The 54795-nt window shown below is 72.8% G+C and carries 54 protein-coding genes and 2 pseudogenes (2 of these 56 only partly in view); 25 read left to right on the plus strand and 31 right to left on the minus strand.

Going from position 1 to position 54795, the window contains the following annotated elements; translation table 11 throughout:
- From fdh to ACYF6T_RS01075, 5 genes are all read right to left on the minus strand, one after another.
- Positions 1–522: the 5' portion of a formate dehydrogenase gene (gene fdh / locus ACYF6T_RS01055; RefSeq protein WP_461692590.1), read on the minus strand. Its footprint begins 2724 nt before the window's first position; only the first 522 of its 3246 coding nucleotides appear in the window; the start codon lies at positions 520–522; the stop codon falls past the left edge of the window.
- A gap of 18 nt (positions 523–540) precedes the next feature.
- Complete coding sequence (locus ACYF6T_RS01060) at positions 541–723, minus strand: hypothetical protein (RefSeq protein WP_461693223.1); 183 nt, start codon at positions 721–723, stop codon at positions 541–543.
- Between the two features lie 173 nt (positions 724–896).
- Positions 897–2183, minus strand: a complete 1287-nt coding sequence (locus ACYF6T_RS01065; protein WP_461692592.1) for an ROK family protein — start codon at positions 2181–2183, stop codon at positions 897–899.
- Between the two features lie 114 nt (positions 2184–2297).
- Positions 2298–3263 carry a phosphotransferase family protein gene (locus tag ACYF6T_RS01070; protein WP_461692593.1) on the minus strand — a complete coding sequence of 322 codons (966 nt, stop codon included), beginning with the start codon at positions 3261–3263 and terminating at the stop codon, positions 2298–2300.
- Between the two features lie 23 nt (positions 3264–3286).
- The gene (locus ACYF6T_RS01075; RefSeq protein WP_461693249.1) at positions 3287–3661 is read right to left on the minus strand and encodes a hypothetical protein; all 375 of its coding nucleotides are present in this window, start codon (positions 3659–3661) and stop codon (positions 3287–3289) included.
- Here ACYF6T_RS01075 and ACYF6T_RS01080 point away from each other — a divergent pair.
- Positions 3636–3777, plus strand: a pseudogene (locus ACYF6T_RS01080) (diguanylate cyclase); the annotation flags it as partial. The gene ACYF6T_RS01075 and the pseudogene ACYF6T_RS01080 sit on opposite strands and share 26 nt — an antisense overlap.
- Here ACYF6T_RS01080 and ACYF6T_RS01085 read toward each other — a convergent pair.
- Positions 3729–4646, minus strand: coding sequence for a DUF3626 domain-containing protein (locus ACYF6T_RS01085; RefSeq protein WP_461692594.1), 918 nt, complete (start codon positions 4644–4646; stop codon positions 3729–3731). The pseudogene ACYF6T_RS01080 and the gene ACYF6T_RS01085 sit on opposite strands and share 49 nt — an antisense overlap.
- Positions 4647–4724: 78 nt before the next feature.
- On the opposite strand from ACYF6T_RS01085, the gene ACYF6T_RS01090 reads away from it, so the two are divergent.
- The 4 genes from ACYF6T_RS01090 to ACYF6T_RS01105 all read left to right on the plus strand — a co-directional run bounded on the left by ACYF6T_RS01090 (position 4725) and on the right by ACYF6T_RS01105 (position 9150).
- Positions 4725–5216 (plus strand): FBP domain-containing protein, encoded by a 492-nt coding sequence (locus tag ACYF6T_RS01090; protein ID WP_461692595.1) that lies wholly within the window; start codon positions 4725–4727, stop codon positions 5214–5216.
- Between the two features lie 294 nt (positions 5217–5510).
- Positions 5511–6746 (plus strand): FUSC family protein, encoded by a 1236-nt coding sequence (locus tag ACYF6T_RS01095; protein WP_461692597.1) that lies wholly within the window; start codon positions 5511–5513, stop codon positions 6744–6746.
- A gap of 64 nt (positions 6747–6810) precedes the next feature.
- Positions 6811–7839 (plus strand): hypothetical protein, encoded by a 1029-nt coding sequence (locus tag ACYF6T_RS01100; protein ID WP_461692598.1) that lies wholly within the window; start codon positions 6811–6813, stop codon positions 7837–7839.
- 120 nt (positions 7840–7959) lie between these two features.
- Positions 7960–9150, plus strand: a complete 1191-nt coding sequence (locus tag ACYF6T_RS01105; RefSeq protein WP_461692600.1) for a lactonase family protein — start codon at positions 7960–7962, stop codon at positions 9148–9150.
- Here the strand turns inward: ACYF6T_RS01105 and ACYF6T_RS01110 are convergent.
- Together ACYF6T_RS01110 and ACYF6T_RS01115 are read right to left on the minus strand one after the other, a co-directional pair.
- Positions 9118–9843, minus strand: a complete 726-nt coding sequence (locus ACYF6T_RS01110; RefSeq protein ID WP_461692601.1) for a DUF2470 domain-containing protein — start codon at positions 9841–9843, stop codon at positions 9118–9120. The two genes, ACYF6T_RS01105 and ACYF6T_RS01110, sit on opposite strands and share 33 nt — an antisense overlap.
- A gap of 85 nt (positions 9844–9928) precedes the next feature.
- On the minus strand, positions 9929–10537 hold the full coding sequence (locus ACYF6T_RS01115) for a TetR/AcrR family transcriptional regulator (protein WP_461692602.1): 609 nt from the start codon (positions 10535–10537) through the stop codon (positions 9929–9931).
- Between the two features lie 106 nt (positions 10538–10643).
- On the opposite strand from ACYF6T_RS01115, the gene ACYF6T_RS01120 reads away from it, so the two are divergent.
- Positions 10644–12155 carry a cytochrome P450 gene (locus tag ACYF6T_RS01120; protein WP_461692603.1) on the plus strand — a complete coding sequence of 504 codons (1512 nt, stop codon included), beginning with the start codon at positions 10644–10646 and terminating at the stop codon, positions 12153–12155.
- Here the strand turns inward: ACYF6T_RS01120 and ACYF6T_RS01125 are convergent.
- Entirely contained in the window at positions 12117–12944 is an 828-nt protein-coding gene (locus tag ACYF6T_RS01125; protein WP_461692604.1) for a pentapeptide repeat-containing protein, read from the minus strand. The two genes, ACYF6T_RS01120 and ACYF6T_RS01125, sit on opposite strands and share 39 nt — an antisense overlap.
- 151 nt (positions 12945–13095) lie before the next feature.
- Between ACYF6T_RS01125 and ACYF6T_RS01130 the strand changes: the two genes are divergently transcribed.
- Positions 13096–13296 carry a DUF5999 family protein gene (locus tag ACYF6T_RS01130; protein WP_461692605.1) on the plus strand — a complete coding sequence of 67 codons (201 nt, stop codon included), beginning with the start codon at positions 13096–13098 and terminating at the stop codon, positions 13294–13296.
- 3 nt (positions 13297–13299) lie between these two features.
- On the opposite strand, the gene sigJ is transcribed toward ACYF6T_RS01130, so the two are convergent.
- The 10 genes and pseudogenes from sigJ to ACYF6T_RS01180 form a co-directional block, all read right to left on the minus strand.
- Positions 13300–14190, minus strand: coding sequence for an RNA polymerase sigma factor SigJ (gene sigJ, locus ACYF6T_RS01135; protein WP_461692606.1), 891 nt, complete (start codon positions 14188–14190; stop codon positions 13300–13302).
- A 73-nt stretch (positions 14191–14263) separates the two neighbouring features.
- Positions 14264–14848: pseudogene (locus tag ACYF6T_RS01140) on the minus strand (hypothetical protein).
- A gap of 134 nt (positions 14849–14982) precedes the next feature.
- Positions 14983–16284 carry an alpha/beta fold hydrolase gene (locus ACYF6T_RS01145; protein ID WP_461692607.1) on the minus strand — a complete coding sequence of 434 codons (1302 nt, stop codon included), beginning with the start codon at positions 16282–16284 and terminating at the stop codon, positions 14983–14985.
- A gap of 101 nt (positions 16285–16385) precedes the next feature.
- Positions 16386–17411, minus strand: a complete 1026-nt coding sequence (locus tag ACYF6T_RS01150) for a LacI family DNA-binding transcriptional regulator (RefSeq protein ID WP_461692609.1) — start codon at positions 17409–17411, stop codon at positions 16386–16388.
- Between the two features lie 79 nt (positions 17412–17490).
- Complete coding sequence (locus tag ACYF6T_RS01155) at positions 17491–18903, minus strand: BNR repeat-containing protein (RefSeq protein WP_461692610.1); 1413 nt, start codon at positions 18901–18903, stop codon at positions 17491–17493.
- 32 nt (positions 18904–18935) lie between these two features.
- Entirely contained in the window at positions 18936–19256 is a 321-nt protein-coding gene (locus tag ACYF6T_RS01160) for an L-rhamnose mutarotase (RefSeq protein ID WP_371542834.1), read from the minus strand.
- A gap of 18 nt (positions 19257–19274) precedes the next feature.
- On the minus strand, positions 19275–20354 hold the full coding sequence (rhaS, locus tag ACYF6T_RS01165) for a rhamnose ABC transporter substrate-binding protein (RefSeq protein ID WP_461692613.1): 1080 nt from the start codon (positions 20352–20354) through the stop codon (positions 19275–19277).
- 31 nt (positions 20355–20385) lie between these two features.
- Positions 20386–21378, minus strand: a complete 993-nt coding sequence (locus tag ACYF6T_RS01170) for an ABC transporter permease (RefSeq protein ID WP_461692614.1) — start codon at positions 21376–21378, stop codon at positions 20386–20388.
- Positions 21371–22411 carry an ABC transporter permease gene (locus ACYF6T_RS01175; RefSeq protein WP_461692615.1) on the minus strand — a complete coding sequence of 347 codons (1041 nt, stop codon included), beginning with the start codon at positions 22409–22411 and terminating at the stop codon, positions 21371–21373. The genes ACYF6T_RS01170 and ACYF6T_RS01175 overlap by 8 nt, the downstream gene beginning before the upstream one ends.
- Positions 22408–23925 carry a sugar ABC transporter ATP-binding protein gene (locus ACYF6T_RS01180; RefSeq protein WP_461692616.1) on the minus strand — a complete coding sequence of 506 codons (1518 nt, stop codon included), beginning with the start codon at positions 23923–23925 and terminating at the stop codon, positions 22408–22410. The genes ACYF6T_RS01175 and ACYF6T_RS01180 overlap by 4 nt, the downstream gene beginning before the upstream one ends.
- A 293-nt stretch (positions 23926–24218) precedes the next feature.
- Here ACYF6T_RS01180 and rhaI point away from each other — a divergent pair, with 293 nt between their 5' ends.
- Entirely contained in the window at positions 24219–25379 is a 1161-nt protein-coding gene (gene rhaI, locus ACYF6T_RS01185; RefSeq protein ID WP_461692617.1) for an L-rhamnose isomerase, read from the plus strand.
- Positions 25380–26270: 891 nt separating this feature from the next.
- Here rhaI and ACYF6T_RS01190 read toward each other — a convergent pair.
- Positions 26271–27158: a LysR family transcriptional regulator gene (locus ACYF6T_RS01190; RefSeq protein WP_461692618.1), complete on the minus strand. Its 888-nt coding sequence runs from the start codon at positions 27156–27158 to the stop codon at positions 26271–26273.
- A 167-nt stretch (positions 27159–27325) separates the two neighbouring features.
- On the opposite strand from ACYF6T_RS01190, the gene ACYF6T_RS01195 reads away from it, so the two are divergent.
- The 8 genes from ACYF6T_RS01195 (at position 27326) to ACYF6T_RS01230 (ending at position 37182) form a co-directional block, all read left to right on the plus strand.
- A complete protein-coding gene (locus ACYF6T_RS01195; RefSeq protein ID WP_461692620.1) occupies positions 27326–28201 on the plus strand; it encodes an NAD(P)H-binding protein in 876 nt (291 codons plus the stop codon).
- A 313-nt stretch (positions 28202–28514) separates the two neighbouring features.
- Entirely contained in the window at positions 28515–30554 is a 2040-nt protein-coding gene (locus tag ACYF6T_RS01200) for a bifunctional aldolase/short-chain dehydrogenase (protein ID WP_461692621.1), read from the plus strand.
- On the plus strand, positions 30551–31999 hold the full coding sequence (locus ACYF6T_RS01205) for a rhamnulokinase (RefSeq protein WP_461692623.1): 1449 nt from the start codon (positions 30551–30553) through the stop codon (positions 31997–31999). Before ACYF6T_RS01200 ends, ACYF6T_RS01205 begins: the two co-directional genes overlap by 4 nt.
- 70 nt (positions 32000–32069) lie before the next feature.
- Positions 32070–32825 carry a (Fe-S)-binding protein gene (locus ACYF6T_RS01210; RefSeq protein ID WP_461692625.1) on the plus strand — a complete coding sequence of 252 codons (756 nt, stop codon included), beginning with the start codon at positions 32070–32072 and terminating at the stop codon, positions 32823–32825.
- Positions 32822–34300, plus strand: a complete 1479-nt coding sequence (locus ACYF6T_RS01215; protein WP_461692626.1) for a LutB/LldF family L-lactate oxidation iron-sulfur protein — start codon at positions 32822–32824, stop codon at positions 34298–34300. Before ACYF6T_RS01210 ends, ACYF6T_RS01215 begins: the two co-directional genes overlap by 4 nt.
- Positions 34297–34950 (plus strand): LutC/YkgG family protein, encoded by a 654-nt coding sequence (locus tag ACYF6T_RS01220; protein ID WP_461692628.1) that lies wholly within the window; start codon positions 34297–34299, stop codon positions 34948–34950. The genes ACYF6T_RS01215 and ACYF6T_RS01220 overlap by 4 nt, the downstream gene beginning before the upstream one ends.
- A gap of 132 nt (positions 34951–35082) precedes the next feature.
- Entirely contained in the window at positions 35083–35868 is a 786-nt protein-coding gene (locus ACYF6T_RS01225) for an ABC transporter ATP-binding protein (protein ID WP_461692630.1), read from the plus strand.
- A gap of 3 nt (positions 35869–35871) precedes the next feature.
- On the plus strand, positions 35872–37182 hold the full coding sequence (locus ACYF6T_RS01230; protein WP_461692631.1) for an FtsX-like permease family protein: 1311 nt from the start codon (positions 35872–35874) through the stop codon (positions 37180–37182).
- 45 nt (positions 37183–37227) lie between these two features.
- On the opposite strand, the gene ACYF6T_RS01235 is transcribed toward ACYF6T_RS01230, so the two are convergent.
- Positions 37228–37797: a TetR/AcrR family transcriptional regulator gene (locus ACYF6T_RS01235; RefSeq protein ID WP_461692632.1), complete on the minus strand. Its 570-nt coding sequence runs from the start codon at positions 37795–37797 to the stop codon at positions 37228–37230.
- Positions 37798–37937: 140 nt separating this feature from the next.
- Here ACYF6T_RS01235 and ACYF6T_RS01240 point away from each other — a divergent pair, with 140 nt between their 5' ends.
- Positions 37938–38795, plus strand: coding sequence for an AAA family ATPase (locus tag ACYF6T_RS01240; protein ID WP_461693225.1), 858 nt, complete (start codon positions 37938–37940; stop codon positions 38793–38795).
- 59 nt (positions 38796–38854) lie between these two features.
- On the plus strand, positions 38855–40147 hold the full coding sequence (locus ACYF6T_RS01245; RefSeq protein ID WP_461693226.1) for a vWA domain-containing protein: 1293 nt from the start codon (positions 38855–38857) through the stop codon (positions 40145–40147).
- Here the strand turns inward: ACYF6T_RS01245 and ACYF6T_RS01250 are convergent, their stop codons facing one another.
- Entirely contained in the window at positions 40148–40849 is a 702-nt protein-coding gene (locus ACYF6T_RS01250; RefSeq protein ID WP_461692633.1) for an SDR family oxidoreductase, read from the minus strand.
- Positions 40850–41031: 182 nt separating this feature from the next.
- Here ACYF6T_RS01250 and ACYF6T_RS01255 point away from each other — a divergent pair, with 182 nt between their 5' ends.
- Complete coding sequence (locus ACYF6T_RS01255) at positions 41032–42009, plus strand: NAD(P)-dependent alcohol dehydrogenase (protein ID WP_461692635.1); 978 nt, start codon at positions 41032–41034, stop codon at positions 42007–42009.
- A 74-nt stretch (positions 42010–42083) separates the two neighbouring features.
- Here ACYF6T_RS01255 and ACYF6T_RS01260 read toward each other — a convergent pair whose 3' ends face one another.
- The gene (locus ACYF6T_RS01260; RefSeq protein WP_461692636.1) at positions 42084–42446 is read right to left on the minus strand and encodes a cupin domain-containing protein; all 363 of its coding nucleotides are present in this window, start codon (positions 42444–42446) and stop codon (positions 42084–42086) included.
- A gap of 172 nt (positions 42447–42618) precedes the next feature.
- Here ACYF6T_RS01260 and ACYF6T_RS01265 point away from each other — a divergent pair, with 172 nt between their 5' ends.
- Positions 42619–43014 carry a nuclear transport factor 2 family protein gene (locus ACYF6T_RS01265; protein WP_461692637.1) on the plus strand — a complete coding sequence of 132 codons (396 nt, stop codon included), beginning with the start codon at positions 42619–42621 and terminating at the stop codon, positions 43012–43014.
- A gap of 24 nt (positions 43015–43038) precedes the next feature.
- Here the strand turns inward: ACYF6T_RS01265 and ACYF6T_RS01270 are convergent, their stop codons facing one another.
- The 4 genes from ACYF6T_RS01270 to ACYF6T_RS01285 all read right to left on the minus strand — a co-directional run bounded on the left by ACYF6T_RS01270 (position 43039) and on the right by ACYF6T_RS01285 (position 46919).
- On the minus strand, positions 43039–44040 hold the full coding sequence (locus ACYF6T_RS01270; protein WP_461692639.1) for a threo-3-hydroxy-L-aspartate ammonia-lyase: 1002 nt from the start codon (positions 44038–44040) through the stop codon (positions 43039–43041).
- Positions 44037–44756 (minus strand): helix-turn-helix transcriptional regulator, encoded by a 720-nt coding sequence (locus ACYF6T_RS01275; RefSeq protein WP_461692640.1) that lies wholly within the window; start codon positions 44754–44756, stop codon positions 44037–44039. The genes ACYF6T_RS01270 and ACYF6T_RS01275 overlap by 4 nt, the downstream gene beginning before the upstream one ends.
- A gap of 128 nt (positions 44757–44884) precedes the next feature.
- Complete coding sequence (locus tag ACYF6T_RS01280) at positions 44885–46198, minus strand: competence protein CoiA family protein (protein WP_461692642.1); 1314 nt, start codon at positions 46196–46198, stop codon at positions 44885–44887.
- A gap of 76 nt (positions 46199–46274) precedes the next feature.
- Positions 46275–46919 (minus strand): LysR family transcriptional regulator substrate-binding protein, encoded by a 645-nt coding sequence (locus ACYF6T_RS01285; protein WP_461692644.1) that lies wholly within the window; start codon positions 46917–46919, stop codon positions 46275–46277.
- A gap of 92 nt (positions 46920–47011) precedes the next feature.
- Between ACYF6T_RS01285 and ACYF6T_RS01290 the strand changes: the two genes are divergently transcribed.
- Positions 47012–47200 (plus strand): hypothetical protein, encoded by a 189-nt coding sequence (locus tag ACYF6T_RS01290; RefSeq protein WP_461693228.1) that lies wholly within the window; start codon positions 47012–47014, stop codon positions 47198–47200.
- A gap of 82 nt (positions 47201–47282) precedes the next feature.
- On the opposite strand, the gene ACYF6T_RS01295 is transcribed toward ACYF6T_RS01290, so the two are convergent.
- Positions 47283–48248 (minus strand): pirin family protein, encoded by a 966-nt coding sequence (locus tag ACYF6T_RS01295; protein WP_461692645.1) that lies wholly within the window; start codon positions 48246–48248, stop codon positions 47283–47285.
- 110 nt (positions 48249–48358) lie between these two features.
- Here ACYF6T_RS01295 and ACYF6T_RS01300 point away from each other — a divergent pair, with 110 nt between their 5' ends.
- Together ACYF6T_RS01300 and ACYF6T_RS01305 are read left to right on the plus strand one after the other, a co-directional pair.
- Entirely contained in the window at positions 48359–48850 is a 492-nt protein-coding gene (locus ACYF6T_RS01300; protein ID WP_461692646.1) for a MarR family winged helix-turn-helix transcriptional regulator, read from the plus strand.
- Positions 48847–49293, plus strand: a complete 447-nt coding sequence (locus ACYF6T_RS01305) for a MarR family transcriptional regulator (RefSeq protein ID WP_461692647.1) — start codon at positions 48847–48849, stop codon at positions 49291–49293. Before ACYF6T_RS01300 ends, ACYF6T_RS01305 begins: the two co-directional genes overlap by 4 nt.
- Positions 49294–49451: 158 nt before the next feature.
- Here ACYF6T_RS01305 and ACYF6T_RS01310 read toward each other — a convergent pair whose 3' ends face one another.
- Positions 49452–50843, minus strand: coding sequence for a PepSY-associated TM helix domain-containing protein (locus ACYF6T_RS01310; protein WP_461692649.1), 1392 nt, complete (start codon positions 50841–50843; stop codon positions 49452–49454).
- A 129-nt stretch (positions 50844–50972) separates the two neighbouring features.
- Here ACYF6T_RS01310 and ACYF6T_RS01315 point away from each other — a divergent pair, with 129 nt between their 5' ends.
- Positions 50973–51617, plus strand: coding sequence for a peptide deformylase (locus ACYF6T_RS01315; RefSeq protein ID WP_461692650.1), 645 nt, complete (start codon positions 50973–50975; stop codon positions 51615–51617).
- 31 nt (positions 51618–51648) lie between these two features.
- Here the strand turns inward: ACYF6T_RS01315 and ACYF6T_RS01320 are convergent, their stop codons facing one another.
- Positions 51649–53082 carry a dihydrolipoyl dehydrogenase family protein gene (locus ACYF6T_RS01320; RefSeq protein ID WP_461692652.1) on the minus strand — a complete coding sequence of 478 codons (1434 nt, stop codon included), beginning with the start codon at positions 53080–53082 and terminating at the stop codon, positions 51649–51651.
- A gap of 120 nt (positions 53083–53202) precedes the next feature.
- Between ACYF6T_RS01320 and trxA the strand changes: the two genes are divergently transcribed.
- Positions 53203–53589, plus strand: coding sequence for a thioredoxin (trxA, locus tag ACYF6T_RS01325; RefSeq protein WP_461692653.1), 387 nt, complete (start codon positions 53203–53205; stop codon positions 53587–53589).
- 9 nt (positions 53590–53598) lie between these two features.
- Here the strand turns inward: trxA and ACYF6T_RS01330 are convergent, their stop codons facing one another.
- Positions 53599–54795 carry the 3' portion of an aldehyde dehydrogenase family protein gene (locus tag ACYF6T_RS01330; RefSeq protein ID WP_461692655.1) on the minus strand. Its footprint extends 240 nt past the window's final position, so the window shows 1197 of its 1437 coding nt (coding positions 241–1437); its start codon lies off the right edge, out of view; it ends in the stop codon at positions 53599–53601.

Here is a 54795-nt window from a genome sequence, read left to right on the forward strand (position 1 = left end):
CAGCAGCTTCTTGATGAGGTAGTTCTCCTCGTTGTCGAGGGTCGCGCCGCCGAGGCTGGCGATGCCCATGGTGCGGGCGGTGCGGGTGCCCTCGTGCTCCCACTCCCAGGTCTCGCGCCGGGTGCGGATCACCCGCTCGGCGACCATGTCCATCGCCGTGTCCAGGTCGAGGGTCTCCCAGTCGGTGCCGTGGGGGCGCCGGTAGAGGACCTGGTGTTCGCGGGCCGGACCGGTGGTGAGCTGGAGGGTCGCCGAGCCCTTGGGGCACAGCCGGCCGCGGCTGACCGGGGAGGCGGGGTCGCCCTCGATCTGGACGACCTTCTCGTCCTTGACGTAGACCTGCTGGCCGCAGCCGACGGCGCAGTACGGGCAGACGGACTGCACGATCCGTTCCGCGTCGTCGGTGCGCGGCCTGAGTCCTTCGGTGTGCGGGGATTTCGCGGCGGCGCCTCGGCCCGTGCGGTCGGCGCCGGTGAGCTGACGGTAGACGGGCCAGGAGCGGACCCGGTCGGCCATACCCATGGGGGCTCCCTGTGACGGTCAGGCGGAGGACTCGTCCGGTGCGGGATGTTCGGGGTGGACGGTGGCCGAGCGGGGACCGTCCTGGCGGCCGGTGCCGGCCTCGTCGGTGTCGGGCACGCCGGTGCCGGCCTCGCCCTCCGCCTCCGGGGGCAGCGGGATGTCGAGGGGGTCCTCGCCCTCACCGACCTGCTGGTCCGGCATGTCCCTCGGCACGGGTGCGCCGTCCTGGCCTGTGTCACGCCGTTCGGCCACGACGTACTCCCTTCGCGTTGTCGAGCGACTCGCGAGTACCTCCGGTGGTCACGGCCGAAACCTGCGGGTACGAACCCCTTCGCCCGGCCGGGGCCCCGGCGCCCGAGCCCGCGACACGCGCCCTAGTGCGGTGCCCGCTCCTCGAGCGCCGTGCGCCAGGCCGGGGCGGGTCCCTCGGGAGCCGGCTCCACCCGCCGGCCACCCCGGGCGAAGAAGTCGGCGAGCGGGAGGATGGCCGCCCCGACGGTCACCGCGTCCGGCCCCAGCCGCCCCAGGTCGATCGTGACCTTGTGCGCCGGGTACTTCAGGGCGTACGACGCCGCGTGCCGCCGTACCGCCGGCAGGAACCGGGAGCCGAGCTGCAGGCCGGCCCAGCCGCCGATGAGGATGCGCTCGGGCTGGAAGAGGTTGATCAGGTCGGACAGCCCGGCGCCCAGGTACTCGGCGGTCTCCTCCAGCACGCCGAGGGCCACCGGATCCGCCTCGCCGTCGGCCGGATAGGCCGCCGCGAGCATCGCCGTCAGCGCCGTCTCCTCGTCCGTGCCCCGCGGTGGCCGTCCGCCCTCCTCCCGCCAGCGCTCCAGCAGGGACTCCGCCCCGGCGTACGCCTCCAGGCAGCCGAGGGCACCGCACCGGCAGCGGCGCCCCCTGACCCGTACCGTCAGATGCCCCCACTCCACCGCCCGGCCCTGCTCCACGTCGGCGGTGACCAGGCACGCGCCGACGCCGGAGCCGAACAGCACGACGACCGCGTTGCGGGCGCCGCGTCCGCCGCCGAACCACATCTCGGCCTGGCCGAGGGTCTTGGCGCCGTTGTCGATGAAGTACGGGACGGTGTCCGGCAGCGGGGAGCCGGTGCGCAGCAGGGACTCCAGCGGGACGGCGTCCCAGCCGATCGTCTGACCGTGGACCACGGCGCCCCGGTCGGGGGTGCGTTCCACGATGCCGGGGACGCCGATGCCGACGCCGAGGAGCCGCTCGGGCGCGAGGGCGGCGCCGGCGAGGACCTCGGCGATGCCGTCGCGGATGTGGCCGACGATGCCCTCGACCTCGTACCGGTCCTGGGTCAGCGGCCGTTCGGCGCGGGCGAGTTCGGTGAGGGTGAGGTCGAACAGCTCGATGCGCACCCGGGTCTCGCCCACGTCGACGCCGATCATGTGGCCGCTGGCGGGCGCGACGCGCAGCAGGGTGCGCGGCCGGCCGCCGTCGGAGTCGACGCTGCCGGCCTCCTCCACCAGGCCGTCGGCGACCAGGTCCGCGACGACGTTGCTCACCGAGCCGGAGCTCAGGCCGGTCACCGGGCCGAGCTCGAAGCGGCTGAGGGGGCCGTCGAAGTAGAGCCGTTGCAGGACGACCGTACGGTTGGCCCGCCTGAGGTCGCGCACCGTGCGCCCGTTCCGCCCCGCCATGTGGTTCCTTTCGCGGCCTGTCCGACCTGCAACATACCGCTGCGGGCGGGGTGGGCGCGACATTCGTCCAACCCTTAGTTCACGCTGTGAGCTAAGAGAGGGCCCGCCGAAGGGCTAGGCGACGGCCTCCTGGATCTCGTCCAGGGCGGCGACGAGCTCCGGCGCGACCCTCTCCTGGCGCCACTGCTCGTGCTCCAGTCCGCGCGGCACGGCCTCGGTGAGCATGATCAGGTAGAGGTAGGCGCGGTAGAGGGCGAGCCGCAGGAGCGCCGGGGCGTCGAAGGGGGCGTGCCCGCCCGCCTCCCGGTAGCCGCCGAGGAAGGCCTCGTCCTTCCTGATGTCACCGAGCAGGGCCAGGGAGACGAAGTCGGCCAGCGGATCGCCCCAGAACATCCGCTCCCCGTCGATCAGCCCGCCGATCCGGGGCTCCCCCGCCGACCGGTCCAGCAGGATGTTGCCGGACCACAGGTCGAAGTGGACCAGGCTGGGGACGGTGACCTCGTCGAGCGCGTCGTAGGCGGTGGCCACGACGGCGGCGACCTCGTCGGCGGGGCGCGGCAGCCGGGCCCCGTAGTCGCGGGCGTCGTCCAGCACGGCGTCGAGCATGCCGGTGAACGCGGTCCGCCAGTCCGCGGCGAGGGGGCCGAGCGCGCCCGACGGGTATCCGAAGGCCGGGCCGGTCACCTGGTGCAGCCGGGCCACCTGTCGGCCCAACTCGGCGCGCAGTACGGTCCGTTCGGCTTCTGCGAGCGACGAGCCCCAGGGCTCCCCCGGCACCGCCGTCATCAGCAGGTGACCCGCGGCGGTGTCCTGGTCGAGGCGCACCACGCGCGGCGCGGGAACTCCGGCCGTCTCGGCGCCCTGGTAGAACTCGGCCTCGGAGACCAGCAGTTGCCGCTCGTGGCGCAGGCCGGGGGCGTCCGGGGCGACCTTCAGCACGTAGCGGTCGCCGTCGGTGAGCGTGAGCTCCTCGACGGTGTTGTAGGTGCCGCCGGTCAGCGGGCGCAGGCCGGCGAGGCTCCCGGGAGGGATGCCGCAAGCCTCCAGCACACGCCGCGCACGCTCCCAGGAGTCCACCACCGTGCGCCCACCTCTCCCTTCGGTCAGCCGCCCGCGTACTCGTCCTCGACGTAACGGCCGTCCGCGATCAGCCCGTTGAGCCACTCCTCGGCGCCCCGTCGTCGGCGCCGGGCGTGCGGTCCCGGTACAGCGTACGGAACGCCTCCCGTACACCCGACGCCCTTTTCGAACCGTCGCCGCACACCTACACCCGCGGGGTCGAACCGCCCGGGGCCGTCGCCCCGGACGGGCCGGCGGTGCGGCATCGGGGCGAGCACGGTGACGGGTTGTCCGGCGCGTGGCGGGATGCGTCCGCCGACCAGGTCGGCGAGGTGACACGGGGCGAACGCCATCGCGCCCGAGGTGGTCTCGTGACCGGCGACCGCCCCGGTGACCGGTCTGACCGCGGACGGCGTCACTCCTTCACCTGCGGCGTCTGTCGGCGCGCTGGGGCGCGGCGAACCGTACGGGACTCCTCGCCCGGGCCTACGCGCTCGGTGTGCTCAGGCCGGGCGTGTGGCCGCCCGGCGCGTAGGCGGTGCCCGCCCCCTCGGGAGCGCCGAAGCGGGCCAGGGTGTGCCACACCATCTTCAGGTCCTGCAACGCGTGGCGGCCGGTGCGGGCCGCGTCGCCGATGATCCGCGGGTCGATGCGGCCGTCCTCGGCGATCCGGGCGCCCAGGTCGGCGTACTCCTCGCCCCGGTAGTCGGCGTGCCGGCGCAGTTCGGCCACCGTGAGCCGGTAGCCGGGGTGCCACTCGACGGGGCAGGGCAGCAGGCGGGCGTCGGCCTCGACGGCCGTGCCGCGGTAGCCGGCGTCCAGGACGAGCGCCTCCACGTCCCGGGCGAGCAGGACGCCGCCGTGGATCTGCGCCTCGATGTAGTCGTCGAGGGCGTCGCGTTCGTCGGCCTCGGCGAGGGCGAGGAGGGACATGCCGGCGGCGACGCCGAAGTCGGTGGGCTCGGCCGCGCTGTCGGGGTAGCAGAAGGTGGCCCGGGCGAGGGCGGCGGGGGTGAGACGGAAGTGCGAGGAGCCGAACCGCGGTGCGGCGCCGACCACTTGGCGCCGGAAGTTCAAAGCGCCGTAGACGGGCCGCTCGTGCGGGTCGGCGTCGTCGTAGGCGCCGCCGAAGATGCGGCTCTCCCAGCGCCAGCGGTCGCCGCCGGGGTGGGCGGTGAGGCCGCCGTTGCTGGTGCCGGTGACGAACTGCGAGTGGTAGGCGCCGTCCTGGGCCAGCGCCCGCAGCAGGGGCAGGCCGCCGACGAGGCGGTCGGGGTGGAAGTTGAGGGTGATCCGCAGGTCCGGGTCGAGGGGCGGTCCCGAGGAGAGGGCGGCGACGTGGCGCAGCGCCTGCCGCGCGCGGGGCGAGTCCACGTCCTCGAAGCCGCCGTCGCCGAAATCCACTGGCTCCCCCTTCATGAAGCTGGCTACCCTTGCCGTAAACCTAGACACCCTAGGTTTACGTGAAAGGACGACTCCCCCATGAGATCACTCACCGAGCAGGAGATCCGCACCTCGTTCGTCAACTGCTCGAAGGGCGAGGCCAAACGCCTGGCGTTGCCCCGGGATCTCGACGAACGCCCGTGGGCGGACCTGGACTTCCTGGGCTGGCGGGATCCCGGCGCCCCGGACCGCAGTTACCTCGTGGCCGAACGGGAGGGGCGGCTGGTTGGCGTGGCCCTGCGCTTCCCGCCCTCCCAACGCGGCTTCCTGCACCGCAGCATGTGTTCCCTGTGCCTGACCACGCATCCGCGCGGCGGCGTCTCGCTGATGACGGCCCGCAAGGCCGGCCAGGCGGGCCGCGAGGGCAACTCCGTCGGTCTGTACATGTGCGCCGACCTCGCCTGCTCCCTCTACCTGCGCGGCAAGAAGATCCCGGAGAACGGCACCCGTTTCGAGGAGAGCCTCACCCTGGAGGAGCAGATCGCCCGCACCAGGGGCAACCTGTCCGCCTTCCTCGACAAGCTGCGCTGATCCGAACGCCGGCGGCGGCTCGGCCCTGGCGTGAACCAGATCTGCCGCACCCTCCTTTCGGCGCACGGCGTCGGTGCTGCCCGGGATTTCTCGACAACCGCCTCAACGGCCTCGGCGAGGTGGACGTGCGCCTCGACGAGGGCCGGGATGACCTGCGGGTTTCCGGTGAGGGTTCCCCTTCGGGCACCTGGTGGCCGACACGGACAAACCAGGCTGCCTGCGGACGTCTCAGTCCGCGATCATGCATCGGCACGCGTAGGTTCCGGCCATCCGTGGAAGGGGAAAAGGCCGAGGATGCGAGAGGTAGGTGAGCGGACGGTGTCCCTCGTGCGCTCTGTGAAGCGGCACCGGGATCCCGTGGTCGTACAGACGCTGCGGTCGGCGATGGCGGCGTCGGTGGCGTATGTCGTCGCCCTGCGCCTCAGTCCCGAGCCCGCTCCCCTGACGGCGCCGCTGACCGCCCTGCTGGTCGTGCAGGTCACGCTCTACGCCACGCTCACCAACGGCATCCGCCGCGTCAACGCGGTGGTGGCCGGCGTGCTGGTCGCCATCGGCTTCAGCCTGCTGGTCGGTCTGACCTGGTGGAGTCTCGCCCTGCTGATCGTGGCCTCGCTGGCCGTCGGGCATCTGGTGCGGGTCGACGAGTACGTGCCCGAGGTGGCCATCAGCGCGATGCTGGTGCTCGGCGTCACCACCCACGGGGACACGGCCTGGGCGCGGGTGGTGGAGACGCTGATCGGCGCGGTGGTCGGCATGGCCTGCAACCTGCTGCTCGCGCCGCCGGTGTGGGTGGAGGAGGCGGGTGAGTCGATCGAGGGCCTGGCCCGCCGGGTGCGGCAGCTGATGCTGCGGATCGGCGAGGAGGCCGCGGGCCGTACGCCCGTGGAGCGGGCGACCGAGCGGCTGTACGAGGCGCGCCGGCTCGACCACGACATCGTCGAGGTGGACGCGGCCCTGCGGCAGGCGGAGGACAGCCTGCGGCTCAATCCGCGGGTGCGTGAGGGCGTGCTGCACCGGGTGGTGCTGCGGACCGGGCTGGACACGCTGGAGATCTGCACGGTGGTGCTCAGGGTGCTCGCGCGCACCCTGACCGACCTGACGAAGGAGCGCGACCCCGACCCGCTGTTCCCGCCCCAGACCGGCGCCACGCTGGAGCGGTTGCTGTCGGAGATCGCCGACGCGGTGGTCAGCTTCGCGGTCCTGGTGACCACCCACGTCAGCGTGAGCGCCGAGTCGGCCGAGGCGCGGCTGACCGCGGAGCTGCGCCAGGCGGCGGCCACCCGCGACAAACTGGCCCAGCTGCTGCTGGAGGAGATCCAGCGCGACGCCCGCCAGTGGCAGCTGCAGGGCGCCGTGCTGACCGAGGTCAACCGCATCCTGGACGAGCTGGACACCGAGCACCGTTCGCGCCGGCTGCTGGAGGAGCTGGACCGTGCGGCCCGCGAGCAGCGCGAGCGCATGCCGCGGCTCACCCGGGTGCGGGAGGGGCTGCGCCGGAACCGGGCGGCCCTGTCACGTCGTTCCAGGTGACGAAGACGGCACGCGGCACGTCCCCCACGGGGACGCCGCGGCGGCGAGACGAGGGGGCGGGCGGATGACCGACACGGGTGTGCGGATCGACGGGAACACCTTGCGGCTGCCGGGCGGGGTGGCGGTGCGGTTCGTGCGCACCCTGCGCCTGCCCGAGAAGGGCACGCATCCGCTGCCTCCGGGGCTCGGCGAGTTCCCCGTGCGGCGGGTGGCGGACTTCCCGGACACGGTGCCCGCGCAGTGGCGTGCGCGCGGGGGTGTGATGCTGCCGGTGTACCTGCGCGAGGCGATGTGGCTGAGCTTCGGCGGGACGACGGAGCCGGCCGCGTTGCAGGTCGGGGTGGGCAAGGTGTGCGCGGTCTCCGGCACGCCGTGGAGCGACCGCCTGTCCCGCTCACCGCAGAACTATTTGGTGCTGCCGCGCCAGCCGTGGCTGGACGGCATCAACTCCGGCAAGGGCACGGTCCGCCAGTTCGTCGCGGTGCCGCTGGGCCTGGGCGCCACCGTCGAGGGGCAGGTCACCGGCGAGGAGGTCTGGGGCGGCGTACAGCTTCAGTCCTTCCCGCTGAAGGAGCGGCTGCTGGCCGAGTGGCGGGAGCGGGAGCGGCTGCGGGCGGAGCGGCTGCGGGCGATGCCGGCCGGGGCGTACGGCGCGGCGCTGCCGATGGCGGCGCAGGCCGCACCGGCGCCGGGCGGGCGGCCGCGGTCGGCCCCGGCGATGGGCCTGGGCGTCGGCGGGGCGATGCGGCAGGAGGTCTACCGGGACGACCGGCCGCTCGCGGACTGGGCCGGGCAGCCCGCGGGGCGCGTCTTCGTGCATCTGGTCACACCGCCCGAGTGGCGCCGCATCACCGGCGAGGCCCCGCCGCCGTCGCCGGTGGACCGCGCCGCGTACACCCGCGCCGGACTGCCCTGGTACGACTACTACGACCAGGACGCGCGGGACCTGGACCCCACGGACACCCTGGAGGCGGTCAAGCCGGTGGGCGACTGGCTCGGGGACGACCACGAGCCCTGGCAGGAGCCCGCACCCCACCAGGTCAAGCCGCTGAAGGACGCGCCGGGCACGCCGGTGGAGGACGGCGACTGGTGACCGCGCCGCCGGCCGTCGCACGGCACGCGGCGCCCGGTGCCTTTCTTGCATGTGCCGGGCGATCCGCGTCAAGGTGGCTGTGACGACCGGGGCGGCCGATCACTCGAGGTGCGTGCGGACATGGGCAGTGGCAGCTGGAGCAGGCGTCGCTTCGTCGGCGCTCTCGCCGGTACGGCGGCGGTGACGACCCTGCCGTCCCCGGCGGCGCCCAGGACGACGCAGACCGCCGAGGAGGCGCCGGCAGCCCGGCCGGCGCCCCGGACCACGCCGAGCCCCTCCGCCGGGCCCCGCCCCCTCTACCTCGGCACCTACACGTCCGTCGAGGGCGGCGGCAAGGGCATCGGCCTCGCCGCGTACGACCCCACGACCGGCGCCGTCACCGGCACCGGGACCCTCACCGGCGTCCCCGACCCGTCGTATCTCGCCGTCCATCCCGACGGCGGCACCCTGTACGCGGTCGAGGAGCGCACGGAGGGCGCGGTGACCGCCGTACGCCTGAAGGACCGGACCGTCCTCGGCAGCCGGAGCACCGGCGGGGCGGCACCCTGTCATCTGTCCGTGCATCCCAGTGGGCGCTGGCTGCTGAGCGCCGACTACGGCTCGGGCAGCGTCGCCGTGCATCCCATCGGCGCCTCGGGCGCGCTCGGCGAGCGCACCGACCGGGTGACGCACTCCAGTCCGGCGCCGGGTCCGGGCCAACAGGGGCCGCACGCCCACCAGTTCGAGGCCAGTCCGGACGGCGGCCATGTGCTCGCCGTCGACCTCGGCACGGACACCGTCTACAGCTACCGCCTCGACCAGCGCACCGGCCGGCTCACCGAGGTCGCCCGGGCGCGGACCCGGCCGGGGGCGGGACCGCGCCATCTGACCTTTCACCCCGGCGGCCGCTACGCCTACCTCGCCAACGAGGTCGACGACACGGCCGCGGTGTGCCCGTACGACCCGTCCACCGGCCGCCTGACCATCGGGGAGCCGCAGTCCACGGGCTCGGGCCCGGGCACCAACTACCCGGCGCAGTTCGTGGTGACGCCCGACGGCGCGTACGCCTTCCTCGCCAACCGGGGCGACAACACGCTGGCCCGTTACGCGGTGGAGGCGGACGGCGCGCGCCTGCGTCTGCTCGGCACGGTGCCGGTGCACGGGGACTTCCCGCGCCAGATCGCCCTGTCGCCGGACGGGAGGCTGCTGTTCGCGGCGAACCAGAAGTCCGGCACGGTCAGCGTCTTCCACGTGGACCGGGCGAGCGGCGCACTGCGCCTGGCCGGCGAGCCGTTCGCCTCACCCGTCGCCGTCTGTGCGCTGCCGCTGTAGGGCGCGTGGGCAGGAGGCGGCGCCGGCCTGCGTGAGCAGGACGTGGAGGCGCTCGGTGAGCTGGCCGACGTCGTCGGCGGGGGTGTGGAAGGCCAGGCGTACGTCGCCGTGGGCGCGGTTGCGCTCGATGCGCAGTGTCAGTCCGTGCCGGTCCACCGCGAGGGGCTGGACGCGGACCGCGCCGTGCAAGCTGGCGTGGTCGACGAGCCGGGTGAGCCGTTCGACGGCGTCGCCGTGGCAGTCGGCGAGGTGGGTGAGCAGCCGCGCCTCGGCCAGGGCGAGGGGGTCGGGCCGGGCGGCGGCGAACTCGTCGAGGTCGACGACCACCGCGCCGGACGGCTGCCGCAGCACGACACGGGTGGCGTGGAAGGCCAGGTGGTCGTCCTCGGGGGTGAGGAAGCCGGCGAGCCAGACCCGGGCGCGGATGCGCTGGCGCACCGGGACGGGTGCGACGTCGGCGAACTCCAGCACCGCCGACGGCTCTCCGCGTGGCGCGCAGATCGCGGCCGTGCGCAGGGAGCTGTCGTCGGGGACGCGCAGGAGCACCCGCCCGTCCTCGTCCACGGTGTGGGCGCCGACGAACTCCTCGCGGCCGCCCTCCGCGGTCACCGCGCAGGACCACGCGGCGGCGAGGACCGACCGGGCCCGCTCCGCAGCGGCAGGCGCGGCCGTCCAGGCGTGGCTGTCACCCATCCCAAAACCTCCTTAGGTAAGCCTTGCCTAACCTATCGGAGATCGGGGTGCACGCCAACCACCGGCCGCGCTCGACACGCCGAGTTCAGGGCGCGACGACGCCCAGCAGCGCCCGGGCACACAGGTCGCGCACCTGCTCCCGGGAGAGGTCGGAGCGGCGCAGCCACTCCAGGCAGACGGCCGTGGTGAAGGCCAGCCAGCCCCGGACGGCGAGCCGGATCTCGGGCCGCCCCCGCGCGACCGCGCCGAGTTCGGGGTCGGCCTCCAGCGCCGCCACGATCTGCCGCTCCTGCGCGGCCAGCGCCCGCCGGTAGACCCGGCGCACGGCCTGGTCCCCGGCCGCGTCCGCGCGGTGGAAGGCACGGAAGCCGTGCGCGTGGGTGTGCACGTACTCCAGGAACGTGTCCAGTCCGGCGGCGAGTTGCTCGCGCGCCGGGACGCCCGGCACGGGCGCGGTCATCCGCAGCATCCGCTCGCTCTCCCGCTCGACGACCGCGGCGAAGAAGTCCCGCTTGGCCGGGAAGTAGTGGTAGAGCAGTCCGCGGGAGACCCCGGCGATCTCCGCGACCTGTTCGATCCACACGTCGTCGTAGGGGCTCTCGGAGAACAACCGCGCCCCGACCGTGAGCAGTTGTTCGCGGCGCTCCTCGGTGCTGAGCCGGCGGCGCGTGCGCTCGCCCTGGTTCGCGGCCATGTCCGCACTTTACTTGACGCCGGTTCAACAACGGGACCAGACTGAGCGCGCTATTGAATCCACGTCCAACACGCGGACCGTGCCGTGTGCCGAGGGAGATCGCGTCATGGCGGAGACGACGACCCAAGTCCCCCTGCCGAAGGGATTCCGCAGCGCCGAGCAGGGCTGGCCCGAGCTGCACCGCATACCGCACCCGCCGCACCGGCTCCCGCTGCTCGGCGACGTGCTCGGCGCCAGCCGGCGCACCCCGCTGCAGGACTCGCTGCGCTACGCCCGCGAGCTGGGGCCGATCTTCCGGCGCAAGGCGTTCGGCAGGGAGTTCGTGTTCGTGTGGGGCGCCGAGCTCGCCGCCGACCTGGCGGACGAGTCCCGGTTCGCCAAGCACGTGGGGCTCGGTATCGCCAATCTCCGGCCGGTCGTCGGGGACGGCCTGTTCACGGCGTACAACCACGAGCCGAACTGGCAGCTGGCGCACGACGTGCTGGCGCCCGGGTTCAGCCGGGAGGCGATGGCCGGCTACCACCCGATGATGCTGGCCGTGGCGGAACGGCTCACCGACCACTGGGACCGGGAACTGACGGCGGGCCGCGCGGTGGACGTGCCCGGCGACATGACCAAGCTGACCCTGGAGACGATCGCCCGCACCGGGTTCGGGCACGACTTCGGCTCCTTCGAGCGCTCCCGTCCGCACCCCTTCGTCACCGCGATGATCGGCACCCTCACCTACGCCCAGCGCCTCAACACCGTCCCCTCCCCCCGCCTGCTGCGCCGCGCCGCCCGCCGCAACACGGCGGACATCGCCTACCTCGACCACACGGTCGACGAGCTGATCCGGGCCCGGGGCACGGCGAGCGGGGAGGGCGACCTGCTGGACCGCATGCTGGAGACGGCCCACCCTGAGACCGGGGAGCGGCTGTCCCCGCAGAACGTCCGGCGCCAGGTCATCACCTTCCTGGTCGCCGGGCACGAGACGACCTCCGGCGCGCTCTCCTTCGCCCTGCACTACCTCTCCCGCCACCCCGAGATCGCCGCCCGGGCCCGGGCCGAGGTGGACGCCGTCTGGGGCGACCGGGCGGTGCCGGGCTACGAGCAGGTGGCCAAACTGCGCTACGTGCGCCGGGTGCTGGACGAGGCGCTGCGGCTGTGGCCGACGGCGCCGGCCTTCGCCCGGGAGGCGACCGAGGACACGGTGCTGGGCGGCGTCCACCCGATGCGCCGGGGCGCCTGGGCGCTGGTGCTCACGGCGATGCTGCACCGGGATCCGCAGGTGTGGGGCGCGGACGCGGAACGGTTCGACCCGGACCGCTTCGACCCCAGGACCGTACGGTCACGGGCCCCGCACACCTTCAAGCCGTTCGGGACGGGGGCGCGGGCGTGCATCGGGCGGCAGTTCGCGCTGCACGAGGCCACGCTGGTGCTGGGACTGCTGCTGCGCCGCTACGAGTTCCTGCCCGACCCGGACTACCGGCTGCGGGTGACGGAGCGGCTGACGCTGATGCCCGAGGGCCTGCGGCTGCACCTGAGGCGGCGGACGGTCACCGCCCCGGCGACGCCGGCCTCCGCGCCCGAGCAGGCGCCGTCAGAGCCGCGCTGTCCAGTGCACGGGGCGGCCGACTGACTCCGGCAGCCGGGTGCCCACGCTGCCCCGGGCCGCGTCGAGCTGGGGCTGGGTGAGGAAGAAGGCGCCGGTCAGATCGGCGTCCGTGAGGTCGGCGTCACGCAGGTCGGCGCCGATCAGGTCCGCCCCGCGCAGGTCGGCGCCGGTGAGGTCGGCGGCGATCAGGTAGGCACCGCGCAGGCTGGCTCCGCGCAGGTCGGCGCCTTTGAGGCGGGCGCCGATCAGATCGGCTCCGCGGCGGTCCTTCCTGCGGCCGGGGACGCGGGCGCGCACCAGCTCGCTGGTCCTGAGCAGCAGGACGTTGACCTCCTGCCGGTGCGCCGCCACGTCCAGCCCGGCCAGCTCCTCGGCGCTGCGACGGGTGAGCGCCTCGGTCTCGTCCAGGGCGCGGCGCAGATCGGCGTGCACGGGTTGCGCCGGCAGGGCGAGGGCCTCGGTGAGGTACCACAGCAGCTCGTGCAGCTGCCGTACCACCGGGAAGACGTCGAACATCAGCCGGGCATGCGCGCGGGGGCCCGTACGCCAGTCCCGGCCGCCGAAGGTGTGCTGCGAGACCTTCTGTCCGGCGCCGAAGCAGTCGTAGACGGTGCAGCCGGTGAAGCCCCGCTGCCGCAGCCGGGCGTGGATGCCGCAGCGGTGGTCCTCGCCGAGGTTCGGGCAGGGCGTGCCCGCGGGCTTGTCCAGCGCGAAGTCGGCCGAGGCGGCGAAGGGCAGCGCGACGCAGCACAGTCCGAAGCAGTTGCCGCAGTCACCGCGCAGTCCGGCCTGGCCGGTCGTCGCCTCCCCCATGACGCCCACCCTATATCGGCGTCCGGCGCCCGAACTCACCGATGAGTTTCCGGCGCTGTGGGGGTCTCCTCATACAACGGAAAACAACCTCGGCTACCACGGATACGAGCCCATTTCAGGCGGGAGCCAGACGGACCAGGGAGAGAAGACCATGTGCAGCCACCAGCCCCCGTGCCCCACCGCCGACAGTCCCGAGCACCACACCGCCGTGATCGTGTCGGCCCACCCCGAACAGGGCTGGAGCCTGCTGTGCAACGGCACCATCGTCTTCGACGACACCGGTGAACTCCTGCCCGACGGACGGGTCGTCGGCCCGCACCGCACCCTCGGCGTCCTCGCCGTGGCGGCCTGACGCTCACTCCAGCGCGGTGAGGTCGAGGCGGGCGAGGCGCTCGGGGTCGGCCAGGACGTTCAGGGCGACGATCCGGCCGTCGGCGACGGTGAAGCCCAGCACCGCCAGCGGGCGCCCCTCGGGAGCGTTGAGGATGCCGACCTCGCCGTTGACCAGCACCAGCCGCTGGGTCGCGGCGGCCTGGCGGAACATGAGCGCCGACTCGGCCACCCCCTTCGCGCCGCGCAGCACCTTGGACCGGGCCGGGCCGGTGGCCAGCGGACCGGAGTCGGCACGCAGCACCACGTCGGGGTCGAGGACCGCGACCAGCGCCTCGAAGTCCCCGGCCCGGGCCGCGGCCATGAACGCCTCCACGACCTGCCGCTGCCGGCCGAGGTCCGGCTCCGCCGACGGGGTGGCGCCCTGCACCCGGCGCCGGGCGCGGCTGGCCAGCTGCCGGGTCGCCGCCGAACTGCGCTCCACGATCGGGGCGATGTCGTCGAAGGGCACGGCGAACATGTCATGCAGCACGAACGCCAGCCGCTCGGCGGGCTCCAGCGTCTCCAGCACCACCAGCAGCGCCAGCCCCACCGAGTCCGCCTGGAGCACCTCCTGCTCCGGGTCGATCTGCGCCAGGGGCCGGATCACCGGGTCCGGCACGAACGTCTCGTCGATCGGGTCCTCGCGGCGCGCGGCCCGCGCCCGCAGCAGGTCCAGGCAGATACGGCCCACCACGGTGGTCAGCCAGCCGCCCAGGTTCCGGATCTCCTCCGGCTGCGAGCGGCTCAGCCGCAGCCAGGTCTCCTGCACGGCGTCCTCCGCCTCGCTCAGCGAGCCGAGCATGCGGTAGGCCACCGCCCGCAGGTGGCCGCGGTGCTCCTCGAACCGGTCCGCCAGCAGATCCGTCGCGTCCATTCCGCCCCCGTCGCGGTCGCCGTCATCCAGGACAGTGGGACGATCCCATCACACCCTCCCGGGCGGCCGCGCCTCAATAACGTTGCGCCTTGGCCAGCTTCGGGGTCAGGACCGGCTCGGGGGGTTTGCGGCTGACGGCCAGCGGCTGGGCCTTCTCACCGGGCTCTAGGTCCTCCGCGCCGACGAACCGTGTCTCCACGACCTTCTTGGAGGAGTCGAGGAAGTCGACCTGGACGGCGTACGAGGCCTTCTTGTCGGTCTTGTTGGTGATGGTGACGACCACGGCGAGCAGTCCGCCCGTCTGGGCGCGCGGTTTGCCCGTCATGGAGACCTCGGACATGGCGTTGCCCTGTCCCCGGACGTTCTTGAGCTACGTCTCGGCGGCCTTGTTCGCCCGCTCGAGCTCCGCTGACACCGAGGCCTCGAAAGCGGACGCGGCGGCCGAGGCGGAGGCGGCCGCGGAGGCGGCCGACGCCCGGGCGGACGCGACGGCGGAGGCGGCCGCCGACCTCAGGGCGGAGGGCGGGGTGCCCGAGAAGGAGGCCGTGTCGGGAGCCGTGGCACGGGAAGCGGTCGCGGAGCCGGAGCTGTCGCCGTCGGAGCCGCACGACGCCACGGTGAGCGTGCTCGCCATGGCCGCCGCGACGGCCAGGGCCATCGCTCCGGTCCGTCTGCCCGGGTGTGCCGGCGTCGTCCTCACCACCTGCTGTCCTCTCGCCGGGGATGGACGAAATGAACCTTATGCCGGAATATCCGGTCGGGCATGTCGTCGATCCGCGGCGGAACGCGCGCTCACACGTCGTCGCGGGTCAGCGCCAGCAGCCGGTCCAGCACCCGCGGACCGCCCGCCCGCACCCCGTCGTGCTCGAACTCGTCGGTGACCCAGGTGCGCAGGCCGCGGATGGCGCGGGCCGTCTGGAGGGAGTGGCCGGTGTCGACGTACATGTCGTCGTGGTAGACGGCCGCGGCGACCGGGACGGTGTTGGCGGCCAGCCGGGCCGGGTCGTACAGGGGGCGCCAGTCGGTGCGGCGGGCGAGGAGGTCGGCCGTCTCGCGCAGCGGGCGCAGGGCCGGGTCGCAGTCGAACATCCAGGGGTGGACCGACTCTCCGGTGAAGAGCAGGGGCCCGTCGCCCGCGAGCGCCTTGGCCGCGTCGAACTGCGGGAACTCCGCGCGCACCCGCTCGGCCGACCAGGCGGTGGGCCGGTCGTCCTGGGCGTAGGCCGCCTCGTGGACCAGCGCGTAGAGGGGGTGGCCGGCGTACGACAGCAGGCCCTGGACCTCCTCCTGGAAGGCGTCGGAGAGGGCGGGGCCCTGCGGGGTGCGGACGAAGGCGTGCTCCAGGAGGAAGTGCAGGCGGTGGCTGCCCTCGCTGCCGCCGAGGAGGATGCCGAGGGACTGGAAGGCCTCGGCGGTCAGCCGGTAGCCGTTGGGGAGGGTCACCTCGTGGTTCAGGAGGTGGTCGGCGATCCGGCGGGCGCGTTCGACGTCCTGCGGGTAGCGGGCGTAGTGGGCGGCGACCTTGCGCTCGATGCGCGGGTAGGCGGCCCGGTAGACGTCCTCGGCGTGGGCGTCCAGGGAGGGCAGGCCGCCCGTGACGACGGCGGCGGACAGGCCCTCGGGGGCGTGGGAGAGGTAGCTGACGGTGCAGAAGCCGCCGAAGCTCTGGCCGAGGACGGTCCAGGGGGCGCCGTCGGTGACCTGGGCGCGGATCAGCTCGCAGTCGCGGACGATGGAGTCGGCGCGGAAGTGCGTGAGGTAGTCGGCCTGTTCGGCGGGGCCGCCGCGCAGCGGGAGCGTCTGGCGGTTGGCCGGGGTGGAGTGGCCGGTGCCGCGCTGGTCCAGCAGCAGCACCCGGTACTCCTTCAGGGCGCGCCCCAGCCAGGAGGGCTTGCCGATGAAACGGTTCGCCCCGAAGCCCGGGCCGCCCTGGAGGTAGACCAGCCACGGCAGCTTCTGGTGCGCCTTGTCGCTCGCGACGACTTCACGGGCGTAGAGCTCGATCGTCTCGCCCGCGGGGTCGTCGTGGTCGAGGGGCACGGTGAAGCGGCGGTCGGTCAGGACGACACCGGGCTGGCGGTAGATGGCGGTCAACGGGGCTCCAGGGACGGACGGATGGACGGACCGCGTCCCACTTCACCACATGGCCGCCCGCCGGCCGAGCCCGGGATCATGAAATCCGACTGAACGGTCGATCAGCGCGCCGAGAGACTGGACCGGCGCACCACCAGCTCCGGCTGGAGCACCACCCGCCGGTGCTCGTGGCGCTGCGACCTGGACTCCGCCTCCGTCTCCTCCAGCAGCAGCTCGGCGGCCATGGCGCCCATGGTGACGGCGGGCTGGCGTACGGAGGTCAGCGGCACCGCCGCGGCGGCGGCGAACTCGATGTCGTCGTAGCCGACGATGGCGAGGTCGTCGGGGACCGTTATGCCGGCCGCGTACATGGCCTGCAGGACGCCGAGGGCGAGCAGGTCGTTGGCGCAGAAGACGGCGGTGGGGCGGTCGGCCAGGCCCAGCAGCCGGGCGCCGGCGTCGCGGCCGGCGGCCACGTCGAGGCGCTCGGTGGGCAGCTCGCGCAGGCACTCGGGGCCGAGGCCGGCCTCGGCCAGCGCGTTCAGGGCGCCGGTGCGGCGGTCGCGGACCTGGTTGAGGCCGGGCGGGCCGCTGACGTAGGCGATGGAGCGGTGCCCGGCGTCGACCAGGTGGCGCACGGCGAGGGCGCCGCCCGCCACGTCGTCGACGGAGACCGAGCACTCGGTGGTGCCCTCCGCCACCCGGTCGACGAGGACGAAGGGGATGTTGTGCCGCCGGAACGACTCTATGTTGCGCCCCGAGGCGTCGGTGGGCGTCAGCAGCACGCCCCGCACCCGCTGTTCGGCGAAGAGCGAGAGGTACTCCGCCTCCTCGCCCGAGCTCTGGGCGCTGTTGCAGACCATGACGCCGAGCCCGGCCTCGCGCGCGGCGCGCTCGGCGCCGCGCGTGACGTCCACGAAGAAGGGGTTGCCCATGTCGAGGACGAGCAGCCCCATGATCCGGCTGCGGCCCGCGCGCAGCTGGCGCGCGGACTCGCTGCGGACGTAGCCGAGCCGGTCGATCGCGGACAGGACGCGCGCCCGGGTCTCGGTCGCGACCGTGTCCGGACGGTTGATGACGTTCGACACCGTGCCGACGGAGACTCCGGCGGCACGGGCGACGTCCTTGATACCCACCGACTGGGCCATCGGGCAGGGACCTCCTAGAGGATGCGGGAGGACGGGAGGGCCTTCACATTACCGTCATCACCGCGCACAACGGGCCCGCTCAGGCGGGCAGGGAGAAGTCGACGACATGGAGCGCCGAGGGGGTCGTACCGCTGGACTTCTCCTGGTACATGAACGACAGCACGTTGTCGTACGCGATCCGCATCTCGTCGATGACCACCTCGCCGAAGGCGTTGAGGTCCCCGCCGTCGTACAGCAGCGTCCAGTCGGTGTACCCGGAGGACTTCGACGCGCCGGCGATGCGGCCGTAGGGGAAGATCGCGTAGGCGTTGTCGTACTTGTCCAGGACCAGCTTGGTGCGCTGGCTGGAGTTGAGGGCGACCGGGATCTCGGTCTTCTGCCAGGTGCCGGAGGAGTTCTTGCGGACGTGGAAGGCGCGGCCGCTCGCGGTGCGGTCGGCGACGTAGTCCGTGGTGCACTGGCCGAAGCGGCCGGGGACGTAGCTGATGATCGCGTGCGGGAGGCCGGCGGAGTCCGTCCACTGGCTCTCCTGGTTCATCAGGGAGTGGTCGGGGTTGAGGGAGTCGACGACCAGGCCGGCGTCGGTGACGGCGACGGTGTCCGCGGTGCCGGTGGTGGCGACCGGGGTGCCGGCGTCGTTGCGCCAGGTGCGGCCGCGGTCGGTCGAGTAGACGTAGCCGGTGTCGTGGTTGGTGATGCCGCCGCTGCTGCACATCACGGCCGCGTTCTGCTCCCGCCAGGTGAAGAACGCGTGCAGCCTGCCGTTGACGTCGTAGTCGATGCCGTGCAGGTACATGTTGCGGGCGGTGGAGGAGCCGTGCGAGCTGGTGTACGTGCCCGTCGAGCCGGACCACTCCCCCAGCGCCGTCCAGCTCGAACCGTCGTACTCGGCAAGCGCGTTGCGGCCGTTGCCGGAGATGCCGACCCGGTAGCTGAGCTGGAGCCTGCCTTCGGGGGTGGAGACGAACTGCGGGTAGGTGAACTGCGAGGTGAGGGCGAGGCCGTCCAGGGACGTCTGGACGGAGCCGAAGACCGACGACGTCCAGCCGGTCGTCGAGGGGTTGTCCAGCAGGCCGGCGACGGACTTGACGTAGAAGTAACCGTCGCTGTGGGAGTCCATGTTCAGGTGCAGACGGCCGTCGGCCTTGGAGACGCCCATGGAGATGACGTTGTGCGAGTCGCTGGTCTTCAGCACGTGCGAGAGCGTGACGGTGGACCAGTTGCTCGCGCCGAGCGCGCGGCGGGCCACCACCGCGTTGCCGGTCGAGGTGTACCAGGCGGCGTACTGGTGGCCCTTGTAGGTCAACAGGCCGTTCTTCTGGAACGAGTTGTTGTTGACCAGGCCGTCGTAGGAGACGAAGAAGACGGCGCTCGCGTCGAGCAGGGTGGTGCCCTTCTTGCCGACGGACGGGCCGGGGTCGGCGGCCCGTGCCACGCCCGGTGTTGCCACGGCGGTCAGCAGGGCGGACGCCAGGACGGTACGTCTTTTCATGAGCGGCTCCGGGAAGGGGAGGCGGCGCGGGGTCAGGCGAGGTGGAACACTTCGGTGAGCGGTTTCATGGCCTCGTCGGGGCGGGCGCCGTCCAGCGACTCGAAGAACGGCGCCATCTCCGCCTGCCAGCGGGCGTTGACGTCGGTGGCTTCCATGCCGGCCTGGGCGGCGGCGAAGTCCTCGGTCTCCAGGTAGCCGACGAGCAGGCCGTCCTCGCGCAGGAAGAGCGAGTAGTTGTGCCAGCCGGTGGCGGAGAGAGCGTCGAGCATCTCCGGCCACACGGCCGCGTGGCGCTCGCGGTACTCGTCGAGGCGGTCCGCCCGGACCTTCAGCAGGAAGCACACGCGCTGCATCAACAGCCCTTTCAGGAACTAGAAGTTGAACTGGTCGATGTTCTTGGCGTCGAACACGGTCGGCTTGCCGAGGTTGATCACGCCATCCTTGCCGATGGTGTACTCGGTGGAGCCGGCCTTGAAGGTCTCGCCCTCCTTGCCGGTGATCTGACCGGAGGCCAGCGCGACGGCGGTACGGGCGGCGAGGTCGCCGAGCTTCGCCGGGTCCCACAGCTCGAAGGCGTCGACGGTGCCGTTCTTGACGTACTTGCGCATGTCGTTCGGGGTGCCGAGGCCGGTCAGCTTGACCTTGCCCTTGTACTTGGAGCCCGACAGGTACTGGGCGGCGGCCTTGATGCCGACGGTAGTCGGGGAGATGATCCCCTTCAGGTTCGGGTACTGCTGGAGCAGGCCCTGGGTCTGCTGGAAGGACTGCTGGGCGTCGTCGTTGCCGTAGGCGATCTTGACCAGCTTGATGTTCTTGTACTTCGGGTCCTTCAGCTCGTCCTTCATGTACCCGATCCAGGTGTTCTGGTTCGTGGCGGTCTGGGCGGCGGACAGGATCGCGATCTCGCCCTTGTAGCCGATCTGCTGGGCGAGCAGCTGCACCTCGGTGCGGCCGAGGTCCTCGGCGGAGGCCTGCGAGACGAAGGCGTTGCGGCAGTCGGCCTTGGTGTCGGAGTCGTAGGTGACGACCTTGATGCCGTTGCTCATGGCCTGCTTCAGGGCGGTGCACAGGGCGCCCGGGTCCTGCGCGGAGACGGCCATCGCGTTCACCTGCTGCTGGGTGAGCGTGTTGACGTAGGAGACCTGGCCGGAGGTGTCGGTGGCGCTGGAGGGGCCGACCTCCTTGTACTTGCTGCCCAGTTCGGTCAGCGCCTTCTCGCCGCCCTTGTCGGCGGAGGTGAAGTAGGGGTTGTTGACCTGCTTGGGCAGGAAGCCGACGGTCAGCCCCTTCTTCAGCGCGGCGTTCGGGTCCGCCTTCGCGGTCGACTTGGCCGCCGTGTCGTCGCTGCCGGAGTTGTTCTTGGTGGTGCCGCCGCAGGCAGTGAGGGCCAGGGCGAGGGAGGTGCCGGCGGCGAGGGCCGCGCAGGTACGGCGGAGGGAAGACTTGCGCATGACGGGTCCTTAGATACGAGGGTGAGCGGATTTACGACGTCGTGGTCGAGGCGGCGGCTCTGCGGCCCGCCCTCGCGACGGAGATCTGGCGTGCGACCCGGGGGCCGAGCACGGAGACGACGAGCAGGACGCCGGTGACGACGATCTGCGACTGCGCCGAGACGTTGGACAGGCTCATCACGTTCTGCAGCGCACCGAGCAGGAACACCCCGGCGATCGCGCCGCCCAGCGTGCCCTTGCCGCCGTCGAAGTCGATGCCGCCGAGCAGCACGGCGGCGACGACGGACAGTTCGAGGCCCGTGGCGTTGTCGTACCGCGCGCTGGCGTAGTGCAGCGCCCAGAAGATGCCGGTGAGGGAGGCCATCAGGCCGGTCACCGTGAACAGGATGAGCTTCTGCCGCTTGACCCGGATGCCGGCGAACCGCGCGGCCTCCTCGTTCGCGCCGATCGCGAACAGCGACCGCCCGAACGGGGTGGCGTGCAGGACGACCACGGCGATCACGAGCAGCACCAGGAAGGGCAGGAAGGCCCGCGGGAGGAAGGTGTCGCCGAGCCGCCCGGCGGCGAAGTCGAGGTACTGGGTGGGGAAGTCGGTCACCGCGTCCGAGCCGAGCACGATCTGTGCGATGCCCCGGTAGGCGGCGAGGGTGCCGATGGTGACGGCGAGCGAGGGCAGTCCGAGCCGGGTGACGAGCAGGCCGTTGACCAGCCCGCACACCACGCCGAGCAGCAGGCAGAGCGGGATGATCGTCTCGATCGCCATGCCCTCGTTCCACAGCTTGCCCATCACCGCGCCGGACAGCCCGGCCGTCGAGGCGACCGACAGGTCGATCTCGCCGGCGACGACGAGCAGCGTCATGGGCAGGGCGATCAGGGCGATCGGCAGGGTGTTGCCGATCAGGAACGACAGGTTCAGCGCGTTGCCGAAGCCGTCGACGGTGCCGAAGGAGAACAGCAGCAGGACGATCAGGAGGGCGCCGACGACCGTGTCCCAGCGGATCGCGCGCGTCAGGGAGTCAGGCATGGCGGGCGTTCCTCTTCTTCAGGGCGGAGGCCACGCGCAGCGCGACGATCCGGTCGACCGCGATGGCGAGGATGAGCAGGATGCCGTTGATGGCCAGCACCCACACCGAGCTGACGCCGAGGGCGGGCAGCACGCTGTTGATGGAGGTCAGCAGCAGGGCGCCGAGGGCCGCGCCGTACACGCTGCCGGAGCCGCCGGTGAAGACGACGCCGCCGACCACCACCGCGCTGACGACGGTGAGTTCGTACCCGTTGCCGGTCCCGGAGTCGACGTTGCCGAAGCGGGCCAGGTACATCGCGCCGGCCAGACCGGCGAGGGCGCCGCAGAAGGTGTACGCGGCCAGGATGCGCTTGCGGACGGAGATGCCGGCGAGCCGGGCGGCCTCGGGGTTGGAGCCGAGCGCGTACAGCTCGCGCCCGCTGCCGAAGTGCTTGAGGTAGTACGCCGTCGCCACCAGCACCGCCAGTGCGATCATCGCCAGCCACGGCACCGCGGAGACGCCCCCGGAGCCGAAGTCGACGAAGCCGCCGGGCAGGTCGGCCGCCGTGATCTGGCGGGAGCCGACCCAGATGGAGTCGACGCCGCGGATGATGTAGAGCGTGCCGAGGGTCACCACCAGCGCGGGCACCTGGCCGAGGCTGACGAGCAGGCCGTTGAGCAGACCGCAGCCGACGCCGAGCAGGACCGCCAGGACGACGGCGACGACGGAGTTGCCGCCGCCGTGCAGATAGGTGCCGGCGGCGAAGGCGCTGATGCCGAGGGTGGAGCCGACGGACAGGTCGACGTTCCTGGTGATGACCACCAGGGACTGGCCGGTGGCGACGAGGACCAGGATGGTGGCGTTCAGCAGCAGGTCCTTGATGCCCTGTTCGGACAGGAACTGGCTGTTGCCCGCCTGGGTGATGGCGATCATCACCAGGAAGACGAGCAGGATGGCCAGTTCGCGCATCTTGAAGACGCGGTCGACCAGACGGGTGCCGCTGGACTTGGGCACGTCGGCGACGGGGGTTTCGTTGGGCGTGGTCACCGTCATGCGGCGGCCCTCCCGGTGGCTGCGGCCATCACGCTTTCCTCGGTGGCTTCGGCGCGGGGGATCTCGGCGGTCAGCCGGCCCTCGTGCATCACGAGCACGCGGTCGGCCATGCCGAGGATCTCGGGCAGGTCGGAGGAGATCATCAGGACGGCGACCCCGTCGGCGGCGAGCTGCGACAGCAGCCGGTGCACCTCGGCCTTGGTGCCGACGTCGATGCCGCGGGTGGGCTCGTCGACGATCAGCACCTTGGGGCCGGTGGCGAGCCACTTGGCCAGGACGACCTTCTGCTGGTTGCCGCCGGACAGGGTGGAGACGGCGTCGGCGATCCGGGCGTACTTGACCTGGAGCTTGACGGCCCAGTCGAGGGAACGGCTGCGTTCGGCACCGCGGTCCATCAGTCCGGCCTTCACGGTCGTCCGCAGGCCGGTGAGGCCGATGTTGCGCTCGATGGACATGTCCATCACCAGGCCCTGGGCGCGCCGGTCCTCGGGGACCAGGGCGAGCCCGGCGGCCATCGCCGAGGAGGGGGCGCCGTTGACGAGCTTGCGCCCCTGGACCTCCACCTCGCCGGCGTCCCGGCGGTCGACGCCGAAGACGGCCCGGGCCACCTCGGTGCGGCCGGCGCCGACGAGGCCCGCGAGGCCGACGATCTCGCCGGCGCGCACCTCGAAGGAGACGTCGGTGAAGACGCCCTCCCGGGTCAGCCGCCGTACGCTCAGGGCGACCTCGCCGGGCTTGACGTCCTGCTTGGGATACAGCTCGTCGAGGTCGCGGCCGACCATGCGGCGTACCAGGTCGTCCTCGGTCATGCCGTCGACGAGCTCGCTGGCGATCCAGGCGCCGTCGCGCAGGGTGGTGACCCGCTGGCAGATCTGGAAGATCTCCTCCAGCCGGTGGGAGATGAACAGCACGGCGGCGCCCTGTTCGCGCAGGGTGCGCACGACGCCGAAGAGGCGGGCCACCTCGCTGCCGGTCAGGGCCGCGGTCGGCTCGTCCATGATCAGGACGCGGGCCTCGAAGGAGAGGGCCTTGGCGATCTCGACGATCTGCTGGTCGGCGATGGACAGGCCGCGGGCGGGACGGTCGGGGTCGAGTTCGACGCCGAGCCGCTCCATCAGGGCCAGGGTCGCGGTGTGCGTGGCCTTGTGGTCGATGCGACCCAGGGCGCGCCGGGGCTGGCGGCCCATGAAGATGTTCTCGGCGATCGAAAGGTCGGGGAAGAGCGTGGGCTCCTGGTAGATCACGGCGATGCCGGCGTCGCGGGCGTCGCCGGGGCCGTGGAAGACGACGGGCTCACCGTCGAGCAGCACCCGGCCGGCGTCCGGCCGGTGTACGCCGGCGAGCGTCTTGATGAGGGTCGACTTGCCCGCGCCGTTCTCCCCGGCGAGGGCGTGCACTTCGCCGGGGTACAGCTCCAGGGAGACATCCCGCAGGGCGCGGACCGCGCCGAAGGATTTCGAGACGTCCTCGAGCGCCAGCAGCGGGGCCGGACCCGTGTCGGACGGGTGGGTCATGAGGGGCTCCTCGACGACGCCGACAAGGGCTTCACGGCGTCGTGAAAGGTTTCAACTTGGTTGCCGGGACGTTAGGCGCGTCGGCCATGTCACGTCAATGGGGTGGGCTCGAAAAAATTTCGAGAGTCCTTCGAGAGCCAAAGGTCACGGTCAGGCCACGGGCAACAGGCTGTGCGCGAACGCTTGACACCCCATCGGCATGCTCTTAGCTTCAGCTCCTGAATCGATTCATACGGATGTCGGACGACCGCCCTCGCGCAGGCCGTTCCCCCCAGACGCACAGGAGCCCTGAAGTGACCGAGCTCGCCGCGGTGAAGGCCGCGCTCAAGACCCAGGCAGTCGAGACGCCGTCGTGGGCGTACGGGAACTCGGGGACGCGGTTCAAGGTGTTCGCGCAGCAAGGCGTGCCCCGCACCCCCCAGGAGAAGCTCGACGACGCCGCGCAGGTGCACGCCGTCACCGGTGTCGCGCCCACCGTCGCCTTGCACATCCCGTGGGACAAGGTCGACGACTACGCCGCCCTCGCCAAGCACGCCGAGGAGCGCGGGCTGAAGCTGGGCGCGATCAACTCCAACACCTTCCAGGACGACGACTACAAGCTGGGCAGCATCTGCCACCCGGACCCGGCGGTGCGGCGCAAGGCGCTCGACCACCTGCTGGAGTGCGTCGACATCATGGACGCGACGGGGTCCAAGGACCTCAAGCTGTGGTTCGCCGACGGCACGAACTATCCCGGCCAGGACGACATCCGCGCCCGGCAGGACCGGCTCGCGGAGGGTCTGGCCGAGGTCTACGAGCGGCTGGGCGAGGGGCAGCGGATGCTGCTGGAGTACAAGTTCTTCGAGCCGGCGTTCTACGCGACCGACGTGCCGGACTGGGGCACGGCGTACGCCCACTGCCTCAAGCTCGGCGAGAAGGCGCAGGTCGTGGTGGACACCGGGCACCACGCCCCCGGCACCAACATCGAGTTCATCGTCGCCACGCTGCTGCGTGAGAACAAGCTCGGCGGGTTCGACTTCAACTCGCGCTTCTACGCCGACGACGACCTGATGGTGGGGGCGGCCGACCCCTTCCAGCTGTTCCGGATCATGTACGAGGTCGTCCGGGGCGGCGGATTCACCTCCGACGTCGCCTTCATGCTCGACCAGTGCCACAACATCGAGGCGAAGATCCCCGCGATCATCCGGTCCGTGATGAACGTCCAGGAGGCCACGGCGAAGGCACTGCTCGTGGACCGCGACGCCCTGGCCGCGGCGCAGCGGGAGGGCGACGTGCTCGGGGCCAACGCCGTCCTGATGGACGCGTACAACACGGACGTGCGGCCGCTGCTGGCCGAGGTGCGCGAGGAGATGGGCCTCGACGCCGACCCGATCGCCGCGTACCGGCGCTCCGGCTGGGCCGAGAAGATCGTCGCGGAGCGCGTCGGCGGCGAGCAGGCGGGCTGGGGCGCGTAGGGTCCACGCCGGGCCGGTCTCTTCGGGCGGTCCCGGGTGGACCGGCGGCTCGTGACGCTGCGCGCCTGCGGGCGCGGGTGCCTGCGGGCGCGGGTGCCTGCGGGCGCGGGTGCCTGCGGGCGTGGGCTGCGGTGAGCGGGATGCCTCGGGCCGCTCGGGGCCGTGAGCGGTGCTCTCGTCGGCACCTGGACACCGCAGCCCGGCCCGGACGGCCGGGCTGCGGCGGCGCGGGGCGCGGGTGCCCGCTCCGGCTCCGCTCCGACGCGCGGAGGGGACGTACGGCCTGAATACGGTCCGCAGGCGGCGCCGCACGGCCGTGTCGTCGCCGCGGTCGACCCCTCACGCATTCGTCGCCGACAGGTCCGAGGACGGTCTGTCTGGATGGCGTCCCGCCGAGTGGTGTAGCCGATCAAGCTGGCGGAATCCGCAGGTCGTGGCCCGAATCGCCCTCGCTGGCGGCCCTGTTGGGGCTTGCCGAGCCGGGACCAGCGGTGATCGCACGACGGACCGCAGCGGCAAGTGCCGGACGGCTCCGAAGCGGAGGCGACGGACCGTGATCGGCTACACCACGAGGGGGGACACGACCTCTGTGTGGCCGATCGGTACGTGGCCGGCAAGGAAACACGGTCGTTCTCCGACCGGCTTGGCAGGTGGGGCCGGATGGTCTCCCCGCTGTGTTTTCTGCCGTTCTGCAAGAGGACCATCCGGCGTCCGGCCCCTGCACCCCGGCCCCCGTGCGCGGCGGGTAACGGCTCCACGGCCGGGTCACCTCACCGATAACCCCGCGCACACCGTCGCTCCAGCACCCGGCACCCGGCACCCGGCACCCGGCACCCATGGCACGACGCCGCCCCCGCGATCGTCCACCCCCGGTGACGACGGCCCCTGCCCCTACGCCCGTTCCGGCACGGCCCGCGCCGCGGCCACCGTGTCCGGGGCGGTGAGCGCCGTCGCCGCGCGGACCAGTGCCGCCGTCGCCGTCGAGCGCGACTGCTGGGGCCAGGCGATGCACAGAGACGCCGGCGGGGCGTCCAGGATCGGGCGGTAGGCGACGCCGGGACGGGTGTAGCGGGTCGTGATCGACTCGGGGAGCAGTGTGACGACCTCGCCCAGTTCGACGAGCGTGAGCAGTTGCGGCAGGTCCGCGACCCCGTGCGTCCGCACGACCAGGTCCCGGTAGCCGGCCAGTCCGGACAGGTTGCCCGGCTCGACGCCCGGGAGGGCGAGGTCGGACAGCGTCAGGATGTCGCGGGCGGCGAGCGGGTGCGCGGCCGGCAGCACCGCGACGTGCGGCTCGACCACCAGCGTCTCCGCGTCCAGCCCGGTGCGGTCGAACGGCTCGTAGATCAGCGCCGCGTCGGCCTCCCCCTCCCGCAGCAGCCGTACCTGCTCGTGCCACCCGGAGAGCCGGATCGCGACCGGCCGCGCCCCGGGCTCGGCGGCGTGGCGGGCCAGCAGCGGCTCCAGCAGCCCCGCGTCGCCGTCGGCCTTGACGGTCAGCACCAGCTTGGGGTCCGGGTCGGCCGCGCGCTGGGTCCGCCGGCCCGCGGCGTGCAGGGCGTCGAGGGCGATGCGCGCCTCGGCCAGCAGCACGGCGCCGGGCGGGGTGAGGGCGACGCTGTGCGTGGTGCGTTCGAAGAGGGTGACGCCCAGGTCCGCCTCCAGTTTGCGGATGGCGCGGGACAGGGGCGGGGCGGAGATGCCCAGCCGTTCGGCGGCGCGGGCGAAGTTGAGCTCCTCCGCGACGGCGACGAAGTAGCGCAGCGAGCGGGACTCCATGACCTGCCCCTCCGTTCGGTATGACCCTGAGGGTAACAAGCGCGACCAGGTCGGTCCTTCCCCGGCGAGAGACGGCGGCGCAGGATCGAGGCACACGGTTCGCCCCCCTTCCGGCTCGCGTGCGGGGCATCAACCGCCGTTCCAGCGACCTCACTTGGAGTTCCTCCATGCTTGTCATCACCACGCCCACCGGACAGATCGGACGCCAGGTCGTCGACCGTCTCCTCGACGGCGACGAACCCGTCCGGGTGATCGCCCGTGACCCCGGCCGGCTCTCCCCCGAGGTGCGCGAGCGGGTCGAGGTCGTCCAGGGCTCGCACCGCGACCCCGACGTCCTGACGAAGGCGTTCGCCGGCGCTGACGCCGTCTTCTGGCTGGTGCCGCCGGACTTCCGCGCCGAGGACGTCATGGCCCATGTCGTGGAGCCGACGCGGGCGGCGTGCGAGGCGTTCGTCAGCCAGGGCGTCCAGCGGGTCGTCGCCGTCTCCACCATGGGCCGCGGCGTCGAGAAGAACGCCGGCCAGTTGTCGGCGGCGCGGGCCGGTGACGAGCTGATCGCCCGCACCGGCGTGGGGTACCGGTCGCTGCGGCCGGCCGGTTTCATGGAGAACCTGCTCTGGCAGCTCGACGCGATCAGGAACCAGGGCACCCTCTTCTGGCCGCACCCCGCCGACCGCACCCTCGCCCTCATCGCCACCCGCGACATCGCGGCCACGGCCGCCGGACTCCTGCGCGACGCCTCGTGGACCGGCCAGGACGAGGTCCCCCTGGTCAGCCCCGACGCGCTCACCCCCGACGGTGTCGCCGAGGTCCTCTCGGAGGTCCTGGGGATTCCCGTACGTTTCCAGGAGGTGCCGGTCGACGCGTACCGGGCGACGATGGTGGAGCACGGGGCGAGCGAGGCGTGGGCGCGGGGGCTGGCCGACATGGCGGTGGCGCAGAACAACGGCGCCTACGCCGAGGAGCACCGCAGCGCGCGGCCGAGCCCGACCGGCTTCCGCCAGTGGTGCGAGGAGGTGCTCCGGCCGGCCTTCCCGGCCTGAGGATTCCGGCTCGACCACGAGGGTCAACGGCACGTGTCGGACGCGCCGTTGGCCCTCTACCGACGGCAGGCGGGAACCCCGGCGACAGGAGTCGGCAACCCGGACATAGGCGTGAAACGTTTCATGGGGCACGAAACCCCACGGGGCGCTCCATCGACCGCCCGCACCGCGCCATCCATCCCCACACGTGCCGGGTCCCGAGAACGGCCCGCACACCCCTTGACGTCAGCGAAGCACTCCGACTAGGTTTCCTGAAACGATTCAACCCCTTGCCCACCCGCTTCGTTCCGTCGACGCAAGGAAGAGACCCGCCATGGCACTCCACACCGAAGCCGCCGCCCTGCTGGCGCGATCCCATCGGCTCGGCGCGGATCCGCGCAACACCAACTACGCGGGCGGCAACGCCTCCGCGAAGGGCACCGAAACCGACCCCGTCACCGGCGGCGACGTCGAGCTGATGTGGGTCAAGGGATCGGGCGGCGACCTCGGCACGCTGACCGAGGCTGGCCTCGCCGTGCTGCGGCTGGACCGGCTGCGCGCCCTGCAGGGCGTCTACCCGGGCGTCGAGCGCGAGGACGAGATGGTCGCCGCCTTCGACTACTGCCTGCACGGCAAGGGCGGCGCCGCTCCGTCCATCGACACCGCGATGCACGGCCTCGTGGACGCGGCGCACGTGGACCACCTCCACCCCGACTCCGGGATCGCGCTCGCCTGCGCGGCCGACGGGGAGAAGCTGACCGCCGAGTGTTTCGGCGACACCGTGGTCTGGGTGCCGTGGCGGCGGCCCGGTTTCCAGCTCGGGCTGGACATCGCGGCGGTGAAGGCGGCCAACCCGCAGGCCATCGGCTGCATCCTGGGCGGCCACGGCATCACCGCCTGGGGTGACACCTCCGAGGAGTGCGAGCGCAACTCGCTGCACATCATCCGCACCGCCGAGGCCTTCCTCGCCGAACGCGGCAAGCCGGAGCCGTTCGGCGCGGTCATCGAGGGGTACGAGCCGCTGCCGGAGGCCGAGCGGCGCGAGCGCGCGGCCGCCCTGGCGCCGTACGTGCGGGCCGTCGCCTCCCAGGACCGCCCGCAGGTCGGCCACTTCACCGACTCCGACGCCGTCCTGGACTTCGTCTCCCGCGCCGAGCACCCGCGGCTGGCCGCGCTCGGCACCTCCTGCCCCGACCACTTCCTGCGCACGAAGGTCCGCCCGCTGGTGCTGGACCTGCCGCCGACGGCCCCGCTGGAGGAGGCCGTGGCCCGCCTGAAGGAGCTGCACGCCGAGTACCGCGAGGAGTACGCGGCCTACTACGAGCGGCACGCGCTGCCCGACTCCCCCGCGATGCGCGGCGCCGACCCGGCGATCGTGCTGGTGCCGGGCGTGGGCATGTTCTCCTTCGGCAAGGACAAGCAGACCGCGCGGGTGGCGGGCGAGTTCTACGTCAACGCGATCAACGTGATGCGCGGCGCCGAGGCGGTGTCGACGTACGCGCCGATCGAGGAGTCGGAGAAGTTCCGCATCGAGTACTGGGCGCTGGAGGAGGCCAAGCTCCAGCGGATGCCCAGGCCCAAGCCGCTCGCCACGCGCGTGGCGCTGGTGACGGGCGCGGGCAGCGGGATCGGCAAGGCGATCGCGCAGCGGCTGGTCGCCGAGGGCGCGTGCGTGGTGATCGCGGACCTCGACGGCGCCAACGCGGCGGCCGTCGCCGAGGAACTGGGCGGCCCGGACAAGGCCGTCGCCGTGACCGTGGACGTGACGTCCGAGGAGCAGATCGCCGCGGCCTTCAAGGCGGCCGTCCTGGCCTTCGGCGGCGTGGACCTGGTGGTCAACAACGCGGGGATCTCCATCTCCAAGCCGCTGCTGGAGACCTCGGCGAGGGACTGGGACCTCCAGCACGACATCATGGCCCGCGGCTCCTTCCTCGTCTCGCGCGAGGCGGCCCGGGTGATGATCCAGCAGGGTCTGGGCGGCGACATCGTCTACATCGCCTCCAAGAACGCCGTCTTCGCCGGCCCCAACAACATCGCCTACTCCGCGACCAAGGCCGACCAGGCGCATCAGGTGCGGCTGCTGGCGGCCGAGTTGGGCGAGCACGGCATCCGCGTCAACGGGGTCAACCCGGACGGCGTGGTGCGCGGTTCCGGGATCTTCGCGGGCGGCTGGGGCGCGCAGCGCGCGGCCGTGTACGGGGTGCCGGAGGAGAAGCTCGGCGAGTTCTACGCCCAGCGCACCATCCTCAAGCGGGAGGTGCTGCCCGAGCACGTCGCCAATGCCGTCTTCGCCCTCACCGGCGGGGAGCTGACCCACACCACCGGGCTGCACGTCCCGGTCGACGCCGGCGTCGCGGCCGCCTTCCTGCGGTGAGCGCGCCCGTGACGTCGTACGCCGCGGTCGACCTCGGCGCGTCCAGCGGACGTGTCATGGTCGGCCGCGTCGGCCCCGACAGCCTGGAGCTGACCGAGGCGCACCGCTTCCCCAACCGGCCCGTGCGCCTGCCCGAGGGGCTGCGCTGGGACGTGCTGGCGCTGTACGCGGGCGTGCTGGACGGCCTGCGGGCGGCCGGGCAGGTCGACTCGGTCGGCATCGACAGCTGGGCCGTCGACTACGGCCTGCTCGACGCCGACGGCGCCCTGCTGGGCAACCCCGTGCACTACCGGGACCCCCGCACCGAGGGGATCGCGGAGAAGGTGTGGGCGACGGTGCCCGCCGACCGCCTGTACGCGGCGACCGGACTGCAGTACGCCCCCTTCAACACCCTCTACCAACTGGTCGCGGCCCGGGACACGGACCAACTCGCGCATGCCCGGCGCCTGTTGCTCATCCCGGATCTGCTGTCCTACTGGCTCACCGGCGAGCAGGGCACCGAGCTCACCAACGCCTCCACCACCCAGCTGATCGACCCGCGCACCCGCACGTGGTCGCACGACGTCGCCGCGCGGCTGGGCATCGACCTGAGCCTGTTCGCGCCGCTGCGCCGGCCCGGCGACCCGGCGGGCGTCCTGCGGCCGGAGGTGCTGGAGGAGACGGGGCTCACGGGTCCCGTGCCGGTGACGACGGTCGGCTCGCACGACACGGCGTCGGCCGTGGCCGCCGTACCGGCCGACGGCGAGCGGTTCGCGTACATCTGCACCGGCACCTGGTCGCTGGCGGGGCTGGAGCTCGGCGCGCCGGTGCTGACGGAGGAGAGCCGGGCCGCCAACTTCACCAACGAGCTGGGGCTGGACGGAACCGTCCGCTACCTGCGCAACATCATGGGGCTGTGGCTGCTCCAGGAGTGCGTGCGGGCCTGGGGCGAGCCGGATCTGGGCGAGTTGCTGCGGGAGGCGGCCGAGGCGCCGGCGCTGCGGTCGGTCGTGGACGCCGGGGACGCCGCGTTCCTGGCGCCGGGCCGGATGCCGGAGCGGATCGCCGAGGCGTGCCGCGCCTCCGGGCAGCCCGTGCCCTCCTCGCCCGGGGAGATCACCCGCTGCATCCTCGACTCCCTCGCGCTCGCCCACCGCAAGGCCGTGCAGGACGCGCAGGACCTCGCCGGCCACCCGGTGGACGTCGTGCACGTCGTGGGCGGCGGCACCCGCAACGCGCTGCTGTGCCAGCTGACCGCCGACGCCTGCGGGCTGCCGGTGGTGGCGGGGCCGACGGAGGCGGCGGCGCTCGGCAACGTGCTGGTCCAGGCCCGGGCGCACGGCCTGGTGGGCGACCTCGCCGAGATGCGGCGCCTGCTCGCCCGTACCCAGCCGCTGACCCGCTACGAGCCCCGCGGCGGCACCGGACGCTGGCGCGAGGCGCAGGCCCGGCTCGCCGGGGCATGACGGGGTCTCCCCCACCCCGCCCTACCGGACTACGCTGCACTCATCCGATGATCGACAACAAGGAGCCGCGATGCGTGTCGCCCTGTTCCTGACCTGCGTCAACGACACGCTCTATCCGGACACCGGGCGCGCCGTGGTGAAACTGCTGACCAGGCTGGGCGTCGAGGTCGACTTCCCGATGGCCCAGACCTGCTGCGGGCAGGCCCACTACAACACCGGGTACCGCCATGAGGCCGAACCCCTCGCCCGGCATTTCTCCGATGTCTTCGGAGAGTACGAGGCGATCGTCACGCCGTCCGGCTCGTGCGGGGCGATGGTGCGGGAGCTGTACCCGCGGATGGGCGAGCGGGCCCGGGCCGAGGGGCGCGGGGACTCCCTGGCCGCGACGCTGGCGCCGGTGGTGCCGAAGACGTACGAGCTCACGGAGTTCCTGGTGGACGTGCTGGGAGTGACCGACGTGGGCGCCTACTACCCGCACAAGGTGACGTACCACCCCACCTGCCACGGTCTGCGCGGTCTCGGCCTGGGCGACCGGCCGCTGCGGCTGCTGAAGGCCGTGAAGGGGCTGGAGCTGGTCGAGCTGCCCGGTGCCGAGGAGTGCTGCGGCTTCGGCGGCACGTTCGCGCTGAAGAACTCCGACGTCTCGGCGGCGATGGGCGCGGACAAGGTGCGCGGCGCCGAGTCGACCGGCGCGGAGGTGCTGTGCGCGGCCGACAACTCGTGTCTGATGCACATCGGGGGCACGATGACCCGGCTGGGCTCCGGCATGCGGCCGGTGCACATCGCGGAGATCCTGGCGAGCACGGAGGAGGAACCGGCCGTATGAGCGGGACGTTCGTAGGGATGCCGGCCTTCCCGGCGGCGGCGCACGAGGCCGTGGGCAACGCCACCCTGCGCGGGAATCTGCGCCACGCCACCCACACCATCCGCGCCAAGCGGGCCAAGGCGGTGGCGGAGGTGTCGGACTGGGCGCAGCTGCGGGAGGCCGGCAAGCGCATCAAGGACCACACGCTGCGCCATCTCGACCGGTATCTCGTGCAGGTGGAGGAGTCGGTCACGGCGGCGGGCGGTACGGTCCACTGGGCGGCGGACGCCGACGAGGCCAACCGGATCGTGGCCGACCTGGTCAAGGCCACCGGGGAGACGGAGGTCGTCAAGGTCAAGTCGATGGCCACCCAGGAGATCGGGCTGAACGAGGCGCTGGAGGCCGAGGGCATCCGGGCCTACGAGACCGATCTCGCCGAGCTGATCGTGCAGTTGGGCAAGGACCGCCCCTCGCACATCCTCGTCCCCGCCATCCACCGCAACCGCGGCGAGATCCGCGACATCTTCCGCACGGAGATGAGCGAGTGGGGCCGTCCGGCGCCCGAGGGCCTGACCGACACCCCCGCCGAACTCGCCGAGGCGGCCCGGCTGCACCTGCGGGAGAAGTTCCTGCGGGCCAAGGTCGGCATCTCCGGCGCCAACTTCATGGTGGCCGAGACCGGCACCCTGGTGGTCGTGGAGTCCGAGGGCAACGGCCGGATGTGCCTGACCCTGCCCGAGACGCTGATCTCGGTCGTCGGCATCGAGAAGATCGTGCCGACCTGGCGGGACCTGGAGGTCTTCCTGCAGACCCTGCCCCGCTCCTCCACCGCCGAGCGCATGAACCCGTACACGTCGACGTGGACCGGCACGACCGACGGCGACGGCCCGCAGACCTTCCACCTGGTCCTGCTCGACAACGGCCGCACCGACACCCTCGCCGACGAGGTAGGCCGGCAGGCCCTGCGCTGCATCCGCTGCTCGGCCTGCCTGAACGTCTGCCCGGTCTACGAACGGGCCGGCGGCCACGCCTACGGCTCGGTCTACCCGGGGCCCATCGGCGCCATCCTCAGCCCCCAGCTCCGGGGCACGGCAAGCGAGATCGACGCCTCGCTGCCGTACGCGTCGAGTCTCTGCGGGGCCTGCTACGAGGTGTGCCCGGTGGCGATCGACATCCCGGAGGTGCTGGTGCACCTGCGGGAGCGGGTCGTGGAGGGCGGTCCGGTCACCCGGGCGGGCAACAAGGTGGTGCTGAAGCCGGCGAAGGGGCACGCCGCCGAGCGGGCGGCGATGCGGGCGGCCCGCTGGGCGTTCAGCCACCCCGGCGCCCTGCGCACCGGCCAGCGCCTCGCCTCCCGCACCCGGCGCCTGCATCCCCGGACGCTGCCGGGACCGGGCAGGGCGTGGAGCGGGACCCGGGACCTGCCCGCCGTACCGGCGGAACCGTTCCGGGACTGGTGGCAGCGGACCAACGGCGGGAAGGACGGCGCGAAGTGAACAGCAGGGAGCGGATCCTGGGCCGGGTGCGGCGCGCCCTGGCGGACGTGCCCCAGGACGACACGCCGTACGAGCAGGCGGTTCCGCGCGACTACGTACGCGAGCACGGTGACCGCGGTGTCGAGCAGACGGTCGACCTGCTGGCCGAGAACCTGGCCGACTACCGGGCGCTCGTCCACCGCTGCACGGGCGGCGAACTGCCCGCGCTGATCGGCCGCCTGCTGGCCGAGCACGGTTCGAAGAGCGTCCTCGTGCCGCCGGGTCTGGCACCCGAGTGGCTCGCGGCGACCGACGCCGAGCAGATCCCCGACCGCGCCGGCACCACCCCGGCCGAACTGGACCGCGTCGACAGCGTGGTCACGGCCTGCTCGGTGGCCGTCGCCGAGACCGGCACCATCGTCCTCGACGCCTCCCCCGACCAGGGCCGCCGCCGCATCACCCTGGTCCCCGACCACCACGTCTGCGTCGTCAGGGTCCCCGACCAGGTCGTCTCCTCGGTCCCCCAGGCCCTCGAACGCCTCGACCCCACGCGCCCGTTGACCTGGATCTCCGGCCCGTCGGCCACGAGCGACATCGAGCTGGACCGGGTCGAGGGCGTGCACGGCCCGCGCACGCTGGAGGTGGTGCTGGTGAGCGGACCGTCCACCTGAGACGCCGTCCGGCGCCCGCGGGGTGTCGCTGAGTACACCCCGCGATACGGGTTCTGCGGCCCGTGTGGTTCCTCCCCCGTCTCCGTAGCGTCGTGGCCAGGCACAGGGCGTGCCGGACGGAGGGTGAGGGCGATGTTTCACGCGGGCTCGGGACACAGGTACGACAGGGAACCCGCCGCCGAGGCGCTGCGGCTGGTCAAGGTCGGCAAGACGTACGGCAGCGACGACGGCGCCGTACGCGCCCTGGACGGGGTGACGCTGGGCCTGGCCCGGGGGACGTTCACCGCGGTCATGGGGCCGTCGGGGTCGGGCAAGTCGACGCTGTTGCGGTGCGCGGCCGGTCTGGAGCGGCCGGACGGCGGCATCGTGCGGGTCGACGGCACCGAGCTGACGGGCGGCGGCGAGGCGGAGCTGACCCGGTTCCGGCGGGGACGCGTCGGGTTCGTCTTCCAGGAGTACAACCTGCTGGAGACGCTGACGGTGGCGCAGAACACGGTGCTGCCGCTGAAGCTGGCCGGGCGGCGCGTGGATCGCCGCCGGGTCCGCGAGGTGCTGGCCCGGGTCGGGCTCGGCGACCGTCTGGGGCACCGTCCCGCCCAGCTGTCGGGCGGTCAGCGCCAGCGCGTCGCGATCGCCCGCGCGCTGGTCGCCGAGCCCCGGGTGATCTTCGCGGACGAGCCGACGGGCGCGCTGGACACCCGCAGCGCGCGGGACGTGCTGCGGCTGCTGCGGGAGGCGGTGCAGGCGCACGGCCGCACCGTGGTGATGGTGACGCACGATCCGGTCGCCGCCGCGTACGCCGACACCGTGCTGTTCCTGGCGGACGGCCGGCTGGCCGGCCGGATGGACGCACCCACCGCGGACGCGGTGGCCGAGCGGCTGGCGCACCTGGGCGACGACGTGACGGCGGGGGTGTGAGCCATGCTGACGCTCGCGATGCGGTCGGTACGGCAACGGCCTGGACGCTTCCTCGCGACGCTGCTGTCCGCCTTCCTCGGCGCGGTGGTCGTCATGACGTTCGACTCGATGTACGACACGGCGGCCGGGCCCGGCGTGGACGCGGTGAGCCGGGACAGCCTGACCACGTCGGCCAGCGTGGTCGGCGGCTACGGCACCCTGCTGGTGTTCTTCGCCGTGGCCTCCACGCTCACCGTCGCCGTGCGGCACCGCGCGGCCGAGCTGGAGCTGTTGCGGTGCTGCGGGGCGACTCCGGCGCAGATCGGGCGGATGGTCGTGGGCGAGGCGGTGGTAGTGGCGCTGGCGGGTGCGGTGCTGGCGATCGGTCCGGCGGTGCTGGGCGGCCGGCTGCTGCTCGACCGGTTCCAGGACGGAGGGCAGGTCGCCGAGTCGGTCGGCTTCTCCTTCGGTCCCGTCGCGCTCACCTCCGGCGTGGCCGTCACGCTGCTCGCTGCGGCGGGCGCGGCGCTGCCGGCGCTGCGGCGGGCGACGCGCGAGCGCCGGCGGCGGCCTCGGGCGCGGTCGTTCCTCGCGTACGCCGCTCTCGTCGCCGGCGCGGTGTCGGTGACCTCGACCTTCGCCCTGTCGCCGACGTACGAGGCGCTGATGGCTCCCCCGGCGTACGGGGCGATCCTGCTCTCCGTCGGCCTCGCGCTGCTGGCGCCGCGGCTGCTGAGGGCCGTGCTGGACCGGCTCGCGCCGGACGGGGCGAGCGGGTGGCTGGCGGTGCGCAACCTGCGCGAGCGGGCCGACGAGGTCGCCGGGATCATGGTGCCGCTGATCCTGTTCACGGCCGTGGCGACGGCGACCCTGTACCTGCAGGGCGTGGAGAGCGACGCCGTACGGGCCTCCGGTGCGGTGAAGTCCGTCGAGGCCCGGAACCTGGAGACGCTGAACCTCACCGTCGTCGGCATCATCGTGGTCTTCGTCTGCGTGATGCTGGTCAACTCGCTGTACGCGGCGACGAATTACCGCGGCCGTGAGTTCGGTCAGCAGCGGCTGGCGGGCGCCACCCCGGGCCAGGTGCTGGGCACGGTGGGCGTCGAGACGCTGGTCCTGACCGGCACGGGCGTGTGCTGCGGCACGGTGGCGGCCCTGGCGGGGATCGTCCCGTTCGCCGTCGTACGCAGCGACTCGGTCCTCCCCCACCAGGGGCTGGGCCTCTACGTCGCGGTCGTCTCCGTCTGCCTGGCGGCGACGCTGGGCACCAGCCTGGTCACGGCCCGGCGGGTGCTGCGCACTCCGGCGGTGCGGGCGGCCGGCGTGGCGGCGTGAGCGGACTCCACAAGGGGCGGTCGCCACGGCGGCCGCCCCTTCGGCCTAGGCCAGGCCCGCCGCGTCCAGCAGGGTCGTCACGGTCGCCGTGGTCAGCCCGGCCAGTGTTTCGATCCGGGCGCCGGCGCGGGCGCTCGCGCCGTCGAAGACCAGCATCAGCTGGCGGGCGAGCAGTTGCGGATCCCGCGCGCCGCCGAGCTCGGCCTGGGTACGGAACGCCTCCTGGAGGTGCCGTTTGGCCGCGGCGGCGACGACGCTGGCCGGGTGCTCGGGGTTCTTCAGCTCCACCAGCGCGGCCAGATAGGGGCAGCCCTGGTAGGCGGGCTCGGCCGAGAGCCTCTCGACGCGTTCGAAGACGTACAGGATGCGCTCGCGGGGTGTGGTCGCGGCGTCCGGGCCGGGCAGGAGCTGCGCCGCGTAGGCGGGTGCGCGTCGCTCCAGGCTGGCGGCGAGGACCTCGTCCTTGCTCGCGAAGAGCTGGTACATGGACCGTTTCGACACACCGGCCGTCCGGCACAGCGCCTCGACCCCGATGGAGACGCCGTCGCGGTAGAAGAGCTCGGTCGCGGCGTCGAGCAGCCGGTCCCTCGGGGAGGCCTTGTCGGTCGTGGTCATACGGCGAGGGTACCGCGCCGGACACCGAAGGGAAACCGATCGGTTTACCGCCGGCCGCGCGCCGGATACCGGGTGACAGGGACGCTGAACAAGCGCTTAGATAGGTGGCACGAGCTGTCGCCGCCGCCCGGGAGGCCCTGTTGTTCACATCCGTCGACGACGTCTTCACGCGTCTCGCCGAGACCGGCTACCTCGCCTCGCCCGCGGTGGCCACGACCGTCTTCCTCGCCGACCGGCTCGGCAAGCCGCTGCTGGTGGAGGGCCCGGCCGGGGTCGGCAAGACCGAGCTCGCCAAGGCCGTCGCCGAGGTCGCCGGCGCCCGCCTGGTCCGGTTGCAGTGCTACGAGGGCGTCGACGAGGCCCGCGCGCTGTACGAGTGGAACCACGCCAAGCAGCTTCTGCGCATCAGCGCGGGCCGCGACGAGACGTGGGACGAGACGCGCACCGACATCTTCAGCGAGGAGTTCCTGCTCACCCGCCCCCTGCTCACGGCCATCCGCGGCGACGACCCCAAGGTGCTGCTGATCGACGAGACGGACAAGGCGGACGTCGAGGTCGAGGGCCTGCTCCTGGAGGTGCTCAGCGACTTCCAGGTCACCGTCCCCGAACTCGGCACGATCACCGCCACCCGCCGCCCCTTCGTCGTCCTGACCTCCAACGCCAGCCGCGAGCTGTCCGAGGCGCTGCGCCGCCGCTGCCTCTTCCTGCACATCGGCTTCCCCGACGAGGAGTTGGAGCGCCGGATCGTACGGCTGAAGGTGCCGGGGCTCGACGAGACGCTGGCCGCGTCCGTGGTGCGTGTGGTGGGCGCGCTGCGCGCCATGGACCTGCGCAAGGTCCCCTCGGTCGCCGAGACCATCGACTGGGCGCGCACCCTTCTCGCGCTCGGCGCCGACACCCTCGACGACACCCTCGTCCGCGACACCCTCGGAGTGCTCCTCAAGCACCAGGACGACGTCCTGAAGGCCGCCGCCAAGCTCGACCTGGACGCCGTGTGACCGCGCCGGGTGTCGCGGAGCGGCTGACCTCGCTGGTCGGCGCCCTGCGCGCGCACGGGATGCGCATCGGCACCGGCGAGACCGTGGACGCGGCCGAGGCGGTGGCCGTGCTCGGGCTCGCGGACCGGGAGCTGCTGCGGGAGGGCCTGGCCGCGACGCTGCTGCGCGGCACGGACCAACGGCGGGTGTTCGACCCGGTCTTCGACCTGTACTTCCCGCGCGGCATCGGCGCGCCGGAGGGTGAGCGGCCCGGCCGCACGGAACTGCGCGACCGGCTCGCGGCCGCCCTCGCCGACGACGACACGGCGCTCATGGAACGCCTCGCGGCGGAGGCGGTCGACGGTTTCGGCGGGTACGGCTCCTCCCCCGCCTCGGACGGCTGGTCCTCGTACCAGACGCTCGAACGCATCCGCCCGCAGACGCTGTTCGCGCGCGTGCGCGACGACGTCCGCGCCCGAAGCGGCGGTTCGGGCTTCGCCGACCGGCTGCTGGACGACGAGATCCGCCGGCGGATCGAGGCGTTCCGGCAGATGGTGGCCGCCGAGGCACGGCGCCGGGTGGCCGAGCGGCGGGGCCGGGACCAGATCGCCCGGCGCGCGGTGGCCACCACCGCCGACCGGCTCGACTTCCTCTACGCCGGCAAGGCCCAGCTCGCCGAACTGCGCAGGACCGTTCAGCCGCTGGCCCGCAAGCTCGCCACCCGGCTCGCCGCGCGCCGGCGCCGGGCCGCCCGGGGCAGCATCGATCTGCGGCGCACCGTGCGCGGTTCGCTGTCGACGGGCGGGGTGCCGATGAAGCCGGTGCTGCGCAGGCGCCGCCCGGCCCGGCCCGAACTGGTGCTGCTGTGCGACGTGTCGGGGTCGGTGTCGGGCTTCTCGGACTTCACGATGCTGCTGGTACAGGCGCTGCACGACCAGTTCAGCAAGGTGCGGGTGTTCGCCTTCGTCAACCGGATCGACGAGGTGACCGGGCTGCTGCGGCACGGCACGGCCGACGCGGAGGGGCTCGCCGCCCGCATCCAGGAGGAGGCGACGCTCACCGGCTGGCACGGCAGCAGCGACTACGGCGTGGCGCTGGGCGAGTTCGCGGAGCGCTACGCCGACGCGGTCGGCCCGCGCACCACGGTGTTCGTACTCGGCGACGCCCGCACCAACATGAGCGACCCGAACCTGCCGGCCGTCCGGCGGATCGCCGAACAGGCCCGGCGCGTCTACTGGTTGAACCCCGAGCCGCGCGCCCAGTGGGGCACCGGCGACTCCGCCGCACCGGAGTACGCGGGGCTGGTGGAGATGCACGAGTGCCGCAACGCACGCCAGCTCGGCACCATCGTCGGCCGCCTGCTGCCGATCTGACTAGGCGGCGAGCTGCGGGTACAGCGCCGGGATGTCCGCGGCGAGGCCGGCCTTGACCTGGCGGGTCAGTTCGTCGGCGAGCACCTCGTGGGCGCCGGAGGCGATGCCGTCCAGGGCCAGCGCGGCCACGCTCTCGGGGGTGGACTTCGGGGCGTCGACGTGGGCCACCAGGTCGGTGTCGACGTACCCGACGTGCAGGCCGGTGACCTCGATGCCGCGCGGCTTGAGGTCCAGGCGCAGGGAGTTGGTCTGGGACCACAGGGCCGCCTTGGAGGCGCTGTAGGAGCCGGCGACGCCGAGCCAGGACAGCACCGAGTGGACGTTGAGGATGTGGCCGCCTCCGTTGCGCTCGATGACCGGCACGAAGGCGCGGGTGACGAGCAGCGGCCCGTAGAAGTTGGTCTCGAACTCGCGCCGGACGTCGTCCACGGGTGAGTCGAGGAAGTTGGCGTTCACGGACGCGCCCGCGTTGTTGATCAGGATCGTGACGTCCTGCGCCCGCTCGGCGGCCGCGGCGACGGACGCGGGATCGCTCACCTCCAGGGCCAGCGCCACTGCGTCGGGGTGGGTGACGGTGCGCGGGTCGCGGGCGGTGGCGTACACCTTCTTCGCCCCGCGCTCGTACAGGGCGGCGACGAGCGCCTTGCCGATACCGCGGCTGCCGCCGGTGACCAGGGCGACGGAGCCTTCGATGGTGGTCATGGGAGTCTCCCGACACATGAGAACAGAGGGGAAACCGATCGGTTTCCTCACCTCCCGAGAGTAAACCGATCGGTTTCCTCGGGCAAGCGCCAGGGTGCCCTCTCCTGGAAAATCAGGGGTTGTCCCGGATATCCGGGACGGCCGCTTTCTCCTACGCTCCTCAGCAGTGGAGGGGGGACGCCATGAAGGCAGTGATCCAGGACCGGTACGGGCCGGCCGAGGCGCTGGAGGTGCGGGAGGTGGAACAGCCGCTGCCCGCCGCCGGTGAGGTGCTGGTGCGGGTGCTCGCCGCCTCGGTCAACGCCTACGACTGGCACCTGATGCACGGCGACCCCAGGCTCGCGCGGCCCATGATGGGGCTCACGCGGCCGAAGGCGAGGATCCGGGGCCGGGACTTCGCCGGGCGGGTGGAGGCGGTGGGCGCCGCGGTCACCGGGCTGAAGCCGGGGGACGAGGTGTTCGGCGAGGCGGACGGGGCGTTCGCGGAGTTCGTGTGCGCGCCGGACGGCGCCGTGGACCTCAAACCGGCCGGCCTCACCTTCGAGCAGGCGGCGGCGATGCCGCTGGCGGCGAACACCGCCCTCATCGGGCTGCGGGACGTCGCCCGGCTCACCGCGGGGCAGTCGGTGCTGGTGAACGGGGCGTCCGGCGGGGTGGGCACCTTCGCCGTGCAGATCGCCAAGGCGTACGGCGCGGTCGTGACCGGCGTGTGCAGCACCCGCAACGCCGACCTGGTCCGCTCGCTCGGCGCGGACCACGTCGTCGACTACACCCGGGAGGACTTCACCCGTTCCGGGCGGCGTTACGACGTCGTCCTCGACCTGGTCGGCAACCGTTCCCTGGGCGAGTTCCGCCGCGCGCTGGCGCCGACGGGCACGCTCGTGCTGTCCGGCGGCGGCATGTACGAGGGCGGCAGCCTGGTCGGGCCGATGGGGCTGTTCCTGCGGGGCCGTCTGCTGGCGCCCTTCGTGCGCGGACAGCGCTTGCGCGAACTCCCGGCGAAACAGAGCAAGGCCAACCTCGCCGAACTGCGCAGGCTGGCCGAGTCGGGGAAGGTCACCCCGGTCGTGGAGCGGACGTATCCGCTCGGCCAGGCGGCCGAGGCCATACGCCACCTGGAGGTGGAGCACGCGCGCGCGAAGATCGTCGTCACCGTGTGAGCGGCCCCACCCCGCGGTGGTCCCTCGTCCCTAGTGCCTGGTCCCTAGAGTGCCTGATCCCCAGCCCCTTGTGCCTATTCCTTGGCCTTCGCGTACTCCGTGGCCATGGCTCCGGCGAAGTCGTGGACGATGCACGGCTCGTCACCGACCACCCAGGCGTCGTGCCCCGGCGAGAGCACGAACACGTCACCCGGGCCGACCTCGCTCTCGGCCCCGTCGTCCATGCGTACGCGCATGCGTCCCTGGACGACGTAGCCGTTGTGGTGCACCTCGCAGCTGTCCGTCCCGGCGATCGGTGCCACGGACTCCGACCAGCGCCACCCGGGCTCGAACGTGCCCACGGCGAAGTCGAGTCCGGTGAGGTGAACGGCTTCGAGATGGCCGCGCGGGAAGTCACGGCGTTCATCCGGCTTGTCGACAGGCTTGACCTCGATCATGTCGGCTCCCTCCATCGCGAGCCCCGTCCACTCCATCGTCGACCCGGCAACCCGGCGCCGCCATTCGGGGGACCGCGGGTCACCTGGACGGCCGGACAATCGGGCGAACCAGGCGCAGAATGAGGCACACAGCCGCACTCATCGCCGAACCGCCAGAAAGGTGGCGATCCCCGTGGCCGAACATCCTCACGCCATGCTCGTCCGCAAGGGCTACGAGGCCTTCACCCGCGGTGACATGGACGCCCTGCGCTCGCTGATGGCGGGCGACGCCACGCACCACGTGCCCGGCAGTCACCCGCTCGCCGGTGACTTCAAGGGCATCGACTCGATCCTCGACATGTACCGCCGGCTCTTCGAGGAGACCGCCGGCACGCTGAACGTCGAGCTGAACCGGATCCTGGTCGACGGCCGCGGTCACGCGGTCGCCACGCACCGCGTCAGCGCCGAACGCGGCGGCAAGCGCCTCGACGAGGACGGATGCATCATCTTCCGGATCGTCGGCGACAAGGTCACCGACCTCGACGAGTGCGTCGGGGACATCGACACCAGCAACGCGTTCTGGACCTGAGCCCCGTCCGTTGGTGAGGCGGGGTCAGCGTCCCGCCTCACCGGCCTGTCCGGCCGGTGCGCCGCACAGCGCGGCGAAGCGGGCGGCGTCGACGTTGCCCCCGGAGACGATCACCCCGACCCGGCGCGGCAGGGGTCCCGCACGGCCCGTCAGCAGGGCGGCCAGCGGGGTGGCTCCGCTCGGCTCGACGACGATCTTCAGCCGCTCGAAGGCGAACCGCATCGCGTCGCGGATCTCGTCGTCGGAGACCAGCGCGACGGCGTCGACGAGCCTGCGGTTCACCGAGAAGGTCAGCTCGCCGGGCGTCTCCAGGGCCTGTCCGTCCGCGATGGTGCGCGGCACCTCGATGCGGACGCGCCGGCCCGCCTCCAGGGACCGCTTGGTGTCGTCCCCCGCCTCCGGTTCGACGCCGACGACCCGGATTCCGGGGTACAGCCCCTTGGCGGCCGTGGCGGCTCCGGCGATCAGTCCCCCGCCGCCGACCGGCACGACCAGTGCGCCCAACTCTCCCGTCTCCTCCAGGAGTTCGAGCGCCGCCGTGCCCTGTCCGGCCATCACGTGCGGGTGCTCGTAGGGCGGGATGAGGGCGAGCCCGCGCTCTTCGGCAAGGGCCTGGCCGACGGCGACGCGGTCCTCGGTGTAGCGGTCGTAGATGACGATCTCGGCGCCGTAGCCCTCGGTGGCGGCCCGCTTGGAGCGCGGGGCGTCCTCGGGCATGACGATGACGGCGGAGGTGCCGAGCTCCCGGGCGGCGAGGGCGACGGCCTGGGCGTGGTTGCCGGACGAGTAGGCGGCGATGCCCCGGGCCAGCTGGTCGGGGGTGAGCCGGGAGGCCGCGTTGTAGGCGCCGCGGAACTTGAAGGCGCCGACACGCTGGAAGTTCTCGCACTTGAGATGGACCTCGGCACCGACGAGGGCGTCCAGCGTGCGGGAGCGCAGCACCGGGGTGCGGTGGGCGATGCCCTTCAGCCGGACGGCGGCCTCACGGACGTCGTCGAGGGTGACGGGCGGGGTGGTGGTCGTCACGCGGGTTCTCCATCGGTCGTCGTGGTCGTCACGGGTTCTCCGTCCGTGGTGGGGGCGTTGGCGGTGCGGGCCTGGGAGAGGTAGCTGTAGGCCGAGGCCCGGGAGATGCCGAGGCGGGTGGCGACCTGCTCGACCGAGCGGCGTACGGCGAAGACGCCGTGGGCGTCGAGGCTGCGGAACAGGTCGAGGCGCTCGGCGCGGTCGAGTCCGGCCCAGGCGCGGTTCCCGCCGAGCCGGTGACCGTCGAGGACGGCCTCCACGACGGAGTCGATGTCACCGGCGAAGGTGGTGACCGGCGTCCGGTCGCAAGCGGTCCCGGCACCGGCCAGCGCGCCGAGCAGGGCGTGCGCCTCGTGCACCGCGCCGACGTCGACGTTGACGCACAGAGCGCCGAACACCGCCCGGGTGGAGTCGCGCAGCAGGATCGTCGACGACTTGACGAGCTGTCCGGTCCGGGTGCGTGTGACGTAGTTGAGCTCGTCGTCGGCCTCGTCACCACGGGCGACCATCCTGAGGCCAATCTCGCTCATCGCGCCGCCGACCCGCCGGCCGGTCACCGCGCCGGCGAGGGCGACGACCGACCGCTCCGGCCGCCGGTAGTCGTGCAGCACCACCTCGCACACCGGCCCGAACGTCGCCGCGATCCCGTCGACGACGGGCCGCAGCGCGGCGATGATCGCGTCCCGCTCCCCCTCCAGCCCCTCTCCGGCCGCCATGGCGCACTCTCCCGTCTCGCCGCACCCGACAGCTGCCTAGACTACGCGTCCAGAGGTTGGACGGAAAGTCCAACTTCGGGTCACCCGCAATCACCCCAGGTCAGCGCACGACACCGGCCGGCCCCACGTCAGGCGGAGTCATGGGTCGCCGCATGGGTCAGCGCCTCCCGCGCGGCGTGCCGGTCGGCGACCGTCTCCCACCACGGGTGGGTGTGCATCTCCTCGGCGAGGCGACGGCACCGCTCGCGCGCCTCCGCGAGCCGCTCGCGCTGCTCGTCCGTGATCTCGGCCCGGCCGGCCGCGATGTCGGCGCCGCTGGGCAGCCGGATGGCGATGTCCTCGCAGTGGGCCAGCGCGCGCGTGAAGGCGCGCCGGGCGGCGACCAGATCGCCGGGTATGACGAACTCGCCCACGGTGAACGGGCGGGAGAACTCGTTCGACGGCGGTTCGGTGTGCCACAGGGAGGCGTCGATGGGCAGTTCGTCATCGCGCGCCCGGGTCAGCTCGCGCCGGACGTCCGCCTGACCGTCCTCGCCCCGCCGGGGCAGCAGGACCGCCTCGCCGGCCCGCCGCGGAGAGGGCACCCCCGGCAGCGGTTCGGGGCGCCCTTCGAGGAACTCCTCCTTGTCGGCCGGTGTGACCCACATGTGCCAGCCGCGCCGCCCGGCGGGATGGGGCATGTACAGCGAGACGAGTTCGCCGGTGGCGGTGCGCCGGATGACGTCGTCGTAGTACAGGCCCGCCACCGGCTCCCACAGTCCGTGCCGGCCTCCGCAGCGGCCGGCGCCCTGGCGCGGACAGGGCACGGGGCTGCTCCAGTCGCAGCGCGACATGTGCAGGTGCTTGATCCCGCCGCGCACCGGCAGGGCGGCGCGGTCGGTGACGTCGCGCCAGCTCTGCACGTTCAGCCGGGCCCAGGGGGCGCGGTCGATGGGGATCGCGTTCTCGTTGTTGACGAGCCACAGCGGGGTCAGCCCGGCCTGGCGGACCAGTCGGGTGCGCTCGTCGACGGAGCCGCCGGCTATCGCGGAGAGCTGGATTTCGTACCCGAGCCGCCGAGCGCCGACGCCTTCCACGGTGACGTCGGCGCGGAGCTTTCCTTGATCGGCGTCTTCCGGCCGGGTCACCCGGAATCCCTCGCCGGCGGCGACTTTCGCGGTGTATTCCCTGAGCGCCTTGTGGAGATCGCTTTCCGCCTTCGTCTCGGGCCGCTCCCCTTTCGCCACGTGCATGGCGTGCGGGCGGCCGTTGACTTTGCGGATCGTCATGAAGCCGGGGCAGATGAACCCCTCGTCCTCATGGGCCTCCAGGCAGTACAGAAGATCCGGTTGGTAATTGCCGTAGATCTCGTCGAGCAGCCCCGGATATTCGGGGTGCCCGAGATCCGCCTCGGTCAGGTCGAGCGTGATCCCGAGGCCCCTGTGCCAGACGCTGTAGGTCATAAGGCGAGAGTAGGACGCACCACTGACAATGGGCCGATTCCATGATCGGGAACGGTCCCGTAAATGCTCTGCGATATCAGGAGCCGACGGAATTCGCGTCCGGGTCCAGTCCCGTCATGAGTTCCGCGAAGGCGCGCCCGGCGCCGGGTGCGGTGAACAGCCGGTCGAGGCGGGCACGGGCCATTCCGCGGTGGAAGGGGCCCCGGTCGGAGTCGTCGCCGTAGGCGGCCTGGAAGGGCACCCCGGCGTGGGCGAAGGCGGCGAGGAGGTGCGGGCGCGGGCCGCTGTCCGGGCCGTAGGTGATCAGCGGCGTCCCGGCGAGCCGCTCCAGGTCGAGCGCCGTCCGCCGGGCCTGCGGCTGGTCGCAGGCCACCACGGCGACGATCTCGTCCCGCACCAGCACCCGGTGCGCGAAGCCGGGGGGCGAGGCCGGTGCGCGGGACCGCGGCGAAGACGGCGTCCAGGGACCCCTGGCGCACCTGCGGCACCAGGCTGGCGCGGGTGCCCTCGACGAGGTGGACGCCGACGCCGGGGTGGAGCCGGGGAAGGCGCCCAGCCGGGCGGGCAGGCTGCCGCCCTCGACACCGTCGCCGGCGCCCAGCGAGAGCTGTCCGGTCAGCAGCCCGCAGCGGCCGACGAACTCGGCCTTGACGGCGGCCACGGCGGCGGCGACGGCGCGGGCGTGCGGCGTGAGCGCCTCGCCCGCCGCGGACAGGCGCACCGAGCGGGAGTCGCGTTCGAAGAGCGCCTCGCCCGAGCCGGGTCGTCGCGCTCGACGCCGGCCTGGGCTTCGAGCGTGGTGATGGCGTCGTGATGATCCAGATCCTCACCCAGGCCGGCCGCTCCACCGAGGTCAAGCAGAAGCTGTACGCCGCCATCACCGCCTCCTCGCCGCGGTGGTCACGGCCTGAGAGGGCGGGTTCATCGGCTACGTCGAGAACACCGCGCCGGACTGGTCGTTCGGCTCCGGCCGCGCCCAGTACGGCGAGGGCGACCTGGTAGTGCCCGCGGCCGGCACCTCCGGTCACCGGGCCGTCTGACACGGCGTCGGCCCCGCGGGCCCCGCACCCCTGGTGGCGTCAGCTCACCGCAGTCTCCCCCGGGGCTTCAGCGGCACCGGCGGCAGTTCCGGTGCCGGCAGGGGGGCGCCGTCGTAGCCCTTGACCTCGCCGAAGCGGGTGCCGGTCATCCAGTCGGTCCTGGCCTGCTCGATCTCCTGCTGGGTACGCCCGATCCAGTTCCAGAACATGATCAGCTCCTCCTCGAACGGCTCACCGCCCAGGAGCATCAGACCCGCGTCCGAGGCGGCGCGCAGCGGCAGTTCGGTGCGGCCGCAGCCGAGGTAGAGCATCGAGCCGGGCAGCAGCGGCACGCCGTCCACGTGGGCCTCGCCGGACATGGACAGCACGGCGTACTCGAAGTCCGGCTCCAGCGGGAGGCGGACGTCCGCGCCGTCCGCCAGCGTGAGGTCGACGCCGACGATCGGGGTGTACGTCGTTCCCGGCGAGGCCGCGCCGTCGAGTTCGCCGAGGATGAGCGTGCCGGTGACGCCGGGGGCCGCGACGACCGGCAGGTCGGCGTGGTGTTCGAAGTGCGGGTCGGTGTGGCGGTGGCTGTCGGGGAGGGCGACCCACAGCTGCGCGCCGTGCAGGAAGCGGGCGTGCGGGCGGGGGCTCTCCTCGGAGTGGCTGATCGCCCGGCCCGAGGTCATCAGGCCCAGTTCGCGCGGGCGGATGGTCTGCAGGCTGCCCGTGGAGTCGCGGTGCAGCACCTCGCCCTGGTGCAGCCAGCTCACCGTCTGCAGGCCCATGTGCGGGTGCGGCGGCACCTGCATGCCGGGCTCGTCGGCGATGTCGTCGGGGCCGTAGTGGTCGACGAAGCACCAGGCGCCGACCATGCGGCGGCCCAGGTTGGGCAGCAGGCGGCGGACTTCGGTGGACTCGCCGAGCTGGACGCGGCGAGGGCTGAGGAGTTCGCGCACGGGTTCCGCGACGACGAACCCACGGCCGCCGCACAGGGCGGGAACCGCCTCGCGATCAAGATTGCTCATGGCCACAACGTAGTCCCGCGCGGGCCGTCGCGTCAGTCCGTCGTCCGGGCCGTCTCACGGAGGCGGAAAAATACTAGCCATGGATATAGTAGCCATGTACTGTAACGGTCATGAGCAAGGGTTCCGAGAAGCCGACGCCCGGGTTCCTGGTGTGGCGTCTGTCGACGAAGTGGCGGGTGGCCGTGGACCGCGCGGTCGCGCCGCTCGGCCTCACCCACGCGCAGTACTCACTGCTGGCCTCGCTGTACGGCATGCGGCGCGCCGGTGAGCGGCCCAGTCAGCGCCGCCTCGCCGACCACACGGGCCTGGAACCGCTGTACGTGTCCAAGCTGGCACGCGCCCTGGAGGGCGCCGGGCTCGTCGAACGCGCCCGCGACCCCCGCGACCCGCGCGCCGTGCAGCTGACCCTCACCGAGCAGGGCCGGGACGTCGTCCGGCGCGCGATCGACGTCGTGCACGGGCTGCTGGAGCAGCTGCTGGAGCCGCTGGGCGGCCTCGACAGCCCCCGCACCGGGGAGTTCACCCGCGATCTCGCGCTCCTGCTCGACGCACCTCTTGATCCGCCCGCCGACACCAGTGAGAACGAGAAGGAGCAGCCATGACCACCACCGCCTCCCCCGCCGCCGACGCCCGCACCGTCGGTCTGGCCCACTACGCCGCCCGTGCCGTCCTGGAACGGGTCCTGGCCCGGCACGGCATCACCTTCCAGGAGCAGATCACCCTCAGGCTCGCCGTCGTCGCCGAGGCCCCGCCGACCCGCGAGGCCCTCGTCGAGCAGGTCGCCGGCTCACTCAAGGTCGACGCCTCCGCAGTGGCGGACGTCATCGACGGACTGCTCGCGAAGGGTCTGCTCGCCGCCGAGGGACCACAGGTCCGGGCGAGCGAGTCGGGCCGCGCGTTCTACGCCGGGGTGAGCGCCGAGACCGCGCGGTACTCCGCCCGGATCTGGGGGGACATACCGCAGGAGGACCTGGCCGCCGCCGGCCGCGTCCTGACCCTGGTCACCGAGCGGGCCAACGCGGAGCTGGCCGCGATGCCGGCCTGAGGCAGGACCGGGCCCGGCCGGGGAGGGAGTCGACCGAGGGGCAACCGACGGCTGTGGGGCCCGGCCACGGTCGTGGCCAGCCCACCGTCGGCTCTCTCAGGGCGGTAACAGCCGCAGCCGCCGTCCACGTGCTGCCCGCCCCGGCAGGCCCCGCCGGCTTACTCGGAGGCAGCCCCGCGTCGGTGGGTGACCGCGCCCAGCAGTACGTCGACGGCGATGAAGGCGGCCAGCGGAATGCCCAGCAGGGGTACGAAGTAGCCGACGACCGCCACGACGGCGACGAGCGGCACCAGCAGGTGCGCCGGCACCCGCTGCCAGGCCCCGCGCGGGATCGGCCGGCCGAAGGCCGAACCGCGCCCGCGCTGCCACCACATGCGGTAGCCCCACGCGATGAGCAGGATCAGCGCGAGCGCCAGCAGCATCAGGGCGATCTGGTTGACCAGGCCGAAGAGGATGCCGGTGTGCAGGTCGATGCCCCACCGGGTCAGCTTCGCCAGCAGCGGGTAGTCGGCGAACCGCAGCACGTCGGTGACCTCGCCGGTGGCCGGGTCGACGGCGACCGAGTCCTGCTTCTCGGGCCAGCTGCGCTGCACCTGCCGTACGACATAGGCGGAGGTCTCGTCGGCGGGCGGCACGATCTCCACCGGGTCGCCCAGGCCCCGGGCGCGGGCCGCGGCCAGCACCTTGTCGAGGCCGACGCCGTGATCCCCGCCGCCGGCCGAGGCCGACGCGCCGTGGCCCGCGTGCTCGCCGCCCGCCGCCGTCGAGACCGACGGCGTGGCCTGGCCGAGGGAGGTGCGCAGCTCGTCGATGCCGGCGCCCGCGTACGTCGACCAGGTCAGACCGGTCGCCGAGAGGAAGAGGAAACCGGCCGCGGCCCACACGCCGACGGTGCCGTGCAGACCGAGCGTGCGCCGGCGCCCGCCGGTCCCCCGCACCCTGCGGGCGGCCCGGCGCCGGGAGAACCACAGCACCAGCCCGCCGCCCGTGATCACCCACAGCCAGCTCGCGGCGAGCTCGCTGTACAGCCGGCCGGTGTCGCCGAGGCGCAGATCGCGGTGGAACTCGTCGATCCAGGTCCGCAGCGGCAGCGCACCGGTCGAGCCGTACTGTTCGAGGGCGCCGCGCACCGTCCCCGTGTACGGGTCGACGAACACCGCGAGGGTGTGGTCGGCGCCGACGCCCTCGACGCCGGACAGCAGGACCCTGGTGGTGGCGTCGGCGTCCGGGGAGGGCCGTACCGCCGCGACCGTGCCCTCGGGATGGGCCTTGCGCGCGGCCGCCACCTGCTGCGAGAGGGGCAGCTTGGTGTCACCGGCCTCGGCGACCGTCATCTCGTGCGCGTAGAGGAGCTTCTCGGCCTGGAAGGCACCGGCGTACAGGAAACCGGTGACGGCGGCGACGAGCAGGAAGGGCGCGACGAACACACCGGCGTAGAAGTGCAGGCGCAGGATCAGGGGGCGCAGCGACGCCCAGGCGCCGGGGGACGGCGGGGGCGGTGAGGGGGGAGGCAGGGCCTCGTCGGTGGTGGTCGAGGGAGCGGTGGACATCGAGGGGTCTCCGGGGATCGCGAGGACGGGTGGCGCCGGCGGTCCAGTAGTCGGAGAGCCACCACGCCGAGTTCCCGGAGACGCAGGTGGCGTACGTCACACACCGTGAGGGCATGGCATGCTGGCCGGATGGCAACTCCCCGTGATCAGGCGCCCCTTGGCGAGTACGTCGAGCAACTGCTCGCCACCGACGGCCCGCTGCCCATCGTCGCGGCCGGCGATCCGGTCCTGCGCCGTCCCGCCGAGCCCTTCGACGGACAGCTGGACGACGCCCTGCTGGCCCGCCTCGTCGAGGCCCTGCGCGTCACCATGCACGCGGCGCCCGGCGTGGGCCTGGCCGCCCCGCAGGTCGGCGTGCCGCTGCGGATCGCGGTCATCGAGGATCCGGCGTCGGTCCCAGAGGAGGTGCGCAGCGCCCGCGGCCGGGTTCCGCAGCCCTTCCGCGTCCTGGTCGACCCGGTCTACGAACCCGTCGGCACCGGCCGCGCCGCCTTCTTCGAGGGCTGCCTCAGCGTGCCGGGCTGGCAGGCGGTGGTCGCGCGGGCCGCCCAGGTGCGGCTGCGCTGCCGGGACGAGCGGGGCCGCGCGGTGGACGAGGTGTTCACCGGCTGGCCGGCGCGGATCGTGCAGCACGAGACGGACCACCTCGACGGCACCCTCTACCTCGACCGCGCCGAGCTGCGCTCCCTCGCCTCCAACCAGGCGATGGCCGAGCGGTGGACGCAGCCCACGCCGCGGGAGGCCGCGGAGGCGCTGGGCTTCGACCTGCCGTGACCGCGCCTCCGCACCCCGCCTGACCCGCGCGTCAGTTGTCCCGGTACGCCTCCAGCAGCCGCAGCCACACCTCGCTGATCGTCGGGAACGACGGCACGGCGTGCCACAGCCGGCTGATCGGCACCTGCCCGGCGACGGCGACGGTCGCCGAGTGGATCAGCTCGCCGACACCGGGACCGACGAAGGTGACACCGCGCAGGATCTCCTCGTTGACGTCCACCACCATGCGGGCCCGGCCGCGGTAGCCGTCGGCGTACAGGCCCGCGCCGGCCGCGGAGCTCATCTCCACGTCCACCGCCCGCACCCGGTATCCGGCCTGCTCCGCCTCCGCGAGGGACAGCCCCACGGCCGCCGCCTCCGGGTCGGTGAAGACGACCTGGGGCACGGCGTGGTGGTCGGCGGTGGCCGCGTGGGCGCCCCACGGGTCCGACTCCAGGATCGGCACACCGGCGGCGCGGGCGGCGATGGCCGCGCCCGCGATCCGGGCCTGGTACTTGCCCTGGTGGGTCAGCAGCGCGCGGTGGTTGACGTCGCCGACCGCGTACAGCCAGTCGGTGCCGGACACCCGCAGGCTGTCGTCGACCGACAGCCAGCCGCCCGGCTCCAGGCCGACCGTGTCCAGGCCGATGTCACCGGTGCGCGGGCTGCGGCCGGTGGCGAAGAGGATCTCGTCCGCCTCGATGCGCTCGCCCTGGTCGGTGACCACCACGACCGTGCCGTTCTCGCGCGTGACCGAGGCGACCGATGTGCCGGTGCGCACGTCCGCGCCGGCCTCGGTGAGGGCCTCGGCGACCAGTTCCCCGGCGAACGGCTCCATGCGGTTGAGCAGCCCCTTGCCGCGCACGAGCACCGTGACCCGCGCGCCCAGCGCCTGCCAGGCGGTGGCCATCTCGGTGGCGACCACTCCGCCGCCGACCACCACGAGCCGACCCGGCACCTCCTGCGCGCTCGTCGCGTCCCGGCTGGTCCACGGCTTGACCTCGGCCAGCCCCGGCAGGTCGGGCAGCACCGCGTCGGTGCCGGTGCAGACGGCGACGGCGTGCCGGGCCGTGAGCACCCGTCGCTGCCCGTCCGCACCGGTGACGGTCACCCTGCGTGCGCCGTCCAGGCGGCCGTGGCCGCGGTAGAGGTCGGCGCCGATGCCGTCGAGCCACTGGGCGGCGCCCTCGTCGTGCCAGTCGGAGGTGTAGTAGTTGCGGTGTGCGAGGACCGCGGCCGCGTCGAGGGGGCCCTGCACCGACTGGCGCAGTCCTGGTACGCGTCGGGCGTCCGCGCGGGCGATCACCGGGCGCAGCAGGGCCTTGCTGGGGATGCACGCCCAGTACGAGCACTCGCCGCCGACCAGCTCGCCCTCGACGACCGCGGTGGAGAGTCCGGCCGCACGGGTGCGGTCGGCGACGTTCTCCCCCACGGGCCCGGCCCCGAGCACCACGACGTCGTACGCGATGGTTTCCGTTTCCGTCATGGGGTCAGTCTGGTGGGTGGTGTGTCCCGTGGCCACACGGGTAGGGGCGCGGAATACGTGATGGGCCGGCCGTGTTGTGCGGACGGCTTCGCCCCGACACCAGGAAGAGGGATTCACGCCATGAGCAGCACCGTGGAGCTCACCAAGGAGAACTTCGACCAGACGGTCACGGACAACGAGTTCGTCCTGATCGACTTCTGGGCGTCCTGGTGCGGGCCGTGCCGTCAGTTCGCGCCCGTGTACGAGAAGGCGGCCGAGGACAACCCGGATCTGGTGTTCGGCAAGGTGGACACCGAGGCGCAGCCGGAGCTGGCCGCGGCCTTCGGCATCCAGTCGATTCCGACGCTGATGATCGTCCGTGACCAGGTCGCCGTGTTCGCGCAGCCGGGTGCCCTGCCCGAGGCCGCCCTGGCGGACGTCATCGGGCAGGCCCGGAAGCTGGACATGGACGAGGTCCGCAAGGCCGTCGCCGCCCAGCAGGGTCAGGCCGAGCAGAACGGCCAGTAGGGCCGGGACTCAGAAGGGGTACGTCGCCACGTCCCCGCGTACCGTCGTCCAGCGCACGTCGGTGAAGGCCTCCAGGTTGGCCTCGCCGCCGAAGCGGGCGCCGGTGCCGGACGCGGCGACGCCGCCGAAGGGCGCCACGGCCTCGTCGTTGACCGTCTGGTCGTTGATGTGGACGATGCCGGTCGGGATGCGCTCGGCGAGGTCCAGGCCGCGGGCGGTGTCCCGGGTGACGATGCCGAGGGAGAGGCCGTAGGGGCTCTGGGCGGCCAGGGCGGCGGCCTCGTCGGCGGTGTCGAAGGGGCGTACGGGCGCGACCGGGCCGAAGACCTCCTCGGCGTACGCGGGGCTCTGGTCGTCGACGCCCGCGAGGACCGTCGGCCGGTAGAAGAGCCGCTCGTGGGTGCCGCCCGCGGCGAGTTTGGCGCCCCGGGAGGTGCTGGCCTCGACCAGGCCGTGCACCTTGGCGAGCTGGTGGTCGTCGATGATCGGGCCGAGGTGCACCTGCTCGCGGTGCGGGTCGCCGACGGCGAGCGAGTCGGCCTTGGCGGCCAGGCGCTCGACGTACTCCTCGTACACCGACCGGTGGACGAGGTGGCGGCCGGTGGTCATGCAGATCTGGCCCTGGTGGAAGAACGAGCCCCAGGCGGCCGTGGAGACCACCGCGTCGAGGTCGGCGTCCTCCAGCACGATCATGGCGGAGTTCCCGCCGAGCTCCAGGTGCGCGCGCTTGAGGTGGCGGCCCGCCGCCTCGCCGACCGCGCGGCCGGCCGCGGTGGAGCCGGTGAAGGAGATGACGGGGACGAGCGGGTCGGCGACCAGGGCGGCGCCGGTGTCGGGTCCGCCGGGCAGGACGTGCAGCAGGTTCTCGGGCAGGCCGGCCTCGGCGAAGACGGCGGCGAGGGAGAGGCCGCCGCACACGGCGGTGCGCGGGTCGGGCTTGAGGACGACCGCGTTGCCGAGCGCGAGCGCCGGGGCGACCGAGCGGATCGAGAGGATCAGCGGCGCGTTGAAGGGCGAGATGACGCCCACCACGCCGACCGGGACGCGGCGCGTGTACGACAGCCGGGGGGCCTCGGAGGGCAGGATGTGCCCGGCGGGGCGGGAGGCGAGGGCGGCGGCCTCGTAGCACTCCTGGGCGGCGACGTGCAGTTCGAAGTCGGCCTTGCCGGGGATCGACCCGGACTCCCGCACGATCCATTCGCGCAG

It is taken from the genome of Streptomyces sp. 7R007, from assembly GCF_054850255.1.

Coding starts and splice junctions, on each gene's coding strand:
- ACYF6T_RS01060 (WP_461693223.1), bottom strand. CDS start 723: ATGCCGGACCAGCAGGTCGGTGAGGGCGAGGACCCCCTCGACATCCCG.
- ACYF6T_RS01160 (WP_371542834.1), bottom strand. CDS start 19,256: ATGCAGCGCGTGTGCTTCCTGCTGAAGGTCCGGGCGGACCGCCTCGAC.
- ACYF6T_RS01305 (WP_461692647.1), top strand. CDS start 48,847: ATGACCACCACCGCCTCCCCCGCCGCCGACGCCCGCACCGTCGGTCTG.
- ACYF6T_RS01190 (WP_461692618.1), bottom strand. CDS start 27,158: ATGGAGTCCCGCTCGCTGCGCTACTTCGTCGCCGTCGCGGAGGAGCTC.
- ACYF6T_RS01310 (WP_461692649.1), bottom strand. CDS start 50,843: ATGTCCACCGCTCCCTCGACCACCACCGACGAGGCCCTGCCTCCCCCC.
- ACYF6T_RS01125 (WP_461692604.1), bottom strand. CDS start 12,944: ATGGGGGAGGCGACGACCGGCCAGGCCGGACTGCGCGGTGACTGCGGC.
- ACYF6T_RS01300 (WP_461692646.1), top strand. CDS start 48,359: ATGAGCAAGGGTTCCGAGAAGCCGACGCCCGGGTTCCTGGTGTGGCGT.
- ACYF6T_RS01275 (WP_461692640.1), bottom strand. CDS start 44,756: ATGGCGGCCGGAGAGGGGCTGGAGGGGGAGCGGGACGCGATCATCGCC.
- ACYF6T_RS01320 (WP_461692652.1), bottom strand. CDS start 53,082: ATGACGGAAACGGAAACCATCGCGTACGACGTCGTGGTGCTCGGGGCC.
- ACYF6T_RS01095 (WP_461692597.1), top strand. CDS start 5,511: ATGCGAGAGGTAGGTGAGCGGACGGTGTCCCTCGTGCGCTCTGTGAAG.
- ACYF6T_RS01315 (WP_461692650.1), top strand. CDS start 50,973: ATGGCAACTCCCCGTGATCAGGCGCCCCTTGGCGAGTACGTCGAGCAA.
- ACYF6T_RS01175 (WP_461692615.1), bottom strand. CDS start 22,411: ATGACGGTGACCACGCCCAACGAAACCCCCGTCGCCGACGTGCCCAAG.
- ACYF6T_RS01245 (WP_461693226.1), top strand. CDS start 38,855: ATGCGCATCGGCACCGGCGAGACCGTGGACGCGGCCGAGGCGGTGGCC.
- ACYF6T_RS01195 (WP_461692620.1), top strand. CDS start 27,326: ATGCTTGTCATCACCACGCCCACCGGACAGATCGGACGCCAGGTCGTC.
- ACYF6T_RS01100 (WP_461692598.1), top strand. CDS start 6,811: ATGACCGACACGGGTGTGCGGATCGACGGGAACACCTTGCGGCTGCCG.
- ACYF6T_RS01280 (WP_461692642.1), bottom strand. CDS start 46,198: ATGACCTACAGCGTCTGGCACAGGGGCCTCGGGATCACGCTCGACCTG.
- ACYF6T_RS01110 (WP_461692601.1), bottom strand. CDS start 9,843: ATGGGTGACAGCCACGCCTGGACGGCCGCGCCTGCCGCTGCGGAGCGG.
- trxA (WP_461692653.1), top strand. CDS start 53,203: ATGAGCAGCACCGTGGAGCTCACCAAGGAGAACTTCGACCAGACGGTC.
- ACYF6T_RS01210 (WP_461692625.1), top strand. CDS start 32,070: ATGCGTGTCGCCCTGTTCCTGACCTGCGTCAACGACACGCTCTATCCG.
- ACYF6T_RS01155 (WP_461692610.1), bottom strand. CDS start 18,903: ATGAAAAGACGTACCGTCCTGGCGTCCGCCCTGCTGACCGCCGTGGCA.
- ACYF6T_RS01200 (WP_461692621.1), top strand. CDS start 28,515: ATGGCACTCCACACCGAAGCCGCCGCCCTGCTGGCGCGATCCCATCGG.
- ACYF6T_RS01290 (WP_461693228.1), top strand. CDS start 47,012: ATGATCCAGATCCTCACCCAGGCCGGCCGCTCCACCGAGGTCAAGCAG.
- ACYF6T_RS01250 (WP_461692633.1), bottom strand. CDS start 40,849: ATGACCACCATCGAAGGCTCCGTCGCCCTGGTCACCGGCGGCAGCCGC.
- sigJ (WP_461692606.1), bottom strand. CDS start 14,190: ATGGACGCGACGGATCTGCTGGCGGACCGGTTCGAGGAGCACCGCGGC.
- ACYF6T_RS01260 (WP_461692636.1), bottom strand. CDS start 42,446: ATGATCGAGGTCAAGCCTGTCGACAAGCCGGATGAACGCCGTGACTTC.
- rhaS (WP_461692613.1), bottom strand. CDS start 20,354: ATGCGCAAGTCTTCCCTCCGCCGTACCTGCGCGGCCCTCGCCGCCGGC.
- ACYF6T_RS01120 (WP_461692603.1), top strand. CDS start 10,644: ATGGCGGAGACGACGACCCAAGTCCCCCTGCCGAAGGGATTCCGCAGC.
- ACYF6T_RS01225 (WP_461692630.1), top strand. CDS start 35,083: ATGTTTCACGCGGGCTCGGGACACAGGTACGACAGGGAACCCGCCGCC.
- ACYF6T_RS01130 (WP_461692605.1), top strand. CDS start 13,096: ATGTGCAGCCACCAGCCCCCGTGCCCCACCGCCGACAGTCCCGAGCAC.
- ACYF6T_RS01105 (WP_461692600.1), top strand. CDS start 7,960: ATGGGCAGTGGCAGCTGGAGCAGGCGTCGCTTCGTCGGCGCTCTCGCC.
- ACYF6T_RS01065 (WP_461692592.1), bottom strand. CDS start 2,183: ATGGCGGGGCGGAACGGGCGCACGGTGCGCGACCTCAGGCGGGCCAAC.
- ACYF6T_RS01230 (WP_461692631.1), top strand. CDS start 35,872: ATGCTGACGCTCGCGATGCGGTCGGTACGGCAACGGCCTGGACGCTTC.
- ACYF6T_RS01235 (WP_461692632.1), bottom strand. CDS start 37,797: ATGACCACGACCGACAAGGCCTCCCCGAGGGACCGGCTGCTCGACGCC.
- ACYF6T_RS01090 (WP_461692595.1), top strand. CDS start 4,725: ATGAGATCACTCACCGAGCAGGAGATCCGCACCTCGTTCGTCAACTGC.
- ACYF6T_RS01255 (WP_461692635.1), top strand. CDS start 41,032: ATGAAGGCAGTGATCCAGGACCGGTACGGGCCGGCCGAGGCGCTGGAG.
- ACYF6T_RS01180 (WP_461692616.1), bottom strand. CDS start 23,925: ATGACCCACCCGTCCGACACGGGTCCGGCCCCGCTGCTGGCGCTCGAG.
- ACYF6T_RS01115 (WP_461692602.1), bottom strand. CDS start 10,537: ATGGCCGCGAACCAGGGCGAGCGCACGCGCCGCCGGCTCAGCACCGAG.
- ACYF6T_RS01215 (WP_461692626.1), top strand. CDS start 32,822: ATGAGCGGGACGTTCGTAGGGATGCCGGCCTTCCCGGCGGCGGCGCAC.
- ACYF6T_RS01170 (WP_461692614.1), bottom strand. CDS start 21,378: ATGCCTGACTCCCTGACGCGCGCGATCCGCTGGGACACGGTCGTCGGC.
- ACYF6T_RS01295 (WP_461692645.1), bottom strand. CDS start 48,248: ATGAGCAATCTTGATCGCGAGGCGGTTCCCGCCCTGTGCGGCGGCCGT.
- ACYF6T_RS01150 (WP_461692609.1), bottom strand. CDS start 17,411: ATGGCCCAGTCGGTGGGTATCAAGGACGTCGCCCGTGCCGCCGGAGTC.